Here is a 54334-nt window from a genome sequence, read left to right as displayed (position 1 = left end):
AAGCCTACGCGGCCTGAAGCCGGCGCGACGGGTCGGTGCTGTGCAGGTACACCGCGAAGGTGTCCCATGGCAGCCCGACCGATTGCTGCGACATGAGTCGCCCGACCTCGCCGCGGTGATAGCCGCCGTGGGTGACGACATGGGCCAGCATTTCCTCGCGCGTCATGAAGCCCTTGTCGCCATCGGTGAAGGTGAAGGGCACGCGTTTTGAGAGCGTTTCAGGCGTCGCTGATTCCAGGTAGTCGAGGTACCAGCGGTCGAGGGCGGCAACAGAGGCGCGAAGGTCCCGCAGCGTGGGCGTGTCCTGCGTGTTGTCCGCGGCAAAGCCGTGCGGCCTGCCGGTGAGGTGCGCCGCGAAGATCTGGTCCACCACATGGCAGTGATTCATCAGGCGGAGGGCGGCGTGCCGCGCGTCCCCATGTCGCTCCGGATCGAAACCCTCCATCTTTTCGAGCAGTTCGTCGTTGGCCCAGGCGCGGTAGCCGAAGAGGGTGCGGAGCAATGACAGGGAGCTCATGGCCAAGTGTTCCTGTGTGGGAGTCACGGTCATGCTACGTGAATAGGATTTCCTGTCTACCCGGAACGTGGCGGCAGATCGACGATGTCCCGCGCGAGCGACGCGATCGTCAGCGGCGCGCATCCCTCGGCGTTGTTGCTCACGGTGACGAAGGCGTTCTGGCCCGCGCGCGTGGTGCCGGAGATCACCTTGGCCAGCGCCGCGCGGGTCTCGGGGTCGGGATCGACGATCTTGTCGAACGGGCCATACAGCTTCTCCGCATCTTCATAGCCGAAGCGCCCATGCCGGCGGTGCAAATTCCAGCGGCACACCAGCGGCCCGGGCCACAGCGCACGCAGCATCGGCAGCTGGTCTTCGATGGGCGGCATCTTCGCGTGCAGGCCCATGCAGAAGGTGGCGCCCACGCTGCGCAGCATGTCGGCGAAGGCGGGGCACAGCAATTGCGGGTCGCGCACTTCGACGGCAATCACGGCGTCGGGTGCGACCGGCTTCAGGCCGGGCAGCGCTTCGAGCATTTTGCCGATGCGCGCGAGGAGGGCGGGCTGGTCGGCCAGCAGCTGCGAAGGAATCGGGCTCAGCTGAAACACCAGCGCGCCGATGCGGTGGCCCAGGCCTTCGAGTGCGGGTTGCACGAACTCCTGGATGGCGATCTCGCTGTTCAGGAACACCGGGTTCACCTGCGTTCCGCGGCCGCTTTCATCGCGTACGGTGGCATCGGTCACCAGGCTCGGCGCCTTCACCACGAAGCGGAAGTCGTCCGGCACCATGGCCGCATAGCGTGCGTACTGGCTCGCGGTGAGGGCGCGGTAGAAGTTGCGGTCCAGGCTCACGGTGCGAAAAAGCGGGTGCCTCGCCAATGCGGCGAGGCCGCTCTTCGAGAGCACGGTTTCGGCGTAATCGCCGTCCCAGACGAGATTGGCCCAGCCGGGATAGCTCCATGAAGAGGTGCCGAGCCGAAGCCCGGGCGGGAGCGCCGCGGCCAGTTCGACGAGCGCCGGATCGATCGGCGCCGGCGCCACGGCGGCGCCGCGTGTCTTCTTGCGGGCCGGCGGCTCGGCGGCTGGCTCGGCCGGAAGAGGCGGCGGCGGCGCAGGCGCCTCTGGCGGGCGCGGGAGATCGGGAAAAAGGGAGTCCTGCAGTTCAGCCATGTCTGGGCCCGCATTCTCGGCCAACATCGGCCGGGCCCGCAGCGAGAGGCACAATCCGCGCCATGAAACAGTGGTTGCGCGCGCAGGGTGGATGGTGGCTGGCATGGCTCGCCCTGACGGGCGTGGGCGCCGTGTGGCTTGCGCGTGCCGAGCTCGCGCAGATGCAGCAGGATTTCGGCTCCGACGTGCGCATTGCCCACCGCATCATGAGCCAGCAGGTGGTGCAGTACGACGCGGTGCTGGCCACGGTCGCACTGCTGGAGCCCGGCACCGGCGCGGACCATCCGGAGCAACGCCTGCCGTCGGTCTATCCGTCGATCCTGCGCGTACTGCGGCGCGGAGGTGACGAGCCCTGGCCCGACGAAAAGCAGGCCGGTGCATTGGCTGCCGCGGAAGCGCGTTCGCGCAGCCAGCGCCGCGCCGAACTGGCAGCGCTCGATCTTGCGCGCGGCCGCTACCAGCTCGTGATCGGTGCCACGCCTTTCAGCTACGCCCTCGAGATCGACCTGGCCGGTTCCGTGCCGTGGCGCGACTGGCCCATGGACCCGCAGCGCAGCCCGGTGCGCCTCGGCCTGCAGCGCGACGGACAGCAACTGGTGCTGCAGCCCGGCCGGCCGGTGGCGGGTGGCTGGCGCTTCGATCTCACGAAAGCGCTGGCGTCTCCGAGCCAGCCATTCGAACTCGTGGCCGTGCGCCACGTGGGCTGGGGCGAATTGCCCTGGCGCAGCATGGCCGGCTGGGCCGCGGCCGTGGGCTTGCTGCTGGCGGGCCTTTGGGGCGCGCAGCGGCAGCGCATTGCGCGCCGCCGCGCCGAAGAGCTGCTGCGGCTCGGCCAGGTGGCGCGCCTCAACGCGCTGGGCGAACTCTCGGCGGGCCTCGCGCACGAACTCAACCAGCCGCTCACGGCGGTGCTCGCCAACGCCCAGGCCGCGCGCCGCCTGCTGGACGACGATCCGCCCGACCTGGCCACGGCACGCGATGCCATGGGGCAGGCGGTCGAGCAGGCCCGTCGCGCAGCCGGCGTGGTCGGCCGGTTGCGCCGCGTCATCGAACGGCCCGAGGCCGAGGGCGAAGTTCGCCCGCTCGTGCTGCAGGAGCTGGTTCGCAGCGCAATGCATCTGCTGGCGCCCGAGTTCGCGAAGCGCGCGGTGTCGGCGCAGTTCGACGCCACCGCGCAAGCGCCCGTGCGCGTGCAGGCCGACGCCGTGGCGCTCGAGCAGATCGTGCACAACCTGCTGATGAATGCGTTGCAGGCGCTGGAACTCGTGCCCGCGTCCGAGCGCAGGCTGGCGGTCTCGGTCGGCCGCAACGGCCAGGAGGGCGTGTTGACCGTGACGGACAACGGCCGCGGCATTGCACCCGAAGCCATGCCGCGCCTCTTCGAGCCCTTCTTCAGCACGCGCGAGGGCGGCCTGGGTCTTGGCCTCAGCCTGAGCGAGACGCTGGCGAGCGGCATGGGCGGCAGCCTGAGCGCCGCCAACGTGGCGCCGCGCGGTGCGCGCTTCACGCTGGCGCTGCCTCTGGTGGCACGGTCGGCGGGGCATCCGGCATGAATGCCTCGGCCACCCATGAGCCGCAGTCGCCGCTCATTCACCTGATCGACGACGACCAGGCGGTGCGCGAAAGCCTCTCGCTGCTGATCGGCACGGTCGGCCTGCGTGTGCAGGGCTGGGCCGATCCGCAAGCCTTCATCGACGGCTTCGACCGTGCGGGCGTGGGCGCCATCGTGCTCGACGTGCGCATGCCCGGCATCAGCGGGCTCACCGTGCTGGACCGGCTGGTGGCGCAGGGCGTCGACCAGCCGGTGATCATGCTGACCGGCCATGGCACGGTCGAGATGTGCCGCCGCGCCTTCAAGGCCGGCGCGGCCGAGTTCCTCGAGAAGCCGGTGGACGACGAGCAACTGCTCGAGGCGCTGCAGCAGGCGGTGCGCCAGCATGTGCGCTCGCGCGAACGCTCGCAGGCCGACCAGGCGGCGCGCGAGCGGGTCGCGCAGCTGTCGGAACGCGAGCGCGAGGTGCTGGCCTTCATCGCGCAGGGCCTCACCAACAAGGAAATTGCGCGCACGCTCGCGCTGTCGCCGCGCACGGTCGAGACGCACCGCGCCAATGTCTTCGCCAAGCTCGACTGCGACTCGCTCGCGCAGCTGATCCGGCGCTACGCCGTGCTGGTGGCCGGGGACGCCTGAAACCCGGTGCTCCGTAGTTCTACGGAGCGCCGGGCGTAGCCGTACGAATGGCCTCGGCCGCCGGTGTTTTCTACAGTGGCGCAGCCGCCGGCAACTCGCCGGCGCAATCACCCTGCATCCACTGGAGAAATCAAAAAATGCGTTCCATTCTTCGCCTCGGCGGCCTCGCTGTTCTGCTCGCCGCATCGGCCGCCCAAGCCCAGACGCCGGCTCCCGCCGTGCGCACCGACAAGAACATCTCGCTCGGGCTGGCCAACCAGATCGCGGCCGAAGCCGTGGCGGCCTGCGCCGCCAACGGCTACAACGTGGCCGCCACCGTGGTCGACCGCGCCGGCACCGTGCGCGCCGTGCAGCGTGCCGACAACGCCGGCCCGCACACGCTGGCGTCGAGCGAGCGCAAGGCCTGGACCTCGGCATCGGCCAAGAGCGCGACCCAGGCCATGATGGAAGGCGCGCAGAAGAACCCCGGCGCCGCGAACCTCGTCTACCTGCCGGGCTTCCTGTTGCTGGGCGGCGGCGTCCCGGTGAAGTCGGGCAACGACGTGATCGGCGCCGTGGGCGTGGGCGGTGCGCCGGGCGGCAACCTGGACGACCAGTGCGCCAACGCGGCGCTCGAAAAGGTCAAGGGCCTCCTGGGTTGATGATGAAGCGCGGTATCTGGTCCGGCGTGTTGGCGGTCGCGCTCGGCGTGGGCGCATCGGCCAGCGTGTGGCCCCAGGTGCCGCCGCTGTCGGCCGAGGTGCTGGCCTATGAAGGGCTGCACCGGGCCGCCGGGCATGGCGATCTGCCGAAGCTCAAGAGCCTGATCGCCTCCGGCGCCAACCTCGATGCGCGCGATGCGCGGGGCCGCACGCCCTTGCACGTCGCCACCCATGCCCGGCAGCGCGAGGCGGTGAAGCTGCTCGCCAAGGCGGGCGCAAACCTCGATGCGCTCGAAGACGACCGTTACGACGCGGTGACCATCGCGTCGGTGGCCGACGACCCCGCGACGCTCGCGCTGCTGCTGTCGCTCGGCGCCAGCGCGGGGCAGGTGACGAGCCGCTACGACGGCACCGCGCTGATCGCCGCCGCGCACCTGGGCCATGACGAGGTGGTGCGCCGCCTGATCACGGCCGGCGCGCCGCTCGACCACGTCAACAACCTGCACTGGACGGCAGTGATCGAAGCCATCGTGCTCGGCGACGGCGGCCCGCGCCACCAGCGTACGCTGGCTGCGCTGATCGATGCCGACGCCAACCTGAAGCTGACCGACCGCCAGGGCAACACGCCGCTGCAGCTGGCCAAGGCCCGCGGCTACACGGCCATGGTCAAGCTGCTGGAAGCGCCGCGCCCGACAAGATAGCGGCGGCTCAGGGACAATCGGTGACTCGCCAAGAGGAAACCGACCCATGTACATGCCCCCGCAGTTCAATGCCAAGGACCCGGCCATCGCGCTGGAGCTGATGCACGCGCATCCCTTCGCCAGCCTGATCTCGAACGACGACGACGGCCTGCCGTTCGTCACGCACCTGCCGCTGGTCGCCGAGCAGCAGGAGGGCGACCAGCTGGTGCTGCTGGGCCACTGCGCCAAGCCCAACCCGCATTGGCGCTACCTGCAGGCGCGGCCGCAGGCGGTCGCCACTTTTCTCGGCCCGCATTCGTACCTGTCGCCCTCGGTCTACCCTGATCTGGCGCGCGTGCCGACCTGGAACTACCTCACGGTCCACTGCACTGTCGAGGCCCGGCTGATCGAGGAGCCCATGGCCAAGGACGCCTTGCTCAAGAAGCTCATCGGCGAGCACGAGCCCGGCTACGCGCAGCAGTGGCGCGACCTGGGTGAGGAATTCCAGCTCAAGATGCTGGCCGGCATCGTGGGCTTCGAGCTGCGCGTGCGTTCATTGCAGTGCAAGGTCAAGCTCAACCAGCATCGGCGCGAATCGCATGCCGCCATGCATGCCGTCTACAGCGCCGGCACACCCGACGAGAAGGCACTGGCGGCGTGGATGGAGCGCCTCGGCATGACGACGGCCGACGCGCCTGTGGCGGAAGGAAGCTGAGATGCGCATGTTCGGATTGCTCGGCCTGGTGCTGGCGCTCGTGATCGTCGGGATGATCGCGAAGAAGCAACTGGCCACCGCCGCGGCCCCCGTATTGCCGTCGGTGCCAGGTGCCGCCGCGCCCGCGCCGGGCGAGGCGCCTGCCGACGCGCGTACACAGGCCCAGCAGGTGCAAAAGCAGGTCAAGGACGCGCTCGACGCCGCGGCGCAGGCGCGCAAGATGCCGGATGACAACTGAGCCGAAAACGCCTTCCGAAACAAGTGGCGACGCGCGCTGGATGGCGCTGGCGCTGGCCGAGGCGGGCCGGGCGGCCGAGGCCGGCGAGGTGCCGGTGGGCGCGGTGCTGGTCAAGGATGGCCAGATCATCGCAACAGGCCGCAACTCGCCCGTCGCGCAGCATGACCCGAGCGCCCACGCCGAAATCAACGCGCTGCGCGCCGGTGCCGCGGCGCTCGGCAACTATCGCCTCGACGGCTGCGAGCTGTTCGTCACGCTCGAGCCCTGCGCCATGTGCGCGGGCGCCATGCTGCATTCGCGCCTGGCGCGCGTGGTGTTCGGCGCGGCCGACCCCAAGACCGGCGCGGCGGGTTCGGTGCTCGATCTTTTTGCCGAACCCCGGCTGAATCACCGCACGCAAGTGCAGGGCGGCGTGTTGGCGGCGGAGTGCAGCGCGGTGCTGCAGCAATTTTTTCAGCAGCGCCGCGAGACGGCGCGCGAGCAGGCCGAGCCGTTGCGCGACGACGCGCTGCGCACGCCGGCCGAACGCTTCGACGCGCTTGGCGACTACGCCTTCGAACCGCACTACATCCAGGATCTGCCCGGCCTGAACGGCTGGCGCCTGCACTACGTCGACGAAGGTACCCGCCACGAGCAGACGGCCTGCTGCGTCTGCCTGCACGGCCCCGGCGAATGGGGCTACTTTTTCCGCCATCTCGCCGGCATGCCCGGACTCCGCACGCTGGTGCCCGACCTGATCGGCTTCGGCAAGAGCGACAAGCCCAAGCGCGAAGCGGCGCACCGGCTCGAATGGCACTGCCAGGTCTTGGTGGAATGGCTCGACCGCATCGCACCGGCGCCCGTGGTGTTGGTGCACAGCGCCGCGGCCACCGGGCTCGCCGCGCTGCTCCAGGGCGCAAGGCCGGTCCATTTCGCGGCCGTGCTCCTGGCTCCCGAAGGCGGCGAACAGATTGGCGACGCCTGGCGGGCGCCGTTCCCGGACCGCGGCTACCAGGCCGCGCTGCGCGCGCTCGGGCCCCTGGCGTCGTCCTCGGGTCCCAGCGCGGCGCAGGCGGCGTTGCTTGCCGGGCAGGTGCGCAGCGCAATGGGATACTCGGCGCCGTGACCAAGAAACACATCTACATCTATTCCCCCGCCAGCGCGATTCGCGACAAAGCCGCCTTCCGCCGCGGCGTCGCAAGACTCAAGACCCTGGGCTACGAAGTCGAAATCGACGAAGCAGCGCTTGCCGCATACCAGCGGTTCGCGGGCGACGACGCGACGCGGCTCGCCGCCATTGGCCGCGCCGCGGCCAGCGGTGCGGACATTGCCCTGATCGGGCGTGGCGGCTACGGGCTCACGCGCATCCTGGACGCCATTCCCTACAAGGCCGTGGCCAAGGCCATCCAGCGCGGTACCGAATTCGTCGGGGTCAGCGACTTCACCGCCTTGCAGAGCGCGCTGCTCGCCAAGACCGGTGCCGTGACCTGGGCCGGCCCGGCGGTCGGCGAAGACTTCGGCGCTGAAGGCGGCGCGGACGACATCATGGAAGCCTGTTTCGACGACCTCGTGAGCGGGCAGGGCGAAGGCACCGGCTGGCGCATGCCGGTGCGCGATGCCGGGCTCAAGGTCAAGCCCGTGCACGACGCCACCCTCTGGGGCGGCAACCTTTGCGTGCTCACCAGCCTGCTGGGAACGCCTTACTTCCCGGCAGTCGACAAGGGCGTGCTCTTCATCGAGGACACCAACGAGCATCCATACCGCATCGAACGCATGCTCGAGCAGCTGCGCATGGCCGGCGTGCTGGCAAGGCAGCGCGCCGTCGTGTTCGGCCAGTTCACCGGCATGCGCAAGGTGCCGGGCTACGACCGCGGCTTCGGATTCGATTCGGTGGTCGACCGGCTGCGCGCCGCGCTCAAGGTGCCGGTGCTCACCGGCCTGCCGTTCGGCCACGTGCAGACCAAGGTGCTGCTCCCCGTGGGCGCCAAGGTCGAACTGGCTGCCGAAGGCCGTGACGTCTTCATGGTGTGGGGCCATCGGCATGCCCATGGGCACGACCATGCTCACGACCATGGCCACGCGCACGCCCATTGAGCAGGCAGGCTGCGGACACCAGGAAAAAAAGGGTAATGCAAAAGCGGCAGCCGAAAGCTGCCGCAGCCCGCGGGGGCTCAGTGCGTGATGCGCTGGTGGGCTCGCGGCCCCATCGAACGGGGCAGGCCGCCCTTGAACATGCTGTTGATGGCTTTCATCTGGCGACGGGCCGCGGCCTCGCCGTCGATGGCGCTCAGCGCCACCATCACGTCCTGGCGCAAATACCAGAGCGCCTCGACGTCGGTTGCAAACCGCACGCGCTGGGCAATGCGCTGAACCGAATGGCCGCCGTGCGCCTGCAGCACCGACAGCATGGCTGTGCGGATGCGGCCAAGTTGGTGCTCTCCCACGCGGCCAGACCCGAGGCCGGGAATTCCCAGAAGGCGGAGAAAGCGACGAAGGGACGACATGAGCACCAAAAGCGTATTGCCGGAAACCAGAACGGTTGCTACCTTAAGCCTCAGTCCGGCAATTCACAAGATCTGGAACACTGTTTCTGGTTTGTAAACAACACACTTTACGCTTCACTTCGGGCGAATGTGGTTAACCGAATACAAAAGTGATAGGAAATAACCTTCTGCTGGCGCGCGGTCGCCATGGCGCAAGGGGTTCGCGGGAGAACCTCTTGCGCCTCTCCTTCCGTGGCTTCTAATACGTAGCCACGAGCCGCTACGCCACCATCGAGTTCCTTCAAAGCATGGGTGTCAATTCCACAATTGTTTTCGCAGACCTGACCGGGAGTTCCAGGGTTTTTGAAGCCATGGGAAATGCCCGGGCCACGGAAACGGTGACGCGCCTCACCCAGTGGATCGGAAGCATCTGCCAGGCCCACGGCGGCAGGGTGGTGAAGTCGCTCGGCGACGGGGTGTTCGCGATCTTTTCGAATGCCGCCGCGGCCACGCATGCGGTGATCGAACTGCAGCGCTACCACCAGAAGCGACTCATGGCATGGCCGGTACCGCTGCGCATGGCATTGCAGATCGGCGTTGCAAGCGGCGAAGTCCTCGAGGTCGAGGGCGACTGCTTCGGCGATGCGGTCAACCTTGCGTCGCGCCTGAGCGACCTGGCCGGGCCTGGTCAGATCTGGGCGGCCGACGCCGTCATCGCGCAGTTGAGCGAAGCGGTGGTCCGGCATCGCGACCTGGGCCTCATCACCATCCGCGGGCGCAGCGAAATGTCGGCCGTTCACCGCATCGACTGGCAGGAGGAGCTGACGTCGTTCCTGACGGTGCCGGCCGCGCTGACGCCGCTTCGGCTGCCCGATTCGTCCTTCGGGCAGATCGAGCTGGCGTGGCTCGACGTGCGTTCCATGTTCCGCACGGAAGAGCTTCCGATCCATCTCGGACGGGTGAACGACGCACAGTTCGTGGTCAACGATCCGCGTGTTTCGCGGTTGCATGCGCGCATTGAACTGCGGCAAGGCAGCTGCGTTCTGACCGACCTCAGCACCTACGGCACCTGGGTCCGGTTTCATGGCAACGGCGGGCCCAGCAATGAAATCGCGCTGAGGCGCGAGGAATGCGTCCTGCATGGCAGCGGCGAGATCGGCCTGGGCGCGTCGCTGAGCGATTTCACCGCGCCGACCATCGCCTTCAATACCGCCGGCACCGAGGTGCTGCTCTCGCACCGCGAGATCGCGCGCTAGGCGCCGCCGGCGTTCATCAGTCCGGCGCTGAAGAAAGGATCGCGGTCAGTTCGGCGATGTCGATCGGTTTCTGAAGATGATGGTTGAACAGCTCGCGCGCGCCCGTGCCGGCAGCGTCTTCCACTGAGAATCCCGAGATGGCGACAAGCAGCTTCGGGCTGCCTTCCCCCGTGGCCGAGCGCAACCGCCGCGCCACCTCGGTGCCCGGAAAGTCGGGCAGCGTGAGGTCGATGAGCGCCGCATCGAAGTGCTCCACCGCAGCAGCATCCATTGCCTGCTGCGCTGTATAGGCGCAGCGGGCGGTGTGGTCCTGCAGTGTCAAAAGCTCCTGCAGCAGGTCTGCCGCGGCTACGTTGTCGTCGACGATCAGCACATTCACTGAGGCAAGCCTTGATCAGGAGAGAAGGAAGCTTCGAGTATCCCGGTCCGTCGCGCCATATGCAGTAGGAGGGCGCCTACGCCCGCGCTTGCGTTGCAGTCTTTGCCTCGGCCTGAATCGGCAGCTCGACCCGGAACAGCGCGCCCTGGCCTGGCGTGCTTTCCACCTCGATGCGTCCGCCGTGCAGGCCCACGATCTTGCGCGTGATGTAAAGCCCCAGACCCAGGCCGGAGGCGTGCTTGCGGCTATCGTCGGTACGTTCGAACTGCTCGAAGATGCGTTCCTGGTCTTCAGGTGCAATGCCGATGCCCTGGTCGCGCACGGTGATGCGCGCGATGCCGCCGGCCTCGCTCACCATCATCTCCACCGGCTTGCCGCGGCCGTAGCGCAGCGCATTGGTCAGCAGGTTGGTCAATACCTGTTCGATGCGGAACTCGTCCCACACGCCCCGCAGTGCGCCCGGCGCCTCGAGTGCAATCATGGAACCCGCTGCCTCGGCCTGCTGCCACAGCCCTTCCACCACAGCCCGCGCCAGAGCGGCAAGGTCGACCGGCTGGGGCTGGATGGACAGCGCATCCCGCCGCATGCGCGTGACGTCGAGCATGTCGTCGATCAGGCGCACCATGTTGCGAATCTGCCGCTGGTCGCGCTCGATCATGGCGGGCAGGCGATCCGGCGCGAAGGACTCCAGCTTGCCCTTGGAAAGGTGCAGCTGCCGCAGCTGCGTTTCGAGATACAGCGTATTGAGCGGCGTGCGCAGCTCGTGCGAAACCATGGACATGAAATCGTCGCGCATGCGCACCGCGTGCTCGAGCTTGCGCTGTGTGTGCCGCAGCTGCTCCACCAGTTCTTCCTGCTTGTGGTGGGCGGCAGCGAGTTTTTCCATCTCCTGGTCGAGCGCCTTGCGGTGGCGATGCAGGTCGACGAACACGGTGACCTTGCTCGTGACCGCATGCGGGTCGAGCGGCTTGTGCAGGAAGTCGACCGCGCCGCTCTCGTAGCCCCGGAAGGCATAGTTGAGTTCGCGGCCTGCCGCGCTCACGAAGATGATCGGGATGTGCCGCGTGCGCTCGGTGCCGCGCATCAACTCGGCCAGTTCGAAACCGTTCATGCCGGGCATCTGCACGTCGAGAATGGCCAGCGCAAATTCATGGTCGAGCAGCAGCGCCAGCGCTTCTTCGGCCGAAGTCGCGCGGTACACCGCGCGCCCGGGACCGCGGATCAGGGCCTCCAGCGCCAAAAGGTTTTCGGGCAGGTCATCGACGATCAGCAGCTTGCTTTCGACGTCAATGGACATGGGCAGACTCCAGTTGCAAGAGCAGGGCGCGAAGCTCGCGCAAGGAAAGCACGTGATCGGGGGAATGGAGGGCAATGGCCGCTTCGGGCATGGTGGAAATCTGGGCTTCGTTGGGGTCCTGGACGGCGGTAATGCCACCGGCCAGATGAATGCGCTGCAGGCCTTCGGCGCCGTCGTCGTTCGCGCCGGTCAGCAGAAAGCCGGCCAATGCCGGCCCGTAGGCGTCGGCTGCGGAGGCCATCAATATGTCGATCGAAGGCCGCGAAAAGCGTACCGGCGGCTCGCAGCTGAGCGAAAAGCATCGGTTGCGCTCGATCGACAGATGGTAGCCGGGCGGCGCGAAATACACGTGGCCGGACGCGATCGGCATCTTGTCCGCGGCCTCGCGCACCGGAACCCGCAGGCGCTCGGCGAAGATCTCCGGCAGATGGCTTTCATGCCCCTCGGGCAAGTGCAGGACCACCACCAGCGGAAGATTCCATGGCAGAGGAAGGTCGTGCAGCATCCGCAGCAGCGCCTCTATGCCGCCGGCGGAGGCGCCGAGTACCACGGCCTCGATGCGCCTGGTCGGAGATTGCACGGCGTTCGGTTTCATGTCGCCTTGCGATAGATGCGCTCCGGCTTCGCATGCGCATCGAAACGTTCCGAATAGCTCGAGAAATCGATGCTCTCCTTGGCGCCCAGGCCCAGAAAGCCGCGGTGGCACAGCGACTCATGAAACAGGCCCAGCGCGCGGTCCTGCAGCTCGCGGTTGAAATAGATGAGCACGTTGCGGCACGACACGAATTGCGTCTCGGCAAACACGCTGTCGGTGGCCAGGCTGTGGTCGGCAAAGATGACGTCGGCGCACAGCGAGGGGTCGAAGCGCGCGGCCTCGTAGGCGGCCGTGTAGTAGTCGGAGAAAGAACTCCGCCCGCCGGCGCGCTGATAGTTGGCCGTGTAGCCCCGGATCGACTCGATGGGAAAGATGCCCTGACGCGCCTTCTCGAGCGAAGCGGGATTGATGTCGGTAGCGTAGATCTGCGTGCGCGAAAGCAGGCCTTCCTCCCGCAGCAGAATCGCGAGCGAAAACACCTCTTCGCCGGTGCTGCAGCCCGCCACCCACACCTTCACAGAGGGATAGGTGTGCAGGATGGGCACCACGTGCTGGCGCAACGCCAGGAAGTAGGCGGGGTCGCGGAACATCTCGCTCACCGGAATCGTCAGGTATTGCAGCAGTCGGCCGAAGAGCCCCGGGTCGCGCAGCACTTTTTCCTGCAGGGCGGAGATGCTCGGAAGCCCGAGCTGCGCCAGCGCATGCAGCACGCGGCGCTTCTGCGAGGCGACGGTGTAGTCGCGGAAGTCGTAGCTGTACTTGAGGTAGATCGCCTCCATCAGCAGCCGCAGCTCGATCTCCGTGTTGCTCAACGGAGACGGCAGGGGCGACGGTGTGGCGGTGCGGTTCACAGCCTCTCCATTTTCGGCATCCACACGCGCAGAAGCGAGAACAGGCGCTCCAAATCCACGGGCTTGGCCAGGTAGTCGCTGGCACCCGCGGCCAGGCATTGCTCGCGGTCGTCCTTCATGGCCTTGGCGGTGATGGCGATCACGGGCAGCTTCTGGAAGCGCCGGTCGGCGCGCAGCCGGCGCGTGGCCTCCAGGCCGTCCATCTCCGGCATCATGACATCCATCAGGACCAGGTCGATCTCGGGCGCCTGCTCGAGCTTTTCGAGCGCCTCGCGGCCGTTGCGGCCGATCTCGACCACCGCGCCGCGCTGTTCCAGCGCGCTCGTCAGCGCGAAGATGTTGCGCACGTCGTCGTCCACCAGCAGGATGGTGCGCCCCTCGAAGATGCGGTCGCGTCCGCGCGCGGCCTTGAGCATGCCCTGGCGCTCGCTGGAGAGCTCGGCCTCCACCTTGTGCAGGAACAGCGTCACCTCGTCGAGCAGGCGCTCCGGCGAGCGCGCGCCCTTGATGATGATCGAGCGCGAGTAGCGATGCAGCTCGGCTTCCTCGTCGCGCGTGAGGTTGCGCCCGGTGTAGACGATGACGGGCGGAAACGAAACGATTTCTTCGGCCGCCATGCGCTTGAGCAGTTCGCCGCCCTGCATGTCGGGCAGGTGCAGGTCGGTGATCATGCAGTCGAACACGCGTTTGCGCAGCACGGCGAGCGCCTCTTCGCCCGAGCCCACGGCGATGATTTCGATGTCCTCGTCGCCGATGAGCCGGATCACGCTTTCGCGCTGCAGCACGTCGTCTTCGACCAGCAGCACGGTCTTGACCTTCTGCGTGAGCTTTTCCTCGAGCCGGGCAAACACCTGTGTCAGCTCGGCGCGGGTGGCCGGCTTGCGCGCATAGCCGATGGCCCCCATCTGCAACGCGGCGGCCTGCGCGTCGTCGGCCGCCGACACCACGTGGATCGGAATATGACGCGTCTCGGGCGAATCCTTCAGGCGCTGCAGCAGGTCCAGGCCGGTGCTGTCGGGCAGGCGCATGTCCAGCAGGATGGCGTCGGGCAGGAGCTGCTGCGCCAGATCGAAGCCGTCGGCCGCGCCGTGCGCCACCAGGCAGCGATAGCCGAGCTCGTGCGCCAGGTCATAGAGGATGTGCGCGAACTGCGGCTCGTCCTCGATCACCAGCACCCGGCGCACCTGGTCGCGCGGCAGCGCGCGGTCGTCGGAAAATTGGGGGGACGGTACCACCACCGGCGGCGCCGGCGCCACTGGCACCGCACGCGAAGCTGGAGAGAGGGACGGGGAGGAGGGCGCGCGTGCCGCAGCAGCCTTGGCGGGAGCCGCGGCCGGCGTTTGTCGGGATGCCTGCGGCGCCACCGCCGGCAGCTGCAGGGTGAAGGTGCTGCCCTGGCCGGGCTGGCTCTGCAACGCCAGCGTGCCGCCCAGCAGGCGGGTCAGATCGCGCGAGATCGACAGGCCCAGGCCGGTGCCGCCATACCGGCGGCTGGTGGTGCCATCCGCCTGTCGAAAGGCTTCGAAGATCAGCTCTTGCTGCTCGGGCGCAATGCCGATGCCCGAGTCGGAGACCGCAAACACCGCACCACCATCGGGTGCGGCGGAAACCACCAGCGCCACCTCGCCGCTGTCGGTGAACTTGAGTGCATTGGACAGCAGGTTCTTCAGGATCTGCTCGACCCGGTGGCAGTCGGTCACCAGCGACGCGGGCACATCCGGATGCATCGTCAGCTTGAAGCCCAGGCGCTTTTCGGCGGCCAGCGGGCTGAAAGTGCGCTCCAGGCTCTGGGCGAGCTTGGCGGGCGCCACGTCTTCGATCACCACTTCGAGCTTGCCCGCCTCGACCTTCGAGATGTCGAGGATGTCGTTGATCAGCGTCAGCAAGTCGTTGCCCGACGAGTAGATCGATTCCGCGAACTTCACCTGCTCGGCGCTCAGGTTGCCCTGCGGGTTGTCGCCAAGCAGCTTGGCCAGGATGAGCGCGCTGTTGAGCGGCGTGCGCAGCTCGTGCGACATGTTGGCCAGAAATTCCGACTTGTAGCGGCTGGCGCGCTGCAGCTCGTCGGCGCGGTCCTCGAGGTCGCGCTGCACGCGGCGCAGGGCGGCATTGCGCTGGTCCAGCGCCTCGGTGCGCTCGGAGAGCTGGCTGTTGGTCTGCTCCAGCTCGGCCTGCTGGTTCTCCAGCATGGCTTGCGAGGCGCGCAGCGCGCGCGACTGTTCCTCGAGTTCCTCGTTGGCGGTGCGCAGCTCTTCCTGCTGCACCTGCAACTCTTCGTTGAGCTGCTGCGTTTCCGCCAACGCGTCCTGCAGCTGTTCGCGGTAGCGTGCCGCCGCAAGGGAAGCGCCGATGTCCTCGGCCACCAGATCGAGCAGTTCAATGGTGCGCCCGTCGGGCGCGCCGGGAAGGCCGAGCTCGACCACGCCGTTCACGATGCCGTCGCTGGCCACCGGCACCAGCAGCACGGCCGAGGGCGCCATCTCGCCGAGGCCGGAATTGACCTTCAGGTAGTCGGCTTGAATGGGCTCGATAAGCATGCGGCGCTTCTCGGCAGCGGCCTGGCCGACCAGGCTCTGGGTGGGCGAGAACACCTGCGGCGTTGCCTCGGCCTCCATCGAGAAGCCGTAGCTTGCGGCGCGGCGCAGCGTGCCATGCCGCTCGCGCACGTACAGCGCGCCCACCGCGCAGCCCAGGCGCCGCGAGAAGAACGCGAGCACCTTGCGGCCCAGGTCGTTCGCGCTCAGCTCCCCAACCAGCTCGCCCACCATCTCGGTTTGCGCGCTGCGCAGCCAGGCTTGCTGCGCCAGCCGCTCGGCGTGCGCGGCCTGCTCCCGCAGCACCGCGTCATAGCTGTCGGAAAGCCGCATGAGCTGCCGCCGGCCGAAGTAGGCCACCATGCCGGTGAACACCAGCGTGAAAAGCAGGAACACGCCCACCACCAGCCAGCTGGTGCGGTTGGCCTCCTCGTTGCGCTGGAAACGCAGGCCTTGCTGGGTGTCCATGAAGGCAGTGAACTCGGCGCGCATGTCGTCGCTCAGCCGCTTGCCCCGGCCCTGCCGCACCAGCGCCTGGTAGTCGCCGCCGTCGCGGCGCGCGGCGATCATCTCGCGCGCGAATTCATTCCATTCCGTTTGCAGCGCGGCGATGCGCCCGATCCGCTCGCCTTGCTGCCTGTTGTCAGAAACCTGCCCCTGGAGCGCCTCGATGTCGCCCTTGATCCTTGGCAGCGCGCTCTGGTAGGGCTCAAGAAAACTTTCCTCGCCGGTGATGAGGAAGCCGCGCAGGCCGGTTTCCATGTCGATGGTGCGGCGCTGCAGTTCACTGGCGTTGCGCACCACGCGGTCGGTTTGCTCGACGCGGCTGATGGCCGACAGCAGAAACACGATCAACCCCACGAACACCAGCGCGCCGATCAGGCCGCCCAGCAGAGGCCACTTCAGGTTGCGGCTCAGCAGGCGTTCGAAATCATCGGGGTCGATCGCAGTGGGGGTTTTCATTCACAGAGGATTTGTAAGCAAAACTTTTGAAGTTTTGCCGAAAGCCGAGGACCTTCGTGTCGGATAAGGCCCCGACACGATTCTGCGGCACAGGCTGGAGTGGGTCGTTATACTGTTGTTTCATACAGCATTGCAGTGACCACGGATCTTTCCACAAAGCCGCAGGCAGACCCGACCGATGCCCGCACGGTGTCCGTCAAGGCGCTGTGCGCCTTCGGCGCGAAGGCGGGCGACCTCGACCTGCGTTTCGTGCCCGCGCCCAGCGCGCTCGAGGGCATGGCCGGCCATGCGCTGGTGCAGGGCCGGCGCGGCGAGGCCTACCAGAGCGAAGTGGCGCTCGTCTCGCACTGCGGCGCGCTCAAGGTGCGCGGCCGGGCCGACGGGCACGACCCGCGCGAGCCGCGGGTCGAAGAAATCAAGACCTTTCGCGGCGACTTCGATGCCATCCGCGGCAACCACCGTGCGCTGCACTGGGCCCAGGCCCGCACCTACGGATGGATGCTGTGCGAGATGCACGGCTACGCGCACATCACCGTCGCGCTGGTGTACCTCGACCTCGGCACCGGCGAAGAAACCGTGCTGGAAGAGCAGCACACTCGCGCTGCGCTGCAGGCGTACTTCGAACTCTTGTGCGCACGCTACAGCGCCTGGGCGCAGAGCGAAGCCGCGCACCATGCCGTGCTTGGCGATGCGCTCGGCCGCCTTGATTTTCCGCATGGAAAATTCCGCGCCGGCCAGCGCGAACTGGCCGAGGCCGTGTACCGCGCCGCGGTGAACGGGCGCTGCCTGATGACGCAGGCGCCCACCGGCATCGGAAAGACGCTGGCCACCATCTTTCCGCTGCTGAAGGCGCGCGCCGCGCGGAAGATCGACAAGATCTTCTTTCTCACCGCCAAGACCTCGGGCCGGGCCGTGGCGCTCGACGCCTTGCGCGTGATGGGAGAAGGGTGCTCGCAGGTGCGCGTGCTCGAACTCACCGCGCGCGACAAGGTTTGCGAATACCCCGACCGCGCCTGTAACGGCGACTCGTGTCCGCTGGCCAAGGGCTTCTACGACCGCCTTCCCGCCGCACGCGAAGAGGCCGCGCGAGCCGCCCGGCTCGACCGGCAGGCGCTGCGGCAAATTGCGCTTGCGCACACCGTGTGCCCCTATTTCCTCGCGCAGGAAATGGCGCACTGGTCCGACGTGATCGTGGGCGACTACAACTACTACTTCGACGGCAGCGCCTTTCTCTACGCCACCATGAAGGACGATGACTGGCGCGCGGCGGTGTTGGTCGACGAGGCGCACAACCTGCTGGAGCGCGCCCGCGGCATGTACACCGCCGAGCTCGACGGCCAGGCACTCGAAGAAGCCCACCGCGTGGCGCCCGCATCGGTGCGCGGCGCACTCGGCCGGCTGTACCGCGAATGGGACACGGTGCAGCAATCGCAGACCGAGGCCTACGACACCGCCGATGAGATACCCGAACGCTTCGCCCGCGCTCTGCAGGCGGCCAACACGGCCATGGGCGAGTACTTTGCGGCCACGCCGGACGCAGCGCAGGGGCCGCTGCAGCGCTTCTTCTTCGACGCGCTGCAGTTTGCCCGGCTGGCCGATTCGTTCGACGACCATTCGGTATTCGAGCGCACGCTGGGCCCCGCGCACGGCCCGCAGCAGCGCAGCCTCTCCATCCGCAACCTCGTGCCCGCGCCGTTTCTGGAGCCACGCTTTGCCGAGGCCGCATCGGTCACCTGCTTTTCGGGCACCTTGTCGCCCTTCGGGTTCTATCGCGATGCGCTCGGTCTCCCGCCGGAAATGATGTTGCTCGACGTGGCCTCGCCATTCCAGGGCCGGCAATTGCGGGTCGAGGTGGCGATGAATGTATCGACCCGGTTCCGCGACCGCGCGGCTTCGCTGTGCAGCGTGGCCGGCATCATCGGTGCCCAGTTCGAACGCCTGCCCGGCAACTACCTCGCGTTCTTCAGCAGCTTCGATTATCTGGAGAAGGCCTGCGCGGCCTTCCTGGCCAGGCACCCCGGTGTACCGGTGTGGACGCAGACGCGCGGCATGGCCGAAGCCGAGCGCCACGACTTTCTGGCGCGCTTCGAGGAGGGCGGCCGCGGCATCGGCTTTGCAGTGCTCGGCGGCGCATTCGGCGAAGGCATCGACCTGCCCGGCAGCCGCCTGATCGGCGCCTTCGTCGCGAGCCTGGGCTTGCCGCAGCACAACGCCTTGAACGAGATCACGCGCGAGCGCATGCAGGCGCGATTCGGCAAGGGCTACGAATACACCTACCTCTATCCTGGCCTGCAAAAGGTGGTGCAGGCGGCCGGCCGCGTGATCCGCACCGAGCAGGACGAGGGCGTGCTGCACCTGCTGGACGATCGGTTTGCGCGCGCCGAGATCCGCGAGTTGCTCCCGCCATGGTGGCAGCTGCGCCTGGGCGGTCCCATGCGCGGGCCCAAGGAAGGAGAAGACGTCGATGCGGTCCGCTAGCCACATCCAGTTGGCCGACGAACCCGACCTGTTCGGAGAGGCTCCGGTGGCCGCCATCGAAGGGCTGCGGTATGAGCGTGAATTTCTTACGCGCTCGGAAGAAGACGAACTGCTGCGCATCGTGCAGGGCTTTGAACTCCGCGAGATGCGCTACAAGGAATACATCGCGCGGCGGCGCGGCATCAGTTTTGGCGGCAGCTACGACTTCGACAACCACCGCCTGCGGCCCGGTGCGCCGCTGCCCGAGGCGCTTCATCCGCTGCGCGAGCGGGTGGCCGCGTGGATAGGCATGGCGCCCGAGGACTTCACGCACGTGCTGTTGTCTGAATACAGGCCCGGTACGCCGCTCGGCTGGCATCGCGACGTGCCCGACTTCGAAGACATCGTGGGTGTTTCGCTGCGCAGCAGCGCCGTGATGCAGCTGCGGCCGTACCCGCCGGCCAGCGCGAGTGCACCCGCCAGCCTTCAACTGCTGATCGAGCCGCGTTCCATCTACATGCTGCGCGGGGCAGCACGGTGGGCATGGCAGCACAGCATCGCACCCACGGAGGCGCTGCGTTATTCCATCACCATGCGTACCCGCCGGCGCGCGTGACCCGCGGCAGGACGTGGAGCAGGTCGTTTCGCCGCAGCCTTCTTCACCAGGCTCGACGCCACGGACAGGTCCTTGAGCCACGCTTCCCACGCGGCCTCCCGTTGCGCGGGGTCGCCGCGCAGTAGGGCGGAGGGGTGGAGGGTGACCAGCACGCGGCGGCCAGTCGCCGCATCTTCGATCCACTGGCCGCGCTCCTTCATCACCGCGACGGGTCGGCCGAGCAGGGTGCGGGCGGCCGTGGCACCCAACGCGATAAAAGCCTGCGGCTGCACGAGTTCCATCTCGCTTTCGAGCCAGTGATGGCAGGCCTCGGCTTCGCGCTGGCCCGGTGTCTTGTGGATGCGGCGCTTGCCGCGCAGTTCGTATTTGAAGTGCTTCACCGCATTGGTCACGTAGAGCTTGTCGCGTGACCAGCCGAGCTCGGCCACGGCGCGGTCGAACAGCTTGCCCGCAGGGCCGACGAAAGGGCGGCCCACCAGATCTTCCTTGTCGCCCGGCTGCTCGCCCACCACCATCAGCACCGCGCCGACCGGTCCCTCGCCGAACACCGACTGCGGGGCATGCGCGCCCAGCGGGCACTCCCGACAGGCGTCGGTGGCCACGCTGAGCGCCTTCAGCGCGGCGGTGGCTTCGTTGCGATGAGACACGGCAACGGCAACCGTTCAAGCTGTCCCGCGGTCAGTGGTTGGAGCCGCCCCGCCGGGCCTGGCTCTGGTTGCTGCTGCCGACATGGCCTTCGCGGTCATGACGGCTCTCCACGGTCCGGCGTGGCTCGTTGCGCGGCGTGGGGCTCTGATGGCCCGCCTTGTTGTGCTGCTGGGGAGGCAACGAACCGCGCTCGTCGGGCGTGTTGGGGTTCGTCTTGGACATAGGTGCTCCTTCGAAAGAATGAATGGACATTCATTTGTCGGCGCAGCACAGGGCCGCGGGTGTGGGAATAGACCCACGGCAGGCGTCGTCCCAGCCTCGCGCCGTTGCAAGGTCGGGTAGGTCCCGTGGGGACCAGGCATTTGTCAATATTCGAGATCGGCCATCCGCATGTCTGATAACAAGAATGACACTCCTTGACGTGTGAGAACTCGATATTCCGCCGCTATCTTTATCGCCTGCAAGACAACTTGCATGTCCCTCACGAGGTGGCCCTCGCGCACGAAACAGCTCAGTTGCACGGGGTTGATCTGAACGTTCTGCCTACACCGGCCAACGTCGTTCAAGTGCGGTCCTTTCAATGCACGATCCGGCGGTTTGCCGCGCCGCATTTGCGCCGATACGATCCCGCGCCTTGCCCCAAAAGGAATGCGCGAATGCCGCCAACGATTGCTTCTCCCTCGACGCTCGCACCGTCGAAAAACGCCGCCTGGCAGCAGCGCAGCCGCCGCCATGTCTGGCATCCGTGCACGCAGAGCATCCGGCTCGAGGCGGTGCCGCCATTGCCCATTGCACGGGGCGAGGGCGTCTGGCTGTTCGACCACGACGGCCGCCGCTATCTCGATGCGACGAGCTCGTGGTGGGTCAATCTCTTCGGCCATGCGCATCCGGCCATCAATGCGGCGCTGAAGGACCAGCTCGACAAACTCTCGCACGTGATGCTCGCCGGATGCACGCATGCGCCAGCCGTCGAGTTGGCCGAGCGGCTCGCCGCGCTGACCGGCCGTGCGCTGGGCCATTGCTTCTATGCCTCCGATGGCGCCTCGGCCGTGGAGATCGCGCTGAAGATGAGCTTTCACGCGTGGCGCAATGCGGGGCGCAGCGGCAAGCAGAACTTCGTCGCCGTGCGGCGCGGCTACCACGGCGAAACACTCGGCGCGCTGCATGTGACCGACGTGCCGGTGTTCCGCGACGCTTACGCACCGTTGCTCGCAAATGCGCACCTCGTCGAATCGCCCGACGCGCGGGCCGCACGACCGGGCGAGCACGCAGCCGACGTGGCGCGGCGCGCCGCCGCCGAACTCGAGGCGTTGCTGGCCGAGCGGCATGCAACGATCGCCGCCGTGATCGTCGAGCCGCTGGTGCAATGCGCCACCGGCATGGCAATGCACGACCCCGAATACCTGCGCCTCGTGCGCGCGCTGTGCGACCGCTACGAGGTGCACCTCATCGCCGACGAGATCGCAGTGGGCTGCGGTCGCACCGGCACTTTCTTCGCGTGCGAGCAGGCCGGCATCTGGCCCGACTTTCTTTGTCTCTCCAAGGGCATCAGCGGCGGCTACCTGCCCCTTGCGCTGGTGATGACGCGCGACGCGATCTACGAAGGCTTCGTCGACGACGACGTGGCGCGCAGCTTCCTGCATTCCCATTCCTATACCGGCAACGCACTGGCCTGCCGCGCGGCGCTGGCGACGCTCGACCTGTTCGAGCGCGAAGACGCGCTGCGGCGCAACCTCGCGCGTGCCGAACGGCTGATCGGTCGGCTGCGCGAGGGGCTGCGCGGCATGCCCGTCGATCACCTGCGCCAGTGCGGAATGATCACCGCCTTCGACGTGCGCGAGCCCGGTGCGCGATTTGCTGAGCGCTTTCACCTGGCCGCACGCGCGAACGGACTGCTGATGCGCCCGATTGGTACGACGGTCTACCTCATGCCGCCCTATGTGATCGGCGACGAGGAAATCGACCTGCTGGTCGATGGCACGCTGGCCACGTTGGAAGCGGTGGTTGCGCCCACCCACGCAGACCACGCAGCCCACGCAGAAGGAGGCCGCGATGTCGCGCTTGCTTGAACGCCTGCAGGAAGAGATCACGGCTCTCGACGTGAAGTCGCTGCGCCGCCGCCGGCAGGTCGCCGAAACGGCCTGCGCACCCGAGCAATCCCTGACGCTGGCCGGCGCGGCGGCACCGCGCACCATGCTCGGCTTCAGCAGCAACGACTACCTCGGCCTCGCCGCGCATCCGGCGCTGGCCGCCGCGCTGGCCGAGGGCGCGGCACGCTATGGCACGGGCAGCGGCGGCTCGCACCTGATCCTCGGCCACTCGCGCGCACACGCCGAACTCGAGGAGCGGCTGGCCGACTGGATGGCGCCGCACATCCCGGAGGCGCAAAGCCTGTTCTTCTGCACCGGCTACATGGCCAACCTCGCGGTGCTGTCGGCGCTGGGCGGTGCCGAGGCGGTGATTTTTTCCGAGTCGCTCAACCATGCGTCGCTGATCGACGGTGCGCGGCTGGCCAAGGCGCGGGTCGAGCGCTATCCGCACTGCGACGTGGCCGCGCTCGATGCGCAGCTCGGCGCCTGCGACGCGCCGGTCAAGCTGATCGTGAGCGATGCGGTCTTCAGCATGGACGGCAATATTGCGCCGGTTGCCGAACTGCTCGCGCTGGCGGAGCGGCATGACGCCTGGCTCGTGCTGGACGACGCGCACGGCTTCGGCGTGCTCGGCTCCACGGGCCGGGGCGTGCTGCAGGCCATGGGCCTGCGATCGGAGCGGCTGGTGCTCATCGGCACGCTCGGTAAGGCGGCCGGGGTGTCGGGCGCTTTCGTGGCGGCGCACCGCACCGTCATCGACTATCTCGTGCAGCGGGCGCGGCCCTACATCTTCACCACCGCCGCGCCGCCGGCCATCGCGCATGCGCTGCTCGCGAGCCTTACGCTGATCGAAGGCGAAGAAGGCAAGCAACGCCGCGCCCAATTGCAGGCGCGCATCGGGCAGCTGCGTCGGGGCCTCGAGGCGCTCCTGCCGCCGGACGGCAGCGCCTGGCTGCCGGATTCGCCCACCGCGATCCAGCCGCTGATCGTCGGCGACAACGCGCGCGCGATGCAGACCATGGCACAGCTCGATGCGCATGGTTTGCGTGTCGGTGCGATCCGCCCGCCGACCGTGCCCGCCGGCACCGCGCGGCTGCGGATCACGCTGTCGGCCAGCCACAGCGAGGCCGACGTGGCACGGCTGCTGGACGCCTTGGGCGACGCGCTGGAAGAGCCTTGGAAGGAGGCAGCATGAGCGCCGCGCCGGGTGCACCAATGACGCACCGCCGCTGGTTCGTCACGGGCACCGACACCGGCGTCGGCAAGACGCTGGCCAGCAGCGCGATGCTGAGTCTGCTGGCCGCCTCGGGCCTGCGGTCGGTCGGCATGAAGCCGGTGGCCGCTGGCCTGGAGCTGGTCGATGGTGCGTGGTGCAACGAAGACGTCGAGCAGTTGCGCGCGGCCGGCAATGTCGATGTGCCGTTGGCCTTGCGCTGCACCTACCTGCTGCGCGCGCCGATGTCGCCGCACCTGGCCGCGCGGGAGGAGGGCGTGCGCATCGAGTTGCCACCGCTGCTGTCGGCCTTTGCATCTTTGTCCCAGTGCGCCGACGCGGTGGTGGTCGAAGGCGTGGGCGGGTTCTGCGTGCCGTTCGGCGACGACCTCGACAGCGCCGATCTGGCCGTCGCGCTGGGCCTGCCGGTGATCCTCGTGGTCGGCCTCAGGCTCGGCTGCCTGAACCACGCGCTGCTTACGGCGGAAGCGATTCGCGCGCGCGGCCTCGTGCTGGCGGGATGGATCGCAAGCGTCATCGAACCGGGCATGCTGTCGCCCGAGGCCAACCTGCAGACCCTGCGCGCCCGGCTCGGTGCGCCCCTGCTCGGCGTGGTGCCGCACCTTGCCAAGCCCTCTGCGGCAAGCGCGGCGCCGCACCTCGATCTGCGCGCATTGCGCGCCACCGCGGCCCACGCCGCGCGGCAACGCTCAGCCGCGCTGGCCTGATTCAGCCAGGCGCTTGGCCCGTGCGCCGCCCTGGCGCTCGAGCATCCAGCCGGGGTATTCGGAGGGCAGGGCGCTGACCTTGTCGAGCGCGTCCAGCTCGCTCGCATCGAGCCGGATGGCCGTGGCGGCGATGTTGTCGTCCAGCTGCTCGACGCGCTTGGCGCCCACGATCACGCTGGTCACTACCTGCTGGTGCAGCAGCCATGCCAGCGCGATCTGCGCCACCGAAACTTTGCGCGCCTCGGCCAGCTGGCGCATCACGTCGATGCAGTCGTAGGCGCGCTCGACATTCACGGGCGGAAAGTCGAAGGTGGTGCGGCGGCTGCCTTTCTCGGCTTCGCCGTCGCGTCCGTATTTGCCACTAAGCAAGCCGCCCGCCAACGGACTCCAGACCATCAGGCCCACGTTTTCGCTCTGCAGCATGGGCGCCAATTCGCGCTCCAGGTCGCGGCCCGCGATGGTGTAGTAGGCCTGCAGCGACTCGAAGCGCGCGAGCCCTTGCCGCTCGGCGATGCCCAGTGCCTTCATGATCTGCCAGGCGGCCCAGTTCGAAACGCCCACGTAGCGCACGTGGCCCTGCTGCACCAGGTTGTCCAGCGCGCGCACGGTTTCCTCGATGGGCGTCACCGGGTCGAAGCCGTGGATCTGGTACAGGTCGATGTGGTCCAGCTGCAGGCGCTTCAGGCTGGCTTTCACCCCGTCCATGATGTGATAGCGCGAGGCGCCGGCCGAATTGGGGCTCTTGCCGGTTTCGCCCAGCACCTTGGTGGCGACCACCACGTTCTCGCGCGGCACCTTGAGGTTCTTCAGCGCCTGGCCGGTGATGGTTTCCGAAAGCCCGTCGGAGTACACGTCGGCGGTGTCGATGAAGTTGATGCCGGCGTCCAGCGCACGGCCCACCAGGCTTTCCGCCTCGGACTGCTGGAGGTTGCCGATGTGTCCCCAGATGCCGCTGGCGCCGCCGAAGGTCATGGTGCCGAGGCAGAGCTCGGAAACGAACAGGCCGGTGCGGCCGAATTTGCGGTATTGCATCTCGCATTCCTTTGCTGAGTGGTGGAGATTCCCCGAAGGGCCTGGCAAAAGTATCCGGCCGGCGGCGGCCGGGCGGCCAGCGCGTTCCTGCAAAGTCTTTGCCTATTTCTCCAGACCTCCGTCCGGGCCCGTGCAGATTCGCGGATGCGGCGCTAAGCTTTGAACCACCCGATCCTCCGCGCCGCCGCGGCGCCGTGAATCACCCCCAGACAAAGCCCTGAACATGTCCGACGAAACACCCGAAATCGCTGCCGCCATTGCCCAGCCGATGCCGCTGGACCCGCAACTCGACGAAGCCAGGAAGGAACTGGTCGCGCTGATCAACCGCATCACGCGCGGCCAGGACGGCACAGTGGAAACGCCGGTGGCCGGCCTGCAGGTGTTCTGCATCAGCAAGCCCGACGGGCCCAAGCACGCCTTTGCGACGCCGGCGCTCGGGCTCATTGCGCAGGGTTCCAAGCGGATCATCGTGGGCGACGACATCTATGTGTACGACCCGATGCACTACCTGGTGACCTCGGTCGACCTGCCGGTGTGCGGTCAGGTTCGCCTGACGAGCGACAACGAACCCTATCTCGGCGTGCGGCTTGAGCTTGCGATCGACGACATCGGCGAACTCATCGGCGACGAGAAGCTGCCCGCCAAGGCCAACGCGCCCGCGTCGCGCGGCATGTACGTCAACCGCATCGCCATGCCGGTGCTGGAGCCGGTGCTGCGGCTGCTGCGGCTGGCCGAGACGCCGGAAGACGTGCCGATCATGGCGCCGCTCATCAAGCGCGAGATCATGTACCGTTTGCTGGTGAACGGGGAGGGCGCGCGGCTGCGCCAGATCGCGCTGCAGGATAGCCACACCCAGCGCGTGGCCAAGGCCATCAGCGCGCTGCGCGTCAACTATGCGCAGTCGCTGCGCATCGAGGACATGGCGCGCGCGGTGCACATGAGCGTGTCGTCGTTCCACCATCATTTCAAGGCCGTGACGGCCATGAGCCCGCTGCAATACCAGAAGCAGCTGCGGCTGCAGGAGGCGCGCCGCCAGATGCTGATGGCGGGCGTGGACGTGGCGAGCGCGGCGCACAGCGTGGGCTATGAAAGCCCGTCGCAGTTCGCCCGCGAGTACAGCCGCATGTTCGGCGCGCCGCCGCTGCGCGACAAGCGGCGCTGGCTCAGCGAAGCGCAGAACGACGCGCTCGGCGACGCCTCGGTGCAGGCCGCCTGAGGGAAAGCCTTTGCTGCGGCCTACCGCAGCACGAGCACCGGCAGCGTGGAGTGCGTCAGCACGTGCTGCGTCTCGCTGCCCAGCAGCAGCCGCTTGATGCCCTTGCGGCCGTGCGAGGCCATCACGATCAGGTCGCACTTGTGCTTCTTCGCCGTGGCGACGATCGACTCGGCCACCAGATCCGAGTTGGCGATGGCCGTCTTCAGCGGCACGCCGCTCGCGGCAGCGCGCGTCTCCACCGCATCCAACATGCCCTGCGCCTTGTCGGCCCACTGCTTTTCCACCCGCGCGATGTCTTCGGGCGAAAAGGACATGGCGCCGTCGAAGTAGCTCTTCGGGTAGCGCGGCACCACGGTGAGCGCCACCAGGTCGGCCTCGTTCCGGGCCGCGATGGCGATGGCGCTGGTGACGGCTTTCTTGGAAAGCGTGGAGCCGTCGGTGGCCACGAGGATGCGCTTGAACATGGTGTTCTCTTCGGAGGAAATGTGCAGCCAGCTTAGGCACGTTGCCCCGCGCGCCCCTTGATGCAGATCAAACAAGAGCCCGGCCCCGGCCCTTAGCCTTGCCCGATGCAAGCTGCGCTCGCCCCTTTCTCCCCGGCCGCTGCGCTCCCACGGGCACCCCGTGAGGAGTGGCAGGTGCTCGATGATCCCTCCGAATGGACTGCGTTTGGCCGCGCGCTCGACGAAGCCGCCGGGCGATGGGAGTCGCAGGTGGCCGTGGAAGGCATGCATTGCGCGGCCTGCGGCCTCACCGTGGAAACGGCGCTGCTGCACGTGCCCGGCGTGCTCGAAGTGCAGGTCAACGCCGCGAGCCAGCGTGCGCGCGTGGTGTGGTCCGCCGTACAGACGCGGCCCTCCCGCTGGTTCGAGGCCTCCGAGGCCGCGGGTTATCGGCTGGTGCCGGCCGCGGACAGTTCCGCGCGCGAGCGCCGCTCGCGCGAACTGCGGCTTGCCTTGTGGCGCTGGCTGGTGTCGGGCTTCTGCATGATGCAGGTGATGATGTACGCCTACCCGGCCTACATCGCGCAGCCCGGCGAGATGACGGCGGACGCGGCGCAGTTGCTTCGCTGGGCCTCGTGGGTGCTCACGCTGCCGGTGCTTTTCTTTTCGTGCGGCCCGTTCTTCCGCAGCGCATGGCGTGACCTGCGCAACGGGCGCATCGGCATGGATCTGCCGGTGGCCTTCGGCATCGCCATTGCCTTCGCGGTCAGCAGCGCGGCCACTTTCGACGGCGCGGGGGTGCTCGGCCGCGAGGTGTATTTCGACTCGCTGACCATGTTCGTGTTCTTCCTCCTCACGGGCCGCTGGCTCGAGGCGCGGCTGAGGGACCGCACGGCAGGCTCGCTCGAGGCCGTGATGAACCGCTTGCCCGACAGCATCGAACTCCTGGAAGCCGATGGCGGCTGGCAGCGCGTGGCAGTGCGCCGCCTGGCCGCGGGCGACGTGGTGCGGGTGCGCCCCGGCGAGGCATTTCCAGCCGACGGCGTGCTGATCGACGGCGGCACCAGCACCGACGAGGCGCTGCTCACCGGCGAATCCCGCCCCGTGCCGCGTGCGCGCGGCGAGCGCGTGCTGGCGGGCAGCCACAACCTCTCGGCCACGGTGCAGGTGCGCATCGAATCGGTGGGCGAGGGCACGCGCTTCGCACAGATCGTGCGGCTGATGGAAAGCGCTGCGCTGAGCAAGCCGCGCCTGGCCCAGCTGGCGGACCGGATCGCACGGCCGTTCCTCATCCTCGTGCTGGCCTCGGCCGCCGGGGCCGCAGCTTTCTGGTGGCATGCCGATTCGGGCAAGGCCCTGATGGTGGCGGTGGCGGTACTGATCGTGACCTGCCCCTGCGCGCTCTCGCTTGCCACGCCGGCCGCCATGCTCGCGAGCGCCGGAGCGTTGGCGCGCGGCGGTGTGCTGACCTCGAACCTGCAGGCGCTGGAGGCGCTGGCCTCGGTCGATACGGTGGTGTTCGACAAGACGGGCACGCTGACCGGCGACACGCCGCGACTTGAGCGCGTGTATTGCCGGCAGGGCCTTCGCCCCGGCGATGCGCTGGAGATTGGCGCCGCGCTCGGCGCGCATTCGCTGCATCCCGGTGCCCGCGCGCTGGTGAACGCATGGAATGCCCAGTTCCGCTCGCCGCCCGCATGGGAAGTGACGCAGCCCGCCGAGCTGGCGGGCCTCGGCCTCGAAGGCCTGCTGCGCCGAAGCGCGAGTGCCGACGGACTCGCCCGGCGCGTGCGGCTGGGCTCGGCAAGCCACTGCAAGGTGCCGCCGCTGCAGGTCGAGTCGCCGCAGGTTCATTTGAGCGACGAAGAGGGCTGGCTCGCGAGCTTCGTGCTCGCCGAGGAACTGCGCCCGGACGCCGCCGCCGCGGTGGCGGCGCTGCAGGGCGAAGGCATCACGGTGCGCCTGCTTTCCGGTGACCGTGACAGCGCGGCCCGCGAGATCGCCGCGAGCGCCGGCATTGCCTTTGCACAGGGCGGCTGCACGCCCGAGGACAAGCTGGAGGTGCTGTGGCGGCTGCAGGCCGAAGGCCGGCAGGTGGCGATGGTGGGCGACGGCCTCAACGACGGTCCTTCGCTGGCGCGCGCGAATGCTTCTTTCGCCTTCGGCCGCGCGGTGCCGCTCTCGCGTGCGCGGGCCGACTTCGTCGTGCTCGGCGATGCGCTCGCGTCCATTCCGCGCACCATTGCCCAGGCCAAACGAACGCTGCGCGTGGTGCGGCAGAACCTCGCATGGGCGGCAGGCTACAACGCGCTGTGCGTGCCGCTGGCCATTGCTGGGTGGCTGCCCGCGTGGCTCGCGGGCCTGGGCATGGCTGCGAGCTCGCTGGTGGTGGTGCTCAACGCGGCGCGGCTCGCGGCCGGGGACACCGGGAGCAGGGCGGTTCGCTGATGGACATCCTCTTTCTCCTGATCCCGCTGTCGGTCGTGCTGGTGCTCGCCATCCTGGGCGGTCTGTGGTGGGCCATCGAGCGTGGGCAATTCGACGACATCGAGATCGAAGGCGACCGGATCCTGCGTCACGATTGATCTGCATCAAACCGGCCCGAGGGGTGCGCGGGGACACTGGCTGCAGTCCATCAAGAGGCAGCACGATGCAAGAACCCAATCCTCCCGCAGCGGCTTACGACGATACCGTCGTCAGGCAGTTCGCCCTCATGTCCGTCGTCTGGGGCGTGGTCGGCATGCTCGTCGGCGTGATCATCGCCTCGCAGCTGACATGGCCCGAACTCAACCTTGGCATTCCATGGCTCAGCTACGGTCGCCTGCGGCCGCTGCACACCAACGCGGTGATCTTCGCGTTCGGCGGCTGCGCGCTCATGGCCACCAGCTTTCACGTGGTGCAGCGCACCTGCCAGGTCCGGTTGTTCGCGCCGGCGCTCGCGTCATTCGTGTTCTGGGGCTGGCAGGCCGTGATCGTGGCCGCCGCCATCAGCCTGCCGCTGGGCTACACCACGGGCAAGGAATACGCCGAACTCGAATGGCCGATCGACATCCTCATCGCGGCGGTGTGGGTGTCCTATGCGGTCGTGTTCTTCGGCACCATCGGCGTTCGCAAGGTGCGCCACATCTACGTTGCGAACTGGTTCTTCGGCGCGTTCATCATCGCCGTGGCCTTGCTGCACATCGTCAACAGCGCCGAGATTCCTGCCGGCTGGATGAAGAGCTATTCGGCCTATGCGGGCGTGCAGGACGCCATGGTGCAGTGGTGGTACGGCCACAACGCGGTGGGCTTCTTCCTCACCGCGGGCTTCCTCGGAATGATGTACTACTACATCCCCAAGCAGGCCGGCCGGCCGGTGTATTCGTACCGGCTCTCCATCGTCCACTTCTGGGCGCTGATCTTCACCTACATGTGGGCCGGCCCGCACCACCTGCACTACACGGCGCTGCCGGACTGGACGCAGTCGCTGGGCATGGTGTTCTCGCTGATCCTGCTGGCGCCGAGCTGGGGCGGAATGATCAACGGCGTGATGACGCTCTCGGGCGCCTGGCACAAGCTGCGCACCGACCCGATCCTGCGCTTCCTGATCGTGGCGCTGTCGTTCTACGGCATGGCGACCTTCGAGGGACCCATGATGTCCATCAAGACCGTCAACGCCCTGAGCCACTACACCGACTGGACCGTCGGCCACGTGCATGCCGGCGCGCTCGGCTGGGTGGGCTTCATCACCATGGGATCGCTCTACTACCTGATCCCGCGCACGTACGGCCGCACGGAGATGTACAGCGTGAAGGCCATCGATGCGCACTTCTGGATCGCCACCATCGGCATCGTGCTGTACATCGCCGCCATGTGGATCGCCGGTGTCATGCAGGGCCTGATGTGGCGCGCCATCAACCCCGACGGCACGCTCACCTACACCTTCGTGGAGAGCGTAAAGGCCACCTTCCCGTTCTACGTGGTGCGGCTGGCCGGCGGCCTGCTGTACCTGGGCGGCATGCTGGTGATGGCCTGGAACGTGTGGATGACCGCGATCTCCGGGCGTTCGGTTCCGGCGTCGATTCCGCCCGTTGCCACTGCCCACGCCTGAGGAACCCGCATGAACCCGAACCCTGAACAAAAGAGCAGCGGCTTCACCCACGAGAAGGTGGAGACCAACAACCTGCTGATGATCGTGCTGATCCTCGTGGTGATCGCCATCGGCGGCATGGTCGAGATCGTGCCGCTGTTCTTCCAGAAGTCGACCACCGAGCCCATCCAGGGCTTGAAGCCGAACACCGCGCTGCAGCTCGCCGGCCGCGACGTCTACCTGCGCGAGGGTTGCTACAACTGCCACTCGCAGATGATCCGGCCTTTTCGCTCGGAGACGCTGCGCTACGGCCACTATTCGGTGGCGGGCGAGTTCGTCTACGACCACCCCTTTCAGTGGGGCAGCAAGCGCACCGGGCCCGACCTGCACCGCGTGGGCGGCAAGTACAGCGACGAGTGGCAGCGCATCCACTTGAACAACCCGCGCGACCTGGTGCCCGAGTCGAACATGCCGGCCTATTCGTGGCTCGAGAAGAACGTGGTCGACGCCGACGCCATTCCGCGTCGCATGCGCGCGCTGCGCCAGGTCGGCGTGCCGTATTCGGACGAAGAAATCGCCCGCGCGGCCGAAGACGTTCGCGGCAAGACCGAGCTGGACGCGACGGTGGCATATCTGCAATCGCTGGGCCTCGCGCTCAAGTAAGGAGCACCCGACCATGATCGACCTCACCACCCTGCGCGTTGCCGCCACCGTGCTTTGCTTTGCGCTTTTCCTCGGCATCGTGGGCTGGGCCTTTGCCCGCCGCAACGCCGCGCGCTTCGACGAAGCCGCCCGCCTGCCGTTCGAGCAAGACTGAAGAAGAGGGGCCCACGATGAGCGATTTCGTCAACAACTTCTGGTCCAACTACGTTGCGGCCGGCACGGTGCTGAGCATCCTCGGATGCATGCTGCTGCTCTGGCTCACGGCCCGCAAGCGCGTGGCGTCGGATGCGGACAACACCACCGGCCACGTCTGGGACGAGGACCTGCGCGAATCCAACAACCCGCTGCCCCTGTGGTGGGTCGGCCTGTTCGTGATGACCATCTTTTTCTCGGTCGGCTACCTCGTGGTCTTTCCGGGCCTGGGCAGTTTCAGCGGACAGGCGAACTGGAGCACCAGGAGCGAGTACGACACCGAAGTCGACAAGGCCAACCAGGCGCTGGCGCCGGTCTACGCGAGCTTTGCCGCCATGCCGATGGAGGACGTCGCACGCGAACCCAAGGCCATGGCCATCGGCGAACGGCTGTTCATGAACAACTGCTCCCAGTGCCACGGCTCCGACGCGCGCGGCAGCAAGGGCTTTCCCAACCTGACCGACAAGGACTGGCTGCACGGCGGCGCACCCGAGAAGATCGCCGAGACCATCACCAAGGGCCGCACCGGCGTGATGCCGCCCATGGCGGCGGCGGTCGGCACGCAGGAAGAGGTGAAGAACCTGGCCAACTACGTGTTGAGCCTTTCCGGTGCGCCGCACGACTCGGTGCGCGCTGGCCTCGGCAAGTCCAAGTTCACGGTGTGCGCCGCCTGCCACGGCATCGGCGGCGTCGGCAACCAGGCCGTGGGTGCGCCCAACCTCGCCGACAAGGTCTGGCTGCACGGCTATGGCGAAGGCGCCATTGTGCAGATCGTCAACGCCGGCAAGCACAGCGAAATGCCGGCGCAGGAAGGCCGCCTCACCGAGGCGCAGATCAAGCTGCTCGCTTCCTACGTGTGGGGCCTTTCGAACCCCGTCACGGGGCCCTGACTTCCGCGGCTGTCTCATCATGGATTCACCCGCCCCCGTTCCTGCATCGGCACCGGCTGCCAGCTCCGCCGCGCGCAAGATCATTCCGATCGTTCCGGTGGAAAGCGACTCGGTCGGCTTGTATGAGGCCACGAAGAAGATCTACCCGCGCACCGTGCGCGGCATGTTCGCGCGCTGGCGCTGGGCCATGGTGTTCCTGACCCAGCTGGTGTTCTATGGCCTGCCGTGGGCGGAGTGGGGCGAGCGGCAGCTGGTGCTGTTCGACCTGGCTGCGCGGCGCTTCTACATCTTCGGCCTGGTGCTGTACCCGCAGGACCTGATCTACCTGTCGGGCCTGCTGGTGGTCAGTGCTCTGGCGCTCTTTCTCTTCACCGCCGTGGCCGGGCGGCTGTGGTGCGGCTTCGCCTGTCCGCAGACGGTCTACACCGAGATCTTCATGTGGGTGGAGCACAAGATCGAAGGCAACCGCACGGCGCGCATGCGGCTCGACGCCGAACCCATGTCGCTCGAGAAGCTGGTGAAGAAGTGGTTCAAGCACCTGGTGTGGATAGGCATCGCGCTGTGGACTGGCTTCACCTTCGTGGGCTACTTCACGCCCATTCGCGACCTGGGCTTGGCGTTCCTCCAGACTCGCATGGGCTCGTGGGAAGTTTTCTGGGTTTTCTTCTACGGTTTTGCGACCTACGGCAATGCGGGCTTCATGCGCGAGCAGGTCTGCAAGTACATGTGCCCGTATGCGCGCTTCCAGAGCGCCATGTTCGACCGCGACACGCTCATCGTCACCTACGACCCGAAGCGCGGCGAGCCGCGCGCGCCCAGGCGCAAGGGTCTCGATCCGCGCAGCATGGCGCTGGGCGACTGCATCGACTGCGGGCTCTGCGTGCAGGTGTGCCCGACGGGCATCGACATCCGCGAGGGGTTGCAATACGAATGCATCGGCTGTGGACTTTGCGTGGACGCCTGCGACACGGTGATGCAGAAGATGGCCTATGCGCCGCGGCTCATCCGCTACGACACACAGAACGGCATGGAGGCCGGATGGACGCGCCGCCAGCTGCTGCACCGCGTGCTGCGCCCGCGAGTGCTGGTCTACACCGCCATCCTGGCGCTGCTGGTGGCGGGACTCCTGGCCAGCCTCGTCGCGCGCACGCCGCTGAAGGTCGACGTGGTGCGCGACCGCGCGTCGCTGGCTCGCATCGTCGAGGGCGGGCGGCTGGAGAACGTCTACCGCCTGCAGATCATGAATGCCACCGAGGAGGCGCGCCACTACCGCATTGCCGCGCACGGCATCGAAGGACTGAGCGTCTCGCCCGACGAGCGCGTCACGATCGATGCGGCCCAGTCGCGCTGGGTTGCCGTGCGCCTGCAGGTGCCCTACGGCGTGGTGCCGTCCGGCTCGCACACGGTGCACTTCGACATCCGGGACGAAGAGGGCGGCGTGCAGGTGTCCGAGAAAGCGGTCTTCCTGGTGCCGCGTTGAAGCAAGGAATCAAAAAATGAAGGCGACAAAGAACAATTGGACGGAGACGGCGGGCAACAAACCATGGTGGCGCTATCCGCTGCTCTGGATGGTGATTGCGGGGCCCGCGCTGGTGGTGGTCGCGAGCTTCGTGACCTTCTGGGTTGCCTGGGGAAGCCAGGATCCGCTGGTGTCGCAAGACTATTACCGACGCGGCGTCGAAATCAACAAGACCTTGGCGGACAAGGCACTGATGCCCGCCGTCACCGGCCGGAACCATGCGACCACGCCCGACGAGGCGGTGCCGGTGCCGCGCCGCGAGGCCAGGCCATGACTTCGTCGCGGCAGCTCATCGGGGTCTTGTGGCCGGCCTTCCTGCTGGCCTGTGCCATCGAGATCCTGGTCTTCGCGATGGTCGATCCGTCCGATCTGCACTGGGGTGGCGACGCGCTCCGCATGCCGCGCCAGGGCGTCTACACCGTCGCCTTCTTTGTTTTCTGGGCCATGGCGGCGGCTTCGAGCGCATTCACCGCGCTCCTGGCCATGCCGCCGTCCCGCGACGATCAACCCGGGCCTCCACAATGAGCTCGACTTCCACCGCCTTTCTCGACCGCCCCGTCGTTCCAGCCGCGGCGCCCCTGTCGACCGCCTTGCTGCGGCAGTTCGACGTCGCGGGGCCGCGCTATACCTCGTACCCGACGGCCGACCGTTTCGTGGACGCCTTCGATGCCGACGATTACGCGCTGGCGCTGCAGGGCCGGCGCGATGCGGGCGCGTCGGCGGCGCCGCTGTCGCTGTACGTGCACATCCCGTTCTGCGAATCGCTGTGCTACTACTGCGCCTGCAACAAGATCGTGACGAAGCATCACGAGAAGGCCACCCAATACCTGGCCTATCTGGCGCGCGAAGTCCGGCTCCAGGTTGCGCAGCTCGGACGCGGCACCACCGTGAGCCAGCTGCACCTGGGCGGCGGCACGCCCACGTTCCTGAATGATGCCGAGCTGAGCCAGCTCCTTGCCATGCTGCACGAGGCCTTTGTCTTTCTTCCCGGCGGCGAGCAGTCCATCGAGATCGATCCGCGCACCGTCGATGCTGCGCGGCTCGCGCACCTGGCGTCGTTGGGCTTCAACCGGCTGAGCTTCGGCGTGCAGGACTTCGATCCCGACGTACAGAAGGCTGTGCACCGCATCCAGCCAGCGCACCAGGTGTTCGACCTGATGGCCGAGGCGCGCGCGCTGGGCTTCCAGTCGATCAACGTCGACCTGATCTATGGCTTGCCCCGCCAGAACGAGGCGTCGTTCGACCGCACGATGGCGCAGATCTGTGAACTCCGGCCCGACCGCATCGCGCTGTATGCCTACGCGCACCTGCCCGAGCGCTTCAAGCCGCAGCGGCGCATCGCCGCGGACGAGCTGCCCGATGCGGCGGCGCGGGTGCAGATGCTCGCGCGCGCCGTAGCCACGCTCACCGATGCCGGGTACGTCTACATCGGCATGGACCATTTCGCACTGCCGGACGACCCCCTTGCGGTGGCCAAGCGGGAAGGGCGGCTGCATCGAGACTTCCAGGGCTACAGCACCCAGCCCGACGGCGACCTGGTGGCGCTCGGTGTTTCCGCCATCGGCCGCATCGGTGCCACCTACAGCCAGAACGTGAAGACCATCGACGCGTACTACGACCTGCTCGACCAGGGCCGGCTGCCCGTGGTCCGCGGGCTTGCGCTTTCGCGCGACGACGTGTTGCGGCGTGCGGTGATCATGGCCCTGATGTGCAGGGGGCACGTCAATTTCGACGCCATGAGCGAAGCGCACCGGATCGACTTTCGCCACTACTTCGCCACCGAGTTCGCGGCGCTCGGGCCGCTGGTGGCACAGGGCTTGGTGCGGATGACCGACCACGACATCGACGTGACGCCGCAGGGATGGTTCGTGGTGCGCGCCATTGCCATGGTGTTCGACCGGTACTGCCGCGAGAACCGCACCCGTTTTTCGCGCGTGGTCTGAAAACATGCAGACCGGGCTGGCCACTGCTGCGTTGCTGATGGGCCTGGCGGGCGGGCCGCACTGCGTGGCCATGTGCGGCGCGGCGTCGGCCGCCGTGATCCGCATCGTGCCCGTGTCGGCCGCTGCCTCGGCGGTTGCCGGAGTCGGCACGGCGTTCTCTTCGCAGGCGGCCTTCCACCTGGGCCGTATCGCGAGCTACGCCGCGGCAGGCGCCATTGCGGCCGCAAGCGTCGACAGCCTCGCCCAGGCCGGCACGCAGGTGGCCGCGCTCAGGCCGCTCTGGATGCTGCTGCATGTGTTCGTGTTCGCGTGGGGCGTGGTCCTCGCCGTTTCGGGCCGCCAGCCGCAGTGGGCGCGGCGCATCGGCCGCACGCTCGAGGCGCGGCTTCGTCCGCTCGCCGGAGGTTCGCCGCTCGGGGTGCTTGCGACCGGTGCCCTGTGGGTCGCGATGCCGTGCGGCCTGCTCTACTCGGCGCTGCTGCTGGCCAGCCTCGGCAACGGACCGCTGCAGGGCGGACTTGCGATGATGCTGTTCGCCATCGGCAGCGGCCTTTCGCTGGTGCTGGCGCCGTGGCTCTGGCAGAAGCTCAGGTGGAGCGGCGGCGGTGGGCCGCAGGCCTGGGGCGCGCGCCTGGCTGGCGCACTGCTTGCGGCCGTGGCGCTGCAGGCGCTCTGGCTGGATATCGGCCACCAGATCGAGGCCTGGTGCCGCTGAACGCGCGGCACTACGGGTGCGCAAGCACCCGGGCCATGGCACGCGCCAGCTCGGCGCGCGTGTAAGGCTTGCGCAGCAGCTCCCAGCTTTGCGGCACTTCCCGGTCGGCCTCCAGCAGCTCCGACGAGAAGCCGGACATCAGGAGAATCGCGAGCTCCGGAAAGCGCTGCTGCGCCTCGGCCGCGAGCCGCGTTCCGCGCATGCCGGGCCCGAGCGCGATGTCGCTCAGCAGCAGATCGAAGGAACCCGCATCGGCTTCCAGGCTCATCAGGGCCTGCTCGGCATTGCTGGCCGCGACCACGCTGCAGCCCAGGGTCGTCAAAAAGGTCTGCACGACCTTGCGCACTTCGGGGTCGTCCTCGACCAGCATCACGCGCAGGCCGGGCGGAATCGCCTGTTCGGCGTCTTCCTCTTCCATGACAGGGGCGGCGGCTTCGTTCGGCTGCGGCAGGAAGAGCGTCACCGTGGTGCCTGCGCCCGGCCGAGTGGCGATGGCAATGGCGCCCTTGGACTGCTTCACGAATCCGTAGACCGTGCTCAGGCCCAGGCCTGTGCCGCGGCCGGCTTCCTTGGTGGTGAAGAAGGGCTCGAACGCGCGCTCCTTCACTTCCTCGGTCATGCCGGTGCCGCTGTCGGTGATGGAAATGGCCACGAAGCTGCCGTGCGCATCGCGGTCGCTCAGCTCGTTGTGCACTTCCGGCGGCAGCGAGCTGCAGGCCTCGGTACGAAAGTGCAGCGTGCCGCCGTCGGGCATGGCGTCGCGCGCATTGATGGCAATGTTCAGCAACGCCGATTCGAGCTGCCCCGGGTCGGCAAGCACCGGTGGGCAGCTCGGTGCGCTGTCGATCGAAATGCCGATGCGCTGGTCGAGCGTGCGCCGCAGCATGTCGGCCAGGGAGTGCAGCATGGCATGCGTGTCCACTGCATGGGGCTGCAGCATCTGCCGGCGCGAGAAAGCCAGCAGCTTGCCGGTGAGCTCGGCGCCGCGCCGCGAAGCTCGCGCCGCCGCGCCCACCAGCTGCTGGGCGTAGCCATCGTTCGCGATGGCGGGCAGTTCTTCGAGCACCTGCAGATTGCCCTGGATCACGGTGAGCAGGTTGTTGAAGTCATGCGCAATACCGCCGGTGAGCTGGCCGACGCTTTCGAGCCGCTGTGCGTGGCTGAGCGCCTCTTCGGTCTGAACGCGCTGCAGGCTGGTGGCCAGCAGGTTCGACAGCGACTCCAGGAAGCGGAGCTCCTCGTCACCGAAGCGCTTGGCCTCGCGCGAGCGCACGGTCAGCACGCCGATGAAGCGGCCGCGATCGTAGAAGGGCACGGCCAGCGCACTGACCAGCCCGGCATCGAGGTACGCCTGCGGCACCGCGAAACGGCGCTCCTTGGCAAAGTCGGCCACCACCACCGGCGCGCCCTGTGCAAACACGAAACCGGGCGGTGTATTCGCGTGGCTGGGAATGCGCGCGCCGATCTCTTCGCCGGGCACGAGACCCACGCCGCTGGCGACGCGAAACTCAAGGCGGCTGTCGTCCAGCAGCAGCACCATGGCCACTTCGACTTCCAGCGCTTCCGCGGCCATGGTGGGCGCATGGTCGAGCACAACCTGCAGGTCGCGCGTGTCGACGGCCAGGCGGCCCAGTTGCGCGAGGTAGTCGCTGTAGCGCGCGCGCTGCAGCGCCTGCTTCACGCGCGGGTAGGCGCCAATGTCGCGGATGGCGGCCACCACGAACGGCAGGCCCTGGCTCTGCAACGGGCTGAGCGCGATCTCGACCATCACCTCGCTGCCGTCCTTGCGCTTGGCGACGAGTTCCATCTGCGTGCCCATGGGCCTCGGGCGTGGTGCCTGGCCATAGGCTTCGCGGTAGGCGGCGTGGCGCGGCCGGATGCTGTCGGGCACCAGGACGTCCACGTTCACGCCCACCAGTTCATCGACGTCATAGCCCAGCAGCTTGGCCGCCGAAGGGTTGGCCAGCACGATGCCGCCGGCCTGGTCGACCAGCAGCAGCGAGTCCGGGTAGGAAACGAAAAGGGAACGGAAGACGCTGCTTTCTTCGACGCCCGAAGGCAGCCCCGGCAACGCGGCAACGAAGGGAGAAGAGGGCGGGGGCGGGTTCATCGGGTCACCCGCGAGCGACGGGCGGAACCAGGATGTAGCCGGCGCCGCGCACCGACTTGATGATCTGCGGATCGTCCGCGTCGGCTTCGATCTTCTTGCGCAGCCGCCCGACCTGCACGTCGATGGTGCGGTCGAAGGGGGCGGCTTCGCGCCCGCGTGTCTGCTCGAGCAGGAAGTCGCGCGACAGCACGCGCCCCGCATGGCGCGCAAACGCGCACAGCAGGTCGAACTCGCCGCCGGTGAGCGCCACGTTCTGCCCTTGCGGATTGGCCAGGCTGCGTGCGGCGACATCGAGCTGCCATCCGGCGAAGCGGAGCTTGTCGGAAGCGGCCAAAGCAACCGGTGCGGATGCGGGCAAGGATGCGTCCGCGGCGTCGCTGGGTACCAGGCGCCGGAGCACGGCCTTGACGCGCGCCACCAGTTCACGCAGGTCGAAGGGCTTGGTGACGTAATCGTCAGCGCCCACCTCCAGACCCACGACCTTGTCGACCGCATCGCCGCGGCCGGTGACGATGACGAGCCCGCAGCGCCAGTTTTCGCGCATGCGGCGCGCAATGGAAAAACCGTCTTCGCCGGGCAGGCCCAGGTCGAGCAGCACGAGGTCGGCCGGATCGGTGCCCATCAGTGCCATCAGCGAGGCGCCGTTGTGCAGTTGGGTCACCCGGAAACCGTGGCTTTGAAGGTAACCGGCCAGCAGTTGCGTGATGTCGACCTCGTCGTCGAGGACCGCGATGTGAAAGGCGGATGTCATTCGGAAAGCATGGATTGGGGCGCTAACGCCACGGCATCGTTGGAGCCGTGCAAGCGTAGCACGCACGCCCCGGCGGTGCATGCCTTTGGTGCATGCCCAAGGGTCAACGTTTCCAGCGCCAGTCCGAGATCTCCGGCATGTCCTTGCCGTGGACGGTGATGTAGGCGCGGTGCTCCAGCAGCTTGTCGCGCAGGTGCTGCTGCACGTGGCCCGCGCTGTTGCGAAAGCGCTCGACGCGGCCGATGGCATCGGCGGCCAGGTGAAAGCGGTCGAGCCGGTTGAGCACGGTCATGTCGAACGGCGTGGTGGTGGTGCCTTCCTCCTGATAGCCGTGCACGTGGAAGTTGTCGTGGTTGGCTCGCTTGTAGGTCAGCCGGTGGATCAGCGAGGGATAGCCGTGGAACGCGAAGATGACTGGGCAATCGGTGGTGAAGATCGCGTCGAAGTCCGCATCCGAAAGGCCGTGCGGATGGGCGTTCGGTGCCTGCAGCGCCATCAGGTCGACCACGTTCACCACGCGCACCTTCAGGTCCGGAAGCATCTCGCGCAGCAGGTCGACCGCGGCCATGGTTTCGAGCGTGGGCACGTCTCCCGCACAGGCCATCACCACGTCGGGCGCCGCGCCTTCGTCGTTGCTGGCCCAGGTCCAGATGCCGAGGCCGACAGTGCAATGGCGCACCGCCGATTCGATGTCCAGCCACTGCGGGGCGGGCTGCTTGCCGGCCACGATCACGTTCACGTAGTCGCGGCTGCGCAGGCAGTGGTCGACCACCGAGAGCAGGGTGTTGGCATCGGGCGGCAGGTAGACGCGAACCACCTCCGCCTTCTTGTTGGCCACGTGGTCGAGAAAGCCCGGGTCCTGGTGGCTGAAACCGTTGTGGTCCTGCCGCCAGACATGGCTGGTGAGCAGGTAGTTGAGCGATGCGATCGGACGCCGCCAGCCGATGCCGCGGCACACCTTGAGCCATTTGGCATGCTGGTTGAACATCGAATCGATGATGTGGATGAAGGCCTCGTAGCACGAGAAGAAGCCGTGGCGCCCGGTGAGCAGGTAGCCCTCGAGCCAGCCCTGGCAGAGATGCTCGCTGAGCACCTCCATCACCCGGCCGTCGGGCGAGATGTGGTCGTCGCCTTCGCGTATCTCGGCGGTCGAGGTGCGCCCGGTCACCTCAAAAAGGGCACCGAGCCGGTTCGACGCGGTCTCGTCCGGACCCATCACGCGGAAGTTGCGGGCGGCCTCGTTGCACTGCATCACGTCCCGCAGAAACTCGCCGGCGACGCGCGTGGCTTCCGCGTCCGTTGCGCCGGGCGCGGCCACCGCCACGGCGTGGTCGCGGAAGAGCGGCATCGCCAGATCCTTGAGGAGCAGGCCGCCGTTGGCGTGTGGATTCGCGCTCATGCGCCTCGGCCCCTCGGGCGCGAGCGCGGCAATTTCGGGTCGCAGGGCGCCGTTGGCGTCGAACAGATCCTCGGGCCGGTAGCTGCGCATCCAGTCTTCGAGCAAACCGACGTGCTCCGGCTTGCCGTCAAAACCGGTCAGCGGCACCTGGTGCGCACGGAAGGTGCCCTCGACCGGCACGCCGTCCACCTGGCGCGGACCGGTCCAGCCCTTGGGCGAGCGCAACACGATCATCGGCCAGCGCGGGCGCTCGCGGAACCCGTCGTTGCGGGCGCGCTGCTGGATGGCGTGGATGTCGTCCATCGACTTGTCGAGCGCGGCCGCCATCAGGCGGTGCATCTGTGCGGGCTCATGCCCCGAGACGAAAGAGGGCTCGTAGCCGTAGCCTCGCATCAGCTGCGCCAGCTCTTCGTCGCCGATGCGCGCGAGCACCGTGGGGCCGGCAATCTTGTAGCCGTTGAGGTGCAGCACCGGCAACACGGCGCCATCGGTCGCCGGGTTCAAGAACTTGTTGGAATGCCAGCTGGCCGCGAGCGCGCCGGTCTCCGCCTCGCCGTCGCCGACCACGCAGCAGGCGAGCAGGCCGGGGTTGTCGAACACGGCGCCAAAGGCATGAAGCAGCGAGTAGCCCAGCTCTCCGCCTTCATGGATGGAGCCCGGCGTTTCGGGGGCCACGTGGCTCGGAATGCCACCCGGAAACGAAAACTGCGTGAAGAGCCGCTTCAGGCCTTCGGCGTTGCGGCCGATGTCCGGGTAGACCTCGCTGTAGGTGCCTTCCAGGTAGGTGTTGGCGACCACGCCCGGCCCGCCGTGGCCAGGCCCGGCAATGAACAGGGCATCGAGCGCGCGGGCCTTGATGGCCCGGTTCATGTGCGCGTAGACGAAGTTGAGGCCGGGCGTGGTGCCCCAGTGGCCCAAGAGGCGCGGCTTGATGTGCGAAAGGCTCAGCTTTTCGCGCAGCAAGGGGTTGTCCATCAGGTAGATCTGCCCCACCGACAGATAGTTGGCAGCCCGCCACCAGGCGTCGAGCAGTGCGAAGTCGGATTGTTCCGCCGCCGCTTTCATCTTTCGACGCCCGGCAACTCGGCGCCGTTCGCGCAGTCGGCCACGTCCGCTGCCGCGGTGAGCTTGTTCACGATGGTGGTGACGCCTTCCGCGCGTCGCACGGCGCGCTCGACCGCGACCTTCAGGCTTTCGCTGGCGACCTTGCCTTGCAGCGTGACCACGCCGTCTTTCACGCGCACGTCGACGTCGCACCCGAACACTGCCGGGTCCCAGTTCAGCTGGGCGAAGACCTCGTGCCTGAGTTGGATATCGGGGTTCATTTCAAACCTTTCAAAAAGGAACACGTGCGGGGGGCGGGGAACGGGCTTCTCACCAGTTTGAGCCGGCCATCATGGTTGTCAACGCATCCTGCATGAAACCCCATGGCCTGTGCGTGCTGACGGCAAGCGCGATGCCTGCAAGCATGGCGCCATGATCGATCTTGCGGCGGGTCTGCGGCCGCGACCTTGACCTGCATCAAGGTCCCCACGCCGGCCGCTTTGCAGAATGCCGCGACTGTTCAAAAGGCCAAAAGGCACTCATGCAAACATTGTTCTTCTCGGGCTTTTTCGATCTCCCATGGTGGGGCGCAGTGCTCGTGGGGCTGGCGCTGACGCACGTCACCATTGCCTCAGTCACCATCTTTCTGCACCGCCACCAGGCCCATCGTGCGCTCGAACTGCACCCGGTGGCCAGTCATTTCTTCCGGTTCTGGCTCTGGTTGACGACGGGCATGGTGACAAGAGAGTGGGCCGCGGTGCATCGCAAGCACCACGCAAAGTGCGACACGCCCGAAGACCCGCACAGCCCGCAGGTGCTGGGCATCAACCGGGTGCTGTGGCGCGGCGTTTTCCTCTACATACGCGAGTCGAACAAGGCCGAGACCATTGCGCGCTACGGCCATGGCACGCCGGACGACTGGATCGAACGCAAGCTCTACTCGCGGCACAAGATCCTCGGCATCGTGCTGATGGGCCTGCTCGACATGGCGCTCTTCGGTGTGGTGCCGGGCGGGCTCATTCTTCTTGCGCAGATTGCGTGGATTCCGTTCTGGGCGGCCGGCGTGGTCAACGGCATTGGCCACTACTGGGGCTATCGCAACTGGCCCGCGCCGGACGCCAGCACGAACATCTCGCCCATCGGCATCCTGATTGGCGGGGAAGAGCTGCACAACAACCACCATGCCTTTCCCACCTCGGCCAAGCTGTCGAGCAAATGGTACGAGTTCGACATCGGCTGGCTCTACATCCGCGTGCTCCAGGCCCTCGGCCTTGCCACGGTGAAGCACGTGGCGCCGACACCGCGGCTTGCGGCGCCCAAGGCCGCCGTCGACCTGGAAACGGTGCAGGCGGTCATCCGGTGCCACTACGACGTGCTTTCGAGCTATGCGCGCTCCCTCAAGCAGGCGTACGCGGAGGAGTTCGGCCGGCTGCGGCGCCTGTCGCCGGCCGAAGCCCGTTCGCTCCAGTCCGTAAAGCGCTGGCTGGCCAAGGATGAGCGCATGCTCGACGAATCGCGGCGCATGCGGCTTGCCATGGCTTTGCGCGGATCGCAGGCGCTCGATACGATGTATTCGATGCGCCGTGAACTGATTGCGCTGTGGAGCCGGTCCGCCGCCACGGGCGAACAGCTCGTCAGGCAAATGCAGGACTGGTGCCAGCGTGCCGAAGCCAGCGGCATTGCGCCATTGGCCGAGTTCTCGAGGCGCCTGCGTTCATACGCTTGACCGGCGGCGGCCCGATGGGCCAGGGGGCAACGCGCAAGCGTGTTGCTTGCACGATTTACCTTCACGAACAAGGAGAGTCACATGTACAGCAACGTTCCCCTGGCATCGGCATGGACCGATGCCTACCTTCGCTCGGTGCTCGACTGGCAGGCGGCCTGCGGCACCAGCGTGCTGCAGGCGCAGCAGATCCAGCTGGGAATGCTCGCCGCCTGGCAGGAGTCGGCCAAGGCCGTCCAGCAGGAGCTGTGGGACCAGTGGACCAGCCGTTTTGGCGGCGGCGTGCCGCTGGACGGGTAGGGCAGCCGCCCGCGGGCGGCCTACTCGCTGGCCAGTGTGCCGCTCGGCAGGGTGAAGCGCTCAGCGTCCGCCTTGGCGTGCGCTTCGGGTGCGCGCACCAGCAGCACCGGAACGTTGGCGGTTCGCAAGATGTGCTCGGCGCTGCTGCCCATCACCATGCGGCCGAGGCCGCGGCGCCCGTGAGTTCCCAGGACGATCAGGTCCGCCGGCCACGAAGCCGCTTCGGCCGTGACCCGGTCGGTAACAGCGCCCCGGAAGTTGTCGCACAGCACCGAATCGGCCTCGACGCCTGCCGCGGCGGCCTTCGCCTTGCCCTCTTCGAGCAGCCGGGTGCCCGCGTTGCGCAACTCCTGGAGCCAGTCGCCCGAGTGGCCTGCATAGGCATCCATCGCCAGGGCGAAGGAGAGCTCGTCGATGACGTGCATCAAGCGCAGGCGCCCTCCGGTGAGCCCGGCAAGGCGAATCGCCTCGCCAAGTCCGTGGGCGGATGTCGAGCTTCCATCGACAGGAACAAGAATTCGCTGGTACATGGCGTCCTCGCTTTGCTTGAGGTTGTGATGCGGCCAGTATCGGGACCGATGCGCGAGCCCGCTTGATGCCGATCAAGAGAATGCGTCGCCGCAAGGGCGAAAAAAGATCGAACCAGATGCGCGGCGTTTGATCTGCAGCAAGCCTGCACGGGCCTGGAACTGAGACTCTTGAGGGACGCACAGGAGCCCTTCATGACCCACGCCACCATTCGCATCATTCGCCAAGAGCACGCGGCACTGGCCGCCATGCTGCGCTCGATCGTCATGCTGCTCGAGCAGCACCGCCGCAAAGGCACCCGGCCTGACTTCTCGTCGCTTCGGGCCATGCTGTTCTATGTCGACGAATTTCCCGAGAAGCGCCACCACCGCAAGGAAAGCGAGCTGCTGTTTCCCAAGCTGCGTGCCAGGACGCCAATATCGCGCGAGTTGATGGACCGGCTCGACAACGACCACGCGTGGGGCGAGCGAAAGATCCGAAACGTCGAGCATGCGCTGCTCGCTTTCGAAATGCTCGGCGATTCGCGGCGCGCAGCCTTCGAGAACGCCGTGGAGCAATACGTCGATTTCTACCTGAACCACATGGCGCTCGAGGAGCGCGAAATCCTGCCGCTCGCCGAACGCGTGCTGACTGCCGAAGACTGGCGCGAGCTCGACGAGGCGTTCGGCCGCAACCGCGATCCGCTCACCGGATATCCACCGGAGCGCGAGTACGAGGCGCTCTTCAGCCGCATCGTGAACATCGTGCCCGCGCCGATCGGGCTGGGCGCCGAGGCTTGATCTGTCGCAAGGCGGCCCCTTTTGCTGGCGGCGAACATCCGGCCACCGAACACGATCAAACCAGAGGGACACCATGAAAATTCTTCTCGCCGTCGACGGCAGCGAATACACCGCACGCATGCTCGACTACCTGGCTGCGCACAAGGAGTGGTCGCATGCGGGCCACGCCTTCACGGTCTTCAATGCGGTGCTTCCGGTACCACACCGGGCCGCCGCGTTCGCGGGGCCCGACCTCGTGCACGGCTACTACGACGACGAGGCACGGGTCGTTCTGGAGCCGGTGCGCGCCGCGCTGACCGCGCGCGGCATCGAGGCGGCCTTTGCACACAAGGTCGGCCATGCGGCGGACGAGATCTCCGCGTTTGCGGAAAACGGAAAGTTCGACCTCGTGGTGATGGGATCGCGCGGGCAGGGCGCGCTGAGCAACCTCGTGCTGGGCTCGGTGGCCATGAAGGTGCTGGCGCGCTGCACGGTACCCGTGCTGCTGGTGCGCTGATCCGGGTCGTCGCCGGCCTTGGCGGCCGGCGCGTCCGTCAAGGCTGCGTGAAGCTGACGCGTTGAGCGATCAGCACGCCATCGACCACCGTGTTTCCCACCACGGTGACGCGGCGGCCGTTGGCCAGGTCGGCGACGGTGCCATTCTCGAAGACGGTTGCGAAGCCGCTGGCGTTCACCTGCTGGCCCTTCACCACGAAGCTCGAAGGCGACTGGTAATTGCCGATGGCTCCGATCAGGGTGAAGGCCACCGGCCCGCCCACGCCCGGAATGTTGCGGATCCGCAGCTTCTTCACTACCAGCACGCCGTTGGACATGAAGCCGTCGAGCTCCACCTTGACGCCGTTGCCGATCGAAGTCGAGGGGCCGCCCGTGACGATCGCATTGGACGCATCGATCGGCGTGCCGAGCACCGTAAAGGCATTCAGGCCGGTGTAGTTGGTGATGACGCCAGCCAGCTGCAGGGCCGCGGCATCCTGCCTAGGCACCGCATACCAGCCCTGCACCTTGTTTGCGCTGAACAAGCCCACAATCGGCGCCGCGCTGCCGCGCACGCGGACGATGGCGCCATTGGCCAGGGTGGCTTGATCGATGCCGCCGGAGAACACCGCGCCGCTGTACCGGACCGTGAGCTGGCCGAGCGTGAAGCGCTGGCCGATCAGGTCCAGGTTCTGCACGGTGCCCGTGACCAGCGGCTCGGTCGACGCCGGCTTCAGTTCGACGCGCGTGGCGCGCAAGGTGCCCGGCGCAGAGGGCAGGCCCCAGACCTGCACCACGTCGCCTGCAGCGACCAGCGCCAGTCCGCTGACGTTGCTCCACACGGTGGCGTTGTCGACGGTAACCGTGGTGCCCATGACCACAAAGCGGCCGCCCGTCACGTCGATGGCCGACACGGCGCCGCGCAATTCGGCAGCCGATTCAACCTGCTGCGCCGTGGCGGCAGTGAACTCGCTGTCGATCTTGCCGGCGATGCGCACGCTCATGCCGATCTGCAGTTCGGTGGTGTCTTCGAGGCTGGTGGTTGCGGTGTCGGTGTTGTAGCGCACGCCGTTCAGAATGATGCTGCCCAGCCCGCCGACCGAGCCGACGCCGGTTGCGTCAGCGGTGCTCACGCCGGTGCCGCCCGATCCCACGCCCGACCCGTCGTCGCTGCCATTACCCGCGGTGCTCGTGCCGTCGGTGCCGCCGGTGCTGCCCGAACCATCGGTGCCGCCCGCGGTGCCCGTCCCATCGGTGCCAGTACCGCCCGTGCTACCGGTGCTACCGGTGCTGCCCGCGCTGCCCGTGCTGCCCACGCTACCGGTGCTGCCCGTGCCCGTACCGGCCGAGCTGCCACTTCCGGTGCCCGACGAGCTGCTGCTGAGGGTGCCCAGGCTCCCCGCGGAACCCCCGCCGTCCCCGCCGCCGCCGCAAGAGAGCAGCAAAGCTATCGCTCCGGCAAAGAGGATGCTGCGCATCCATCGGTAGTGGGTTTTCATCGCGTACTTTCTCTTTCTTCTTCCCGCTTGAGGGCGACGGCCGGCGCATTTGGCGCCGCCTCGTCTTCATAGTAGGTGTAGATCCCGACGCGGATGCGCCCCTTGGCGCCGCTTGGAGCCCGATCGACCGCGCGCGTCATTTCGCCCACCAGGTCAAGGTGCATGGCAGACCAGCGTTCGCGCACCATCTGATGGATATTTTCGCAATCCTGCACGCTGAGGCCGCGCGCAAACACCGCGCGCTCGAGCATCCGCGGCTCCTCGCCCAGGGTGTTGGACACCGCGGCCAGCAGGTGATCGCGGCCATTGTCCCCAAGAAAGGCCAGCATTGACTGCAGGTCGCCCTCGGGCACGAAGCCATCGACCTTGAGCTCGGCGCAGCCGTCCTCTTCGGCCACCATGTTCAGGCGCACCAGTTCGTCCAGGATGGCGCGATGGTGCACATTGCCGCGGCTGCCGAGCTTGGCCATTGTTTCGAAGGAGGGCGCACCGGCCCCATTGGCGGTGATCGGCAGGCGCTGCAAGGCCTGGTTTTCCGACACCAGCTGCAGCCACAGCGTGAAAGTCTTGGCCGCGGCCGAAAGTTCGGTGTGGGGCAGGGCGTCCACGGTCTCGCGCACCTTGGCGGTCACGGCCTTGCGATTCAGCCCGGTGGTGATGGACAGCTGGCTGATATTGGGTTTGGCCACCCCTTGCTTCCGCCAGGAACGCGTGGCTTCCTCCAGCAACAGGTCACGCAGCAAGACTTCCAGGTGCGGATGTTTCACCCCCATGGCAAGGGCGAGCCTGACCACCGGCCGCATGATGCGGGCGCAGGCGGCAAGAGCCCAATCCAACTGGTGTTCCATGAAGCGAAAGCGGTTTTTGGTAGTGCAGGTTGCGGCGCAGCAATTCCGGCCTCAAGGGCCTGGAAATCGCGTAGCTTGGTGCACTATTGTCCTCGTCTCCGCGAAGATGTGACAAAAAATCCGCACTAAGGTGTTCAAACGGGGTGGACCCTCATGAAGTGCGTTGGACAACGTCGTCCCGCCACGTCCCGTTGTCCTGTGCAGGGGGAGGAAGCTTCCGACTATCGGACGCTGGTGCCGTCCTACGCTTGAGTCCGGCGCAGCTCCCAGAATCGATTCGTTCCAACTTATGTTCCTTGGGCGCTTTGGCGAACAGGGGCCAAGAGACATGAATATAACCACGGCAAAACGCTTGCACGGCCAAGGAGTCCCCCATGACCACTGAAACATCGGACAAGGCATTTCCCTTTCCCACATCCAAGAACCACGGCAAGCCCGCCAGCGAGCCGGCCAAGCCGGTCGAGCAGGCGCCCAGCGAAGAAGCGCTGGACAGCGGGGTCGAAGAGTCCTTTCCCGCGAGCGATCCGGTCTCCGTCACCGTGACGAAGGTCAAGCTGCCCAAGGCGCCACAGGACAAGGCGGAGGAGGCGCGTAACTCGGACACAAAGAGGTAGGGGGAGGGTAGAGGTAGCCCGTTTACTTGGCGCTTCTCTTCTCCTACACAGTGCCGCGCCGCAAGCTGACCCGCCGCGGCCGGCAACGACCTAGCTTTCCTGAAGTCGGGCACTCGGTCCGGCATGGCCTCTTTCTTCCGGCATTGCCGGCTTTCTTCAGGAGACACGACCATGAACAGCACTTCCAGACTTCTTGCCGCACTCGCGCTCGGTGCCGCAGGCGCGGCGTTCGCGCAGGGCAATCCGCCGACCACGGCGCCGGCAAACCCGGCCACCGCGGCCGGCCAGCAAAATCCTTCGGGCGGCCCGATGGGCACCACTGGCGTGACCCCGGAAAGCGGCACCGCCGCCCGGACCACCACTCCGCCCACGGTTCAAAGCTCTCCCGACACGAGCAGCAGTTCCAGCACGACCATGGCGGCCTCGGGCGACACGCCCGCCATGCGCCGCGCACGTGCCGACCGCAACTGAGCGCGGCTGACCACCCCGCTACGAAACGCGGCGCAGCCATGATTGCCGTGAGGCCTGGAACCGGCGCAGCGAGCAGGCCGCTGGCCGTGCTCGCTGCGGTCCTTCTCGCGTTCGCCCGAATCCCCTTGGCGGCGGCGGCGGAAGATGCGCAATGGCTCGCCCGGGCCGCCGTTGCGGCGGCGGACAACCGGAGCGCGCCTTTCGCGGTCATCGACAAGCGCAATGCGCGTGTCTTCGTCTTCGACGCCACGGGCCGGCTGCGGGCTTCATCGCCGGTACTCCTGGGCCTCGCTCGCGGCGACGATTCGGTGCCGGGCATCGGCGAACGCGCAATGTCCGAGATACGGCCTGAAGAGCGCACGACGCCCGCCGGGCGTTTCGAGACGGAGCCGGGCCTCAACACCAAGGGCGAGGACATCGTCTGGATCGACTACGACGCGGCCGTTTCGATGCACCGCGTGCGTGCCACCCAAAAGTCGGAGCGCCGCCTGCAGCGGCTGGCCTCGCCAACCGTGGCCGACAACCGCATTTCGTACGGCTGCATCAACGTGCCGGCGGCCTTTTACGACGCCTACATCCAGCCCGTGCTGGGTAGCCGCCGAGGGGTCGTGTATGTGCTGCCCGAAACCATGGCGGCACAGAAGCGCTTCGATTTCCTCGGCCGGCCGGAACAGAAGCTGACGCGACGCGGGCTCAGCCCCGCAGGCTGATTGCGCCAAGCAGCACCACCAGCGCAATGCTCAGGAGCAAGGTGGCGCATTTCCAGAACAGCACCGGATTCTTCTCGACAAGAGGCGTGCCGCGCCGGTTCAGAAAATCCGGGTGGGGCTGCCGCAGGTCCTGCACGAATTCCGACAATGCCTCATGGCGCTTGAGCGGATTGGGATGCACGGCCTTGCGCAGCACTTCGTCGATCCATGCCGGAATGGCACGCTGCGCGTCCAGCGCGGACCGGTACTGCAGGTTGCGCTGATCCGCGCGCGTCCGGATGCGCGCGACCTCGGCGCCGTAGGGCAACCGACCGGTCAGCATCTGGTAGACGATGACGGCCAGCGAGAACAGGTCGGATCGCGCCGAGCCGCCTTCGCCCAGAAAGTATTCGGGCGCGGTGTACTGCACCGTGCCCAGTATCTGGTCGGGCTCGACCAGCCTGCTGTCGCCGAGGCCCGCCACCCAGGCCGATCCGAAGTCGATGATGCGCACGGTGCCGGTGCGGTCGATCATCACGTTCTCGGGCCGCAGGTCCTGATGCAGCATTTCCATGCGATGGAACGCCTGCAATCCCTTGGCGAGCTGCTCCACGATGCCGCGCACCGACTCCAGGCTGGGCCGCGGGTTGTCGACCATCCATTGCGCCAGCGTCTGCCCGTCGACGAACTCCATGGCCACATAGAGGTAGTTGCGCTTGCGGTCCGGAACATGCGGTTTGAGCACGTGTGCGCTGGCTATGCGCCGCGCCACCCACTCTTCGAGCAGGAAGCGGTCGAGGTGGGCCTCGTCGTTCTGCAGGTCGATGGACGGCGTCTTGAGCACCACGCTCTGGCCCGAGTCGTCGTCCACCGCCAGGTAGATGTGGCTGCGGTGGCTGCGGTGCAGGTCGCGCACGATCGTGTAGCCGTCGAAGCGCATGCGCGCATCGAGCACGGGCGGCAGCTGGAGTGCCGCGCGCTGTGCCTGCAGTTCGTTCAACTCGCCGTCGGGAAGCGCGTCGATCCGGACGACCTGCACCGTCAGGTTGTCGGGGCTGCCGCGCCGATAGGCTTCTTCGGCGATGCTTCTTGCCGCGGCGTCGAGGTCTTGCGGATGAGCCGCCAGGGCCGCACCGATGGCGGCGGCGTCCATGTGTTCATGGACGCCATCCGACGTCAGCAGGAAGACATCGCCTTTCTCGACGGCCACGGCCTGGTAGTCGATTTCGATATGCGGGCCGACGCCGAGCGCCCGGCTCAGATAGCTATGCCCGTCGGCCACCACCACCCGATGGTCTTCGGTCAGTTGCTCGAGCGCCTCCGCGTGCCAGCGGTAGACGCGCGTGTCGCCCACGTGAAAGACGTGCGCCGTGGCCGACCGGATGACCAGGGCGCTGAAGGTGCAGACGTAGCCGCGGTCCTTGTCGAAGCGGCCGCCGCCGTTCTGGGTCTGTGCGTGCAGCCAGGCGTTGGTGGCGGTGAGCACGCGCTGCGCCGAGCGGCTCACGCTCCATGCGTCCGACGTGCAGTAGTAGTCGGTCAGGAAGCTGCGGACCGCCGCCTCGCTGGCCACGTGGCTGACGTCGCTGCTGCTGATGCCGTCGGCAATGGCGATGGCCACGCCCTTCGTGTGGCGGGTGGGCGCCTCCGGCAGGGCGGCGCCGTGGAAGTCCTGGTTGGCGTCCTTGCGTCCCTTGTCGGAATGCTGTCCGATCGATATCGCGAGTCCGGGACGCATCGTGGCGCGACGATGGCGGTCGGGTGGCTTAGCGGGGGACGCGCTTGGGCGCCGTCCGCACGTGGGTGGCGTAGAGCGTCAGGCCGGTGAACGACAGGCCGCCGATGAGGTTGCCCAGCACGGTCGGGATCTCGTTCCAGATGATGTAGTCCATGATCGAAAAATTGCCGCCCATGAGCAGTGCCGACGGGAACAGGAACATGTTGACCACCGAGTGCTCGAACACCATGAAGAAGAACACCATGATGGGCATCCACATGGCCAGCACCTTGCCGGTGACGGAGGTGGAGATCATCGCACCCACCACGCCGGTGGACACCATCCAGTTGCACAGCATGCCGCGCACGAACAGCGTCAGCATGCCTGCCGCGCCGTGGTTGGAGTAGCCGACCGTGCGTGCCTCGCCGATGGTGGCGATCACCTGGCCCACCTTGTCGGGCGGGCTCGTGAAGCCGAAGGTGAAGACGATGGCCATGAGCACGGCCACGAGGAAGGCGCCAAGGAAGTTGCCGACGAAGACGAGGCCCCAGTTGCGCAGCACGCCGCCCATGGTGACGCCGGGCCGCTTGTCGATGAGCGCGAGCGGCGTCAGCACGAAGACGCCGGTCAAGAGGTCGAAGCCGAGCAGGTACAGCATGCAGAAGCCGACCGGGAACAGGATGGCCCCGATGATCGAATAGCCAGTCTGCACGTTGATGGTGACGGCGAACACGGCCGCCAGTGCAAGGATGGCGCCCGCCATGAAGGCGCGGATCAGCGTGTCGCGGGTGGACATGAAGATCTTGGACTCACCGGCGTCCACCATCTTGGTGACGAATTCGGAAGGCAGGAGATAGGCCATGCCGTTGCTTTGGTTTTGATTGGAGAAGCTGAAAGAAAAACAGGCGAGGGGAGGCCGCCCCCTCAGGCGGCTTTCTCCAACGCAACATGCGCGGAGGAACTTGCGGCGGCCAGCCCCTGCAGCACGTCGCCGACCACGATGATCGAGGGGCTGCAAAGGCCGTTGTCGGCAATGGTGTGCCGGAGCGTCACCAGCGTGCCCACGGCGTGCCGCTGTGAGGGCAGGCTCGCGTTCTGCACCACCACGACGGGGGTCTCTGGCGGCAGTCCGCTCAGCAGTTCGTCCTGGATCGAGCCTGCGCTCGACACGCCCATGTAGATGACCAGCGTCAGCCGCGCCGAATGAGCCGTGGCGGCCAGCGCGCGCCAGTCTGGCCCAGGCGATCCGGGCTTGGCATGCCCGGTGATGAACACCACGCCTTGCGCATGCGCGCGGTGCGTGAGCGGCACGCCGAGCGAAGTCAGCCCGGCCAGCCCGGCCGTGATGCCGTTCACCACCTCGACGTGGATGCCGGCTTGTGCCAGGTGCTCGACCTCTTCGCCGCCGCGGCCGAAGATGAACGGGTCGCCGCCTTTCAGGCGCACCACGTGCTCGCCTTCGCGAACGGCCATGATCATCAGCCGCTCGATGAAGCTCTGCGGCGTGCTCTTGCAGCCCCCGCGCTTGCCGACGTGAATCACGCGCGCGCCGGGCGCCGCCATGGCAACGATCTCGTCGCTGACCAGGTCGTCGACGAGCAGCACCGTGGCCGACTGGATGGCCTTGAGCGCCTTCAGCGTGAGCAGTTCAGGATCGCCGGGGCCGGCGCCGACGAGCGTGCAGCGGCCTTGCATCGGCTGCATGCCCGTGCTGCGGTCGCCGGCCGTTCCGGTGCGCATCGCGGCGGACGGGGAGGTGAGAGTGAGGAGGCTCATGTGTTGTTGCTCGGCGGTGTCAGGCGGCGGAGTCTTCGGCTTGAAGGCAGGCGCGGTTCGTGGGGCCCGCGACGGGGCGCTCCAGCTCCACCGCATGCGTCGCGAGCTCGCCCGCATCCAGGTGCACCACGTCCTCGGTCACCTTTACCGCAAACTTGGGCGTGCAGCCCTCGTCGGGCGACTTGGCGCAACCGTCGTCCAGGCCGATGGCCCAGTTGTGCAGCGGGCAAGCCACGCTGGTGCCGAACACGATGCCCTGGCTCAAGGGCCCGCCCTTGTGCGGACAGCGGTCGAGCAGTGCGAACACCTGGTTGTCGGAATTGCGGAACACCGCCACGTCCACGCCCACCGGGCGCGCCACGCGGCGAGAGCCGAGCACGGGGATGTCCTCGACGCGGCAGATGACTTTCCATTCGTTGTTGTCGTTCATGGCTGTTGCTCCTTCGTTCACGCTGCCTGCGTTGCTTCATCCACCACCGCCACGGGCGTGAACTGCCGCACATCCACCTGTGCCTGGCTCGACTCGAACCAGGGATCGGGCTCCCCATCGAGGGCGAACTGCAGCCGCTCCCACAGCGCCTTGCGCCCGGCCTCGTCCTCCAGGATCTTCTTCTTCACATAGTCCAGCCCGACCCGCCCGATGTAGTGCACCGTGCGCTCCAGGTACCAGCCTTCCTCGCGGTACAGCTGCAGGAACGCGCCCGAGTACTCCAT

Annotated in this window: 57 protein-coding genes and 1 pseudogene (1 of these 58 cut by a window edge); 34 read left to right on the top strand and 24 right to left on the bottom strand. The window is 67.3% G+C overall.

Features of this window, described 5'->3' with window-relative positions; all coding sequences use genetic code 11:
• A protein-coding gene (locus BLR24_RS25640; RefSeq protein WP_093022646.1) for a RidA family protein crosses the window boundary here: on the top strand, position 1 shows a 1-nt sliver of it. The gene continues 491 nt to the left of window position 1, outside the view; only 1 of the gene's 492 nt is visible here; its start codon lies beyond the left edge, outside the window; the stop codon is cut by the window's left edge — 1 of its three bases falls inside, at position 1.
• Between the two features lie 3 nt (positions 2-4).
• On the opposite strand, the gene BLR24_RS25635 is transcribed toward BLR24_RS25640, so the two are convergent.
• Together BLR24_RS25635 and BLR24_RS25630 are read right to left on the bottom strand one after the other, a co-directional pair.
• A complete protein-coding gene (locus tag BLR24_RS25635; protein WP_093022886.1) occupies positions 5-517 on the bottom strand; it encodes a DinB family protein in 513 nt (170 codons plus the stop codon).
• A gap of 56 nt (positions 518-573) precedes the next feature.
• On the bottom strand, positions 574-1665 hold the full coding sequence (locus BLR24_RS25630) for a DUF72 domain-containing protein (protein WP_093022884.1): 1092 nt from the start codon (positions 1663-1665) through the stop codon (positions 574-576).
• Between the two features lie 62 nt (positions 1666-1727).
• Here BLR24_RS25630 and BLR24_RS25625 point away from each other — a divergent pair, with 62 nt between their 5' ends.
• From BLR24_RS25625 to BLR24_RS25590, 8 genes are all read left to right on the top strand, one after another.
• Positions 1728-3218, top strand: coding sequence for a sensor histidine kinase (locus BLR24_RS25625; RefSeq protein ID WP_093022643.1), 1491 nt, complete (start codon positions 1728-1730; stop codon positions 3216-3218).
• On the top strand, positions 3215-3853 hold the full coding sequence (locus tag BLR24_RS25620) for a response regulator transcription factor (protein WP_093022640.1): 639 nt from the start codon (positions 3215-3217) through the stop codon (positions 3851-3853). Before BLR24_RS25625 ends, BLR24_RS25620 begins: the two co-directional genes overlap by 4 nt.
• Before the next feature lie 137 nt (positions 3854-3990).
• Positions 3991-4494 (top strand): GlcG/HbpS family heme-binding protein, encoded by a 504-nt coding sequence (locus tag BLR24_RS25615; RefSeq protein ID WP_093022637.1) that lies wholly within the window; start codon positions 3991-3993, stop codon positions 4492-4494.
• Positions 4494-5195 carry an ankyrin repeat domain-containing protein gene (locus BLR24_RS25610; protein WP_093022634.1) on the top strand — a complete coding sequence of 234 codons (702 nt, stop codon included), beginning with the start codon at positions 4494-4496 and terminating at the stop codon, positions 5193-5195. The genes BLR24_RS25615 and BLR24_RS25610 overlap by 1 nt, the downstream gene beginning before the upstream one ends.
• A 46-nt stretch (positions 5196-5241) precedes the next feature.
• Positions 5242-5889 (top strand): FMN-binding negative transcriptional regulator, encoded by a 648-nt coding sequence (locus BLR24_RS25605; RefSeq protein WP_093022631.1) that lies wholly within the window; start codon positions 5242-5244, stop codon positions 5887-5889.
• Position 5890: 1 nt separating this feature from the next.
• Positions 5891-6127, top strand: coding sequence for a hypothetical protein (locus BLR24_RS25600; RefSeq protein WP_093022628.1), 237 nt, complete (start codon positions 5891-5893; stop codon positions 6125-6127).
• Positions 6117-7232 carry a tRNA adenosine(34) deaminase TadA gene (gene tadA, locus BLR24_RS25595; RefSeq protein ID WP_093022626.1) on the top strand — a complete coding sequence of 372 codons (1116 nt, stop codon included), beginning with the start codon at positions 6117-6119 and terminating at the stop codon, positions 7230-7232. Before BLR24_RS25600 ends, tadA begins: the two co-directional genes overlap by 11 nt.
• Positions 7229-8200: an LD-carboxypeptidase gene (locus tag BLR24_RS25590; protein ID WP_093022624.1), complete on the top strand. Its 972-nt coding sequence runs from the start codon at positions 7229-7231 to the stop codon at positions 8198-8200. The genes tadA and BLR24_RS25590 overlap by 4 nt, the downstream gene beginning before the upstream one ends.
• 77 nt (positions 8201-8277) lie before the next feature.
• Here BLR24_RS25590 and BLR24_RS25585 read toward each other — a convergent pair whose 3' ends face one another.
• Positions 8278-8550, bottom strand: a complete 273-nt coding sequence (locus BLR24_RS25585) for a hypothetical protein (RefSeq protein WP_254787567.1) — start codon at positions 8548-8550, stop codon at positions 8278-8280.
• Between the two features lie 347 nt (positions 8551-8897).
• On the opposite strand from BLR24_RS25585, the gene BLR24_RS25580 reads away from it, so the two are divergent.
• Positions 8898-9845, top strand: a complete 948-nt coding sequence (locus BLR24_RS25580; RefSeq protein ID WP_093022621.1) for an adenylate/guanylate cyclase domain-containing protein — start codon at positions 8898-8900, stop codon at positions 9843-9845.
• A 16-nt stretch (positions 9846-9861) separates the two neighbouring features.
• Here the strand turns inward: BLR24_RS25580 and BLR24_RS25575 are convergent, their stop codons facing one another.
• The 5 genes from BLR24_RS25575 to BLR24_RS25555 form a co-directional block, all read right to left on the bottom strand.
• Positions 9862-10224 carry a response regulator gene (locus BLR24_RS25575; RefSeq protein WP_093022618.1) on the bottom strand — a complete coding sequence of 121 codons (363 nt, stop codon included), beginning with the start codon at positions 10222-10224 and terminating at the stop codon, positions 9862-9864.
• Between the two features lie 76 nt (positions 10225-10300).
• Positions 10301-11521, bottom strand: a complete 1221-nt coding sequence (locus BLR24_RS25570) for a hybrid sensor histidine kinase/response regulator (RefSeq protein ID WP_093022616.1) — start codon at positions 11519-11521, stop codon at positions 10301-10303.
• Entirely contained in the window at positions 11511-12116 is a 606-nt protein-coding gene (locus BLR24_RS25565; RefSeq protein WP_093022613.1) for a chemotaxis protein CheB, read from the bottom strand. The genes BLR24_RS25570 and BLR24_RS25565 overlap by 11 nt, the downstream gene beginning before the upstream one ends.
• The gene (locus BLR24_RS25560; protein ID WP_093022610.1) at positions 12113-12967 is read right to left on the bottom strand and encodes a CheR family methyltransferase; all 855 of its coding nucleotides are present in this window, start codon (positions 12965-12967) and stop codon (positions 12113-12115) included. The genes BLR24_RS25565 and BLR24_RS25560 overlap by 4 nt, the downstream gene beginning before the upstream one ends.
• The gene (locus BLR24_RS25555) at positions 12964-16464 is read right to left on the bottom strand and encodes a response regulator (RefSeq protein ID WP_093022608.1); all 3501 of its coding nucleotides are present in this window, start codon (positions 16462-16464) and stop codon (positions 12964-12966) included. The genes BLR24_RS25560 and BLR24_RS25555 overlap by 4 nt, the downstream gene beginning before the upstream one ends.
• 135 nt (positions 16465-16599) lie before the next feature.
• Here BLR24_RS25555 and BLR24_RS25550 point away from each other — a divergent pair, with 135 nt between their 5' ends.
• The gene (locus BLR24_RS25550; protein WP_093022605.1) at positions 16600-18942 is read left to right on the top strand and encodes a helicase C-terminal domain-containing protein; all 2343 of its coding nucleotides are present in this window, start codon (positions 16600-16602) and stop codon (positions 18940-18942) included.
• A complete protein-coding gene (locus tag BLR24_RS25545; RefSeq protein ID WP_093022602.1) occupies positions 18929-19537 on the top strand; it encodes an alpha-ketoglutarate-dependent dioxygenase AlkB in 609 nt (202 codons plus the stop codon). Before BLR24_RS25550 ends, BLR24_RS25545 begins: the two co-directional genes overlap by 14 nt.
• Here the strand turns inward: BLR24_RS25545 and BLR24_RS25540 are convergent.
• Both BLR24_RS25540 and BLR24_RS25535 read right to left on the bottom strand, forming a co-directional pair.
• The gene (locus BLR24_RS25540) at positions 19501-20184 is read right to left on the bottom strand and encodes a UdgX family uracil-DNA binding protein (RefSeq protein WP_093022600.1); all 684 of its coding nucleotides are present in this window, start codon (positions 20182-20184) and stop codon (positions 19501-19503) included. The genes BLR24_RS25545 and BLR24_RS25540 overlap by 37 nt on opposite strands.
• A 31-nt stretch (positions 20185-20215) precedes the next feature.
• Positions 20216-20407: a hypothetical protein gene (locus BLR24_RS25535; RefSeq protein WP_093022597.1), complete on the bottom strand. Its 192-nt coding sequence runs from the start codon at positions 20405-20407 to the stop codon at positions 20216-20218.
• 434 nt (positions 20408-20841) lie between these two features.
• Here BLR24_RS25535 and bioA point away from each other — a divergent pair, with 434 nt between their 5' ends.
• The 3 genes from bioA to bioD are packed head-to-tail and all read left to right on the top strand — an operon-like array spanning position 20842 to position 24216.
• Positions 20842-22254 carry an adenosylmethionine--8-amino-7-oxononanoate transaminase gene (gene bioA / locus BLR24_RS25525; protein WP_093022592.1) on the top strand — a complete coding sequence of 471 codons (1413 nt, stop codon included), beginning with the start codon at positions 20842-20844 and terminating at the stop codon, positions 22252-22254.
• Positions 22238-23470, top strand: coding sequence for an 8-amino-7-oxononanoate synthase (gene bioF, locus BLR24_RS25520; RefSeq protein WP_093022880.1), 1233 nt, complete (start codon positions 22238-22240; stop codon positions 23468-23470). Before bioA ends, bioF begins: the two co-directional genes overlap by 17 nt.
• Positions 23467-24216: a dethiobiotin synthase gene (gene bioD, locus BLR24_RS25515; protein WP_093022589.1), complete on the top strand. Its 750-nt coding sequence runs from the start codon at positions 23467-23469 to the stop codon at positions 24214-24216. Before bioF ends, bioD begins: the two co-directional genes overlap by 4 nt.
• Here bioD and BLR24_RS25510 read toward each other — a convergent pair.
• The gene (locus tag BLR24_RS25510) at positions 24199-25248 is read right to left on the bottom strand and encodes an aldo/keto reductase (protein WP_093022584.1); all 1050 of its coding nucleotides are present in this window, start codon (positions 25246-25248) and stop codon (positions 24199-24201) included. The two genes, bioD and BLR24_RS25510, sit on opposite strands and share 18 nt — an antisense overlap.
• A gap of 223 nt (positions 25249-25471) precedes the next feature.
• On the opposite strand from BLR24_RS25510, the gene BLR24_RS25505 reads away from it, so the two are divergent.
• Complete coding sequence (locus BLR24_RS25505; RefSeq protein ID WP_055797189.1) at positions 25472-26464, top strand: AraC family transcriptional regulator; 993 nt, start codon at positions 25472-25474, stop codon at positions 26462-26464.
• A gap of 20 nt (positions 26465-26484) precedes the next feature.
• Here the strand turns inward: BLR24_RS25505 and BLR24_RS25500 are convergent, their stop codons facing one another.
• Positions 26485-26928 (bottom strand): universal stress protein, encoded by a 444-nt coding sequence (locus BLR24_RS25500; protein ID WP_093022581.1) that lies wholly within the window; start codon positions 26926-26928, stop codon positions 26485-26487.
• Between the two features lie 105 nt (positions 26929-27033).
• Between BLR24_RS25500 and BLR24_RS25495 the strand changes: the two genes are divergently transcribed.
• The 11 genes from BLR24_RS25495 to BLR24_RS25445 all read left to right on the top strand — a co-directional run bounded on the left by BLR24_RS25495 (position 27034) and on the right by BLR24_RS25445 (position 36898).
• Positions 27034-29355 (top strand): heavy metal translocating P-type ATPase, encoded by a 2322-nt coding sequence (locus BLR24_RS25495; protein WP_093022578.1) that lies wholly within the window; start codon positions 27034-27036, stop codon positions 29353-29355.
• Positions 29355-29492 (top strand): cbb3-type cytochrome oxidase assembly protein CcoS, encoded by a 138-nt coding sequence (ccoS, locus tag BLR24_RS25490; protein ID WP_093022575.1) that lies wholly within the window; start codon positions 29355-29357, stop codon positions 29490-29492. Before BLR24_RS25495 ends, ccoS begins: the two co-directional genes overlap by 1 nt.
• Before the next feature lie 65 nt (positions 29493-29557).
• Positions 29558-30997, top strand: coding sequence for a cytochrome-c oxidase, cbb3-type subunit I (gene ccoN, locus BLR24_RS25485; protein WP_093022572.1), 1440 nt, complete (start codon positions 29558-29560; stop codon positions 30995-30997).
• 9 nt (positions 30998-31006) lie between these two features.
• Positions 31007-31639, top strand: a complete 633-nt coding sequence (gene ccoO, locus BLR24_RS25480; protein WP_093022569.1) for a cytochrome-c oxidase, cbb3-type subunit II — start codon at positions 31007-31009, stop codon at positions 31637-31639.
• Positions 31640-31655: 16 nt separating this feature from the next.
• Positions 31656-31793 (top strand): cbb3-type cytochrome oxidase subunit 3, encoded by a 138-nt coding sequence (locus tag BLR24_RS25475; RefSeq protein WP_093022878.1) that lies wholly within the window; start codon positions 31656-31658, stop codon positions 31791-31793.
• Positions 31794-31809: 16 nt separating this feature from the next.
• Entirely contained in the window at positions 31810-32721 is a 912-nt protein-coding gene (gene ccoP, locus BLR24_RS25470) for a cytochrome-c oxidase, cbb3-type subunit III (RefSeq protein ID WP_093022566.1), read from the top strand.
• Positions 32722-32740: 19 nt separating this feature from the next.
• Positions 32741-34201 carry a cytochrome c oxidase accessory protein CcoG gene (gene ccoG / locus BLR24_RS25465; RefSeq protein ID WP_093022563.1) on the top strand — a complete coding sequence of 487 codons (1461 nt, stop codon included), beginning with the start codon at positions 32741-32743 and terminating at the stop codon, positions 34199-34201.
• Positions 34202-34217: 16 nt separating this feature from the next.
• Positions 34218-34514: a FixH family protein gene (locus BLR24_RS25460; RefSeq protein ID WP_093022560.1), complete on the top strand. Its 297-nt coding sequence runs from the start codon at positions 34218-34220 to the stop codon at positions 34512-34514.
• Positions 34511-34765, top strand: a complete 255-nt coding sequence (locus BLR24_RS25455; RefSeq protein ID WP_093022557.1) for a hypothetical protein — start codon at positions 34511-34513, stop codon at positions 34763-34765. The genes BLR24_RS25460 and BLR24_RS25455 overlap by 4 nt, the downstream gene beginning before the upstream one ends.
• The gene (gene hemN, locus BLR24_RS25450; protein WP_093022553.1) at positions 34762-36183 is read left to right on the top strand and encodes an oxygen-independent coproporphyrinogen III oxidase; all 1422 of its coding nucleotides are present in this window, start codon (positions 34762-34764) and stop codon (positions 36181-36183) included. The genes BLR24_RS25455 and hemN overlap by 4 nt, the downstream gene beginning before the upstream one ends.
• Positions 36184-36187: 4 nt before the next feature.
• A complete protein-coding gene (locus tag BLR24_RS25445) occupies positions 36188-36898 on the top strand; it encodes a sulfite exporter TauE/SafE family protein (RefSeq protein WP_093022550.1) in 711 nt (236 codons plus the stop codon).
• A gap of 10 nt (positions 36899-36908) precedes the next feature.
• Here the strand turns inward: BLR24_RS25445 and BLR24_RS25440 are convergent, their stop codons facing one another.
• The 4 genes from BLR24_RS25440 to BLR24_RS25425 all read right to left on the bottom strand — a co-directional run bounded on the left by BLR24_RS25440 (position 36909) and on the right by BLR24_RS25425 (position 42483).
• Positions 36909-39008, bottom strand: coding sequence for a PAS domain S-box protein (locus BLR24_RS25440; RefSeq protein ID WP_093022547.1), 2100 nt, complete (start codon positions 39006-39008; stop codon positions 36909-36911).
• Between the two features lie 4 nt (positions 39009-39012).
• Positions 39013-39759, bottom strand: coding sequence for a response regulator (locus tag BLR24_RS25435; protein WP_093022544.1), 747 nt, complete (start codon positions 39757-39759; stop codon positions 39013-39015).
• 103 nt (positions 39760-39862) lie between these two features.
• Positions 39863-42223, bottom strand: coding sequence for a phosphoketolase family protein (locus tag BLR24_RS25430; RefSeq protein ID WP_093022541.1), 2361 nt, complete (start codon positions 42221-42223; stop codon positions 39863-39865).
• Positions 42220-42483 (bottom strand): BON domain-containing protein, encoded by a 264-nt coding sequence (locus BLR24_RS25425; protein ID WP_093022538.1) that lies wholly within the window; start codon positions 42481-42483, stop codon positions 42220-42222. Before BLR24_RS25425 ends, BLR24_RS25430 begins: the two co-directional genes overlap by 4 nt.
• Before the next feature lie 260 nt (positions 42484-42743).
• Here BLR24_RS25425 and BLR24_RS25420 point away from each other — a divergent pair, with 260 nt between their 5' ends.
• A complete protein-coding gene (locus BLR24_RS25420) occupies positions 42744-43928 on the top strand; it encodes a DesA family fatty acid desaturase (RefSeq protein ID WP_093022535.1) in 1185 nt (394 codons plus the stop codon).
• A gap of 81 nt (positions 43929-44009) precedes the next feature.
• Positions 44010-44225 carry a hypothetical protein gene (locus BLR24_RS25415; protein ID WP_093022532.1) on the top strand — a complete coding sequence of 72 codons (216 nt, stop codon included), beginning with the start codon at positions 44010-44012 and terminating at the stop codon, positions 44223-44225.
• Positions 44226-44245: 20 nt separating this feature from the next.
• Here BLR24_RS25415 and BLR24_RS25410 read toward each other — a convergent pair whose 3' ends face one another.
• A complete protein-coding gene (locus BLR24_RS25410) occupies positions 44246-44755 on the bottom strand; it encodes a universal stress protein (RefSeq protein WP_093022528.1) in 510 nt (169 codons plus the stop codon).
• Between the two features lie 192 nt (positions 44756-44947).
• Here BLR24_RS25410 and BLR24_RS25405 point away from each other — a divergent pair, with 192 nt between their 5' ends.
• A complete protein-coding gene (locus tag BLR24_RS25405) occupies positions 44948-45532 on the top strand; it encodes a hemerythrin domain-containing protein (RefSeq protein WP_093022525.1) in 585 nt (194 codons plus the stop codon).
• Between the two features lie 73 nt (positions 45533-45605).
• On the top strand, positions 45606-46028 hold the full coding sequence (locus BLR24_RS25400; protein ID WP_093022522.1) for a universal stress protein: 423 nt from the start codon (positions 45606-45608) through the stop codon (positions 46026-46028).
• Positions 46029-46065: 37 nt separating this feature from the next.
• Here BLR24_RS25400 and BLR24_RS25395 read toward each other — a convergent pair whose 3' ends face one another.
• Both BLR24_RS25395 and BLR24_RS25390 read right to left on the bottom strand, forming a co-directional pair.
• A complete protein-coding gene (locus BLR24_RS25395) occupies positions 46066-47505 on the bottom strand; it encodes a DUF5666 domain-containing protein (RefSeq protein WP_093022520.1) in 1440 nt (479 codons plus the stop codon).
• Entirely contained in the window at positions 47502-48353 is an 852-nt protein-coding gene (locus BLR24_RS25390; protein WP_093022517.1) for a DUF6502 family protein, read from the bottom strand. The genes BLR24_RS25395 and BLR24_RS25390 overlap by 4 nt, the downstream gene beginning before the upstream one ends.
• A 374-nt stretch (positions 48354-48727) precedes the next feature.
• Here BLR24_RS25390 and BLR24_RS25385 point away from each other — a divergent pair, with 374 nt between their 5' ends.
• The 3 genes from BLR24_RS25385 (at position 48728) to BLR24_RS25375 (ending at position 50148) form a co-directional block, all read left to right on the top strand.
• Positions 48728-48967 (top strand): hypothetical protein, encoded by a 240-nt coding sequence (locus tag BLR24_RS25385; RefSeq protein ID WP_093022514.1) that lies wholly within the window; start codon positions 48728-48730, stop codon positions 48965-48967.
• A 171-nt stretch (positions 48968-49138) separates the two neighbouring features.
• The gene (locus BLR24_RS25380) at positions 49139-49438 is read left to right on the top strand and encodes a proteophosphoglycan ppg4 (RefSeq protein ID WP_093022510.1); all 300 of its coding nucleotides are present in this window, start codon (positions 49139-49141) and stop codon (positions 49436-49438) included.
• 38 nt (positions 49439-49476) lie between these two features.
• Positions 49477-50148 (top strand): L,D-transpeptidase, encoded by a 672-nt coding sequence (locus tag BLR24_RS25375; protein ID WP_093022507.1) that lies wholly within the window; start codon positions 49477-49479, stop codon positions 50146-50148.
• Here the strand turns inward: BLR24_RS25375 and BLR24_RS25370 are convergent.
• From BLR24_RS25370 to BLR24_RS25350, 5 genes and pseudogenes are all read right to left on the bottom strand, one after another.
• Complete coding sequence (locus BLR24_RS25370; protein WP_093022504.1) at positions 50132-51865, bottom strand: bifunctional protein-serine/threonine kinase/phosphatase; 1734 nt, start codon at positions 51863-51865, stop codon at positions 50132-50134. The two genes, BLR24_RS25375 and BLR24_RS25370, sit on opposite strands and share 17 nt — an antisense overlap.
• 28 nt (positions 51866-51893) lie before the next feature.
• Positions 51894-52706: a formate/nitrite transporter family protein gene (locus BLR24_RS25365; RefSeq protein ID WP_093022500.1), complete on the bottom strand. Its 813-nt coding sequence runs from the start codon at positions 52704-52706 to the stop codon at positions 51894-51896.
• A gap of 62 nt (positions 52707-52768) precedes the next feature.
• Positions 52769-53584, bottom strand: a complete 816-nt coding sequence (gene cobA / locus BLR24_RS25360; protein ID WP_175543347.1) for a uroporphyrinogen-III C-methyltransferase — start codon at positions 53582-53584, stop codon at positions 52769-52771.
• 55 nt (positions 53585-53639) lie between these two features.
• Positions 53640-54050 (bottom strand): nitrite reductase small subunit NirD, encoded by a 411-nt coding sequence (nirD, locus tag BLR24_RS25355; protein WP_093022494.1) that lies wholly within the window; start codon positions 54048-54050, stop codon positions 53640-53642.
• Positions 54051-54067: 17 nt separating this feature from the next.
• A pseudogene (locus tag BLR24_RS25350) lies at positions 54068-54334 on the bottom strand (nitrite reductase large subunit); the annotation flags it as partial.

Source organism: Variovorax sp. OV700 (genome assembly GCF_900099805.1).
In the GTDB taxonomy this organism is placed as follows: domain Bacteria; phylum Pseudomonadota; class Gammaproteobacteria; order Burkholderiales; family Burkholderiaceae_C; genus Variovorax.
The sequence above is the reverse complement of the archived record's forward strand: the minus strand, read 5'-3'. Positions and strand labels throughout refer to the sequence as shown.

Bases quoted from the DNA above. Each gene is read 5' to 3' on its own strand.
- BLR24_RS25635 (WP_093022886.1), bottom strand. From the start codon at position 517: ATGAGCTCCCTGTCATTGCTCCGCACCCTCTTCGGCTACCGCGCCTGG.
- BLR24_RS25630 (WP_093022884.1), bottom strand. From the start codon at position 1,665: ATGGCTGAACTGCAGGACTCCCTTTTTCCCGATCTCCCGCGCCCGCCA.
- BLR24_RS25625 (WP_093022643.1), top strand. From the start codon at position 1,728: ATGAAACAGTGGTTGCGCGCGCAGGGTGGATGGTGGCTGGCATGGCTC.
- BLR24_RS25620 (WP_093022640.1), top strand. From the start codon at position 3,215: ATGAATGCCTCGGCCACCCATGAGCCGCAGTCGCCGCTCATTCACCTG.
- BLR24_RS25615 (WP_093022637.1), top strand. From the start codon at position 3,991: ATGCGTTCCATTCTTCGCCTCGGCGGCCTCGCTGTTCTGCTCGCCGCA.
- BLR24_RS25610 (WP_093022634.1), top strand. From the start codon at position 4,494: ATGATGAAGCGCGGTATCTGGTCCGGCGTGTTGGCGGTCGCGCTCGGC.
- BLR24_RS25605 (WP_093022631.1), top strand. From the start codon at position 5,242: ATGTACATGCCCCCGCAGTTCAATGCCAAGGACCCGGCCATCGCGCTG.
- BLR24_RS25600 (WP_093022628.1), top strand. From the start codon at position 5,891: ATGCGCATGTTCGGATTGCTCGGCCTGGTGCTGGCGCTCGTGATCGTC.
- tadA (WP_093022626.1), top strand. From the start codon at position 6,117: ATGACAACTGAGCCGAAAACGCCTTCCGAAACAAGTGGCGACGCGCGC.
- BLR24_RS25580 (WP_093022621.1), top strand. From the start codon at position 8,898: ATGGGTGTCAATTCCACAATTGTTTTCGCAGACCTGACCGGGAGTTCC.
- BLR24_RS25570 (WP_093022616.1), bottom strand. From the start codon at position 11,521: ATGTCCATTGACGTCGAAAGCAAGCTGCTGATCGTCGATGACCTGCCC.
- BLR24_RS25565 (WP_093022613.1), bottom strand. From the start codon at position 12,116: ATGAAACCGAACGCCGTGCAATCTCCGACCAGGCGCATCGAGGCCGTG.
- BLR24_RS25555 (WP_093022608.1), bottom strand. From the start codon at position 16,464: ATGAAAACCCCCACTGCGATCGACCCCGATGATTTCGAACGCCTGCTG.
- BLR24_RS25545 (WP_093022602.1), top strand. From the start codon at position 18,929: ATGCGGTCCGCTAGCCACATCCAGTTGGCCGACGAACCCGACCTGTTC.
- BLR24_RS25535 (WP_093022597.1), bottom strand. From the start codon at position 20,407: ATGTCCAAGACGAACCCCAACACGCCCGACGAGCGCGGTTCGTTGCCT.
- bioA (WP_093022592.1), top strand. From the start codon at position 20,842: ATGCCGCCAACGATTGCTTCTCCCTCGACGCTCGCACCGTCGAAAAAC.
- bioF (WP_093022880.1), top strand. From the start codon at position 22,238: ATGTCGCGCTTGCTTGAACGCCTGCAGGAAGAGATCACGGCTCTCGAC.
- bioD (WP_093022589.1), top strand. From the start codon at position 23,467: ATGAGCGCCGCGCCGGGTGCACCAATGACGCACCGCCGCTGGTTCGTC.
- BLR24_RS25510 (WP_093022584.1), bottom strand. From the start codon at position 25,248: ATGCAATACCGCAAATTCGGCCGCACCGGCCTGTTCGTTTCCGAGCTC.
- BLR24_RS25505 (WP_055797189.1), top strand. From the start codon at position 25,472: ATGTCCGACGAAACACCCGAAATCGCTGCCGCCATTGCCCAGCCGATG.
- BLR24_RS25500 (WP_093022581.1), bottom strand. From the start codon at position 26,928: ATGTTCAAGCGCATCCTCGTGGCCACCGACGGCTCCACGCTTTCCAAG.
- BLR24_RS25495 (WP_093022578.1), top strand. From the start codon at position 27,034: ATGCAAGCTGCGCTCGCCCCTTTCTCCCCGGCCGCTGCGCTCCCACGG.
- ccoS (WP_093022575.1), top strand. From the start codon at position 29,355: ATGGACATCCTCTTTCTCCTGATCCCGCTGTCGGTCGTGCTGGTGCTC.
- ccoN (WP_093022572.1), top strand. From the start codon at position 29,558: ATGCAAGAACCCAATCCTCCCGCAGCGGCTTACGACGATACCGTCGTC.
- ccoO (WP_093022569.1), top strand. From the start codon at position 31,007: ATGAACCCGAACCCTGAACAAAAGAGCAGCGGCTTCACCCACGAGAAG.
- ccoP (WP_093022566.1), top strand. From the start codon at position 31,810: ATGAGCGATTTCGTCAACAACTTCTGGTCCAACTACGTTGCGGCCGGC.
- ccoG (WP_093022563.1), top strand. From the start codon at position 32,741: ATGGATTCACCCGCCCCCGTTCCTGCATCGGCACCGGCTGCCAGCTCC.
- BLR24_RS25460 (WP_093022560.1), top strand. From the start codon at position 34,218: ATGAAGGCGACAAAGAACAATTGGACGGAGACGGCGGGCAACAAACCA.
- BLR24_RS25455 (WP_093022557.1), top strand. From the start codon at position 34,511: ATGACTTCGTCGCGGCAGCTCATCGGGGTCTTGTGGCCGGCCTTCCTG.
- hemN (WP_093022553.1), top strand. From the start codon at position 34,762: ATGAGCTCGACTTCCACCGCCTTTCTCGACCGCCCCGTCGTTCCAGCC.
- BLR24_RS25445 (WP_093022550.1), top strand. From the start codon at position 36,188: ATGCAGACCGGGCTGGCCACTGCTGCGTTGCTGATGGGCCTGGCGGGC.
- BLR24_RS25440 (WP_093022547.1), bottom strand. From the start codon at position 39,008: ATGAACCCGCCCCCGCCCTCTTCTCCCTTCGTTGCCGCGTTGCCGGGG.
- BLR24_RS25435 (WP_093022544.1), bottom strand. From the start codon at position 39,759: ATGACATCCGCCTTTCACATCGCGGTCCTCGACGACGAGGTCGACATC.
- BLR24_RS25430 (WP_093022541.1), bottom strand. From the start codon at position 42,223: ATGAAAGCGGCGGCGGAACAATCCGACTTCGCACTGCTCGACGCCTGG.
- BLR24_RS25425 (WP_093022538.1), bottom strand. From the start codon at position 42,483: ATGAACCCCGATATCCAACTCAGGCACGAGGTCTTCGCCCAGCTGAAC.
- BLR24_RS25420 (WP_093022535.1), top strand. From the start codon at position 42,744: ATGCAAACATTGTTCTTCTCGGGCTTTTTCGATCTCCCATGGTGGGGC.
- BLR24_RS25415 (WP_093022532.1), top strand. From the start codon at position 44,010: ATGTACAGCAACGTTCCCCTGGCATCGGCATGGACCGATGCCTACCTT.
- BLR24_RS25410 (WP_093022528.1), bottom strand. From the start codon at position 44,755: ATGTACCAGCGAATTCTTGTTCCTGTCGATGGAAGCTCGACATCCGCC.
- BLR24_RS25405 (WP_093022525.1), top strand. From the start codon at position 44,948: ATGACCCACGCCACCATTCGCATCATTCGCCAAGAGCACGCGGCACTG.
- BLR24_RS25400 (WP_093022522.1), top strand. From the start codon at position 45,606: ATGAAAATTCTTCTCGCCGTCGACGGCAGCGAATACACCGCACGCATG.
- BLR24_RS25395 (WP_093022520.1), bottom strand. From the start codon at position 47,505: ATGAAAACCCACTACCGATGGATGCGCAGCATCCTCTTTGCCGGAGCG.
- BLR24_RS25390 (WP_093022517.1), bottom strand. From the start codon at position 48,353: ATGGAACACCAGTTGGATTGGGCTCTTGCCGCCTGCGCCCGCATCATG.
- BLR24_RS25385 (WP_093022514.1), top strand. From the start codon at position 48,728: ATGACCACTGAAACATCGGACAAGGCATTTCCCTTTCCCACATCCAAG.
- BLR24_RS25380 (WP_093022510.1), top strand. From the start codon at position 49,139: ATGAACAGCACTTCCAGACTTCTTGCCGCACTCGCGCTCGGTGCCGCA.
- BLR24_RS25375 (WP_093022507.1), top strand. From the start codon at position 49,477: ATGATTGCCGTGAGGCCTGGAACCGGCGCAGCGAGCAGGCCGCTGGCC.
- BLR24_RS25370 (WP_093022504.1), bottom strand. From the start codon at position 51,865: ATGCGTCCCGGACTCGCGATATCGATCGGACAGCATTCCGACAAGGGA.
- BLR24_RS25365 (WP_093022500.1), bottom strand. From the start codon at position 52,706: ATGGCCTATCTCCTGCCTTCCGAATTCGTCACCAAGATGGTGGACGCC.
- cobA (WP_175543347.1), bottom strand. From the start codon at position 53,584: ATGCGCACCGGAACGGCCGGCGACCGCAGCACGGGCATGCAGCCGATG.
- nirD (WP_093022494.1), bottom strand. From the start codon at position 54,050: ATGAACGACAACAACGAATGGAAAGTCATCTGCCGCGTCGAGGACATC.